The organism is Blautia fusiformis (assembly GCF_020686995.1).
Classification (GTDB): domain Bacteria; phylum Bacillota; class Clostridia; order Lachnospirales; family Lachnospiraceae; genus Blautia_A; species Blautia_A fusiformis.
The window spans coordinates 1-57,671 of sequence record NZ_JAJEPT010000017.1 but is presented as its reverse complement, the minus strand read 5'-3'; the positions used below and the strand labels follow the sequence as shown (position 1 = coordinate 57,671).

The 57,671-nt window shown below is 43.4% G+C and carries 55 protein-coding genes and 1 pseudogene (1 of these 56 running past the window's edge); 11 read left to right on the top strand and 45 right to left on the bottom strand.

Features of this window, described 5'->3' with window-relative positions; genetic code table 11:
* A protein-coding gene (locus LKD46_RS13880; RefSeq protein ID WP_021650628.1) for an electron transfer flavoprotein subunit beta/FixA family protein crosses the window boundary here: on the bottom strand, positions 1–322 show its 5' portion. 467 nt of this gene lie to the left of the window's left edge; 322 of the gene's 789 nt are visible here — the first part of the coding sequence; its start codon is at positions 320–322; the stop codon falls past the left edge of the window.
* A gap of 225 nt (positions 323–547) precedes the next feature.
* Here LKD46_RS13880 and LKD46_RS13875 point away from each other — a divergent pair, with 225 nt between their 5' ends.
* Positions 548–1,090, top strand: coding sequence for an SMI1/KNR4 family protein (locus LKD46_RS13875; protein ID WP_015526348.1), 543 nt, complete (start codon positions 548–550; stop codon positions 1,088–1,090).
* Positions 1,091–1,918: 828 nt separating this feature from the next.
* Here the strand turns inward: LKD46_RS13875 and LKD46_RS13870 are convergent.
* The 3 genes from LKD46_RS13870 to LKD46_RS13860 form a co-directional block, all read right to left on the bottom strand.
* Complete coding sequence (locus LKD46_RS13870; RefSeq protein WP_227574254.1) at positions 1,919–2,524, bottom strand: helix-turn-helix domain-containing protein; 606 nt, start codon at positions 2,522–2,524, stop codon at positions 1,919–1,921.
* Positions 2,525–2,789: 265 nt separating this feature from the next.
* Complete coding sequence (locus LKD46_RS13865) at positions 2,790–4,085, bottom strand: tyrosine-type recombinase/integrase (RefSeq protein WP_227574253.1); 1,296 nt, start codon at positions 4,083–4,085, stop codon at positions 2,790–2,792.
* 86 nt (positions 4,086–4,171) lie between these two features.
* Positions 4,172–4,801, bottom strand: a complete 630-nt coding sequence (locus LKD46_RS13860) for a helix-turn-helix domain-containing protein (protein WP_008402208.1) — start codon at positions 4,799–4,801, stop codon at positions 4,172–4,174.
* A gap of 171 nt (positions 4,802–4,972) precedes the next feature.
* Between LKD46_RS13860 and LKD46_RS13855 the strand changes: the two genes are divergently transcribed.
* The 4 genes from LKD46_RS13855 to LKD46_RS13840 all read left to right on the top strand — a co-directional run bounded on the left by LKD46_RS13855 (position 4,973) and on the right by LKD46_RS13840 (position 8,392).
* Positions 4,973–5,203: a helix-turn-helix domain-containing protein gene (locus LKD46_RS13855; RefSeq protein WP_004843519.1), complete on the top strand. Its 231-nt coding sequence runs from the start codon at positions 4,973–4,975 to the stop codon at positions 5,201–5,203.
* Between the two features lie 140 nt (positions 5,204–5,343).
* Positions 5,344–5,658, top strand: a complete 315-nt coding sequence (locus LKD46_RS13850) for a hypothetical protein (RefSeq protein WP_005337289.1) — start codon at positions 5,344–5,346, stop codon at positions 5,656–5,658.
* Positions 5,659–5,985: 327 nt separating this feature from the next.
* Complete coding sequence (locus LKD46_RS13845; protein WP_227574252.1) at positions 5,986–7,707, top strand: MobA/MobL family protein; 1,722 nt, start codon at positions 5,986–5,988, stop codon at positions 7,705–7,707.
* A complete protein-coding gene (locus tag LKD46_RS13840) occupies positions 7,646–8,392 on the top strand; it encodes a DUF6040 family protein (protein ID WP_055156872.1) in 747 nt (248 codons plus the stop codon). The genes LKD46_RS13845 and LKD46_RS13840 overlap by 62 nt, the downstream gene beginning before the upstream one ends.
* Positions 8,393–8,769: 377 nt before the next feature.
* On the opposite strand, the gene LKD46_RS13835 is transcribed toward LKD46_RS13840, so the two are convergent.
* The 20 genes from LKD46_RS13835 to LKD46_RS13740 all read right to left on the bottom strand — a co-directional run bounded on the left by LKD46_RS13835 (position 8,770) and on the right by LKD46_RS13740 (position 28,101).
* Positions 8,770–9,285, bottom strand: coding sequence for an immunoglobulin-like domain-containing protein (locus LKD46_RS13835; protein ID WP_227574251.1), 516 nt, complete (start codon positions 9,283–9,285; stop codon positions 8,770–8,772).
* A 56-nt stretch (positions 9,286–9,341) separates the two neighbouring features.
* Positions 9,342–10,664, bottom strand: coding sequence for a HAMP domain-containing sensor histidine kinase (locus tag LKD46_RS13830; protein WP_227574250.1), 1,323 nt, complete (start codon positions 10,662–10,664; stop codon positions 9,342–9,344).
* The gene (locus LKD46_RS13825; RefSeq protein WP_044944580.1) at positions 10,652–11,326 is read right to left on the bottom strand and encodes a response regulator transcription factor; all 675 of its coding nucleotides are present in this window, start codon (positions 11,324–11,326) and stop codon (positions 10,652–10,654) included. Before LKD46_RS13825 ends, LKD46_RS13830 begins: the two co-directional genes overlap by 13 nt.
* Before the next feature lie 464 nt (positions 11,327–11,790).
* Complete coding sequence (locus LKD46_RS13820; protein ID WP_008400163.1) at positions 11,791–12,027, bottom strand: DUF6061 family protein; 237 nt, start codon at positions 12,025–12,027, stop codon at positions 11,791–11,793.
* A gap of 297 nt (positions 12,028–12,324) precedes the next feature.
* Complete coding sequence (locus tag LKD46_RS13815) at positions 12,325–12,936, bottom strand: class I SAM-dependent methyltransferase (protein ID WP_021650335.1); 612 nt, start codon at positions 12,934–12,936, stop codon at positions 12,325–12,327.
* Between the two features lie 56 nt (positions 12,937–12,992).
* On the bottom strand, positions 12,993–13,214 hold the full coding sequence (locus LKD46_RS13810; protein ID WP_044960621.1) for a hypothetical protein: 222 nt from the start codon (positions 13,212–13,214) through the stop codon (positions 12,993–12,995).
* A gap of 52 nt (positions 13,215–13,266) precedes the next feature.
* The gene (locus LKD46_RS13805) at positions 13,267–13,782 is read right to left on the bottom strand and encodes a BAR domain-containing protein (protein ID WP_044960623.1); all 516 of its coding nucleotides are present in this window, start codon (positions 13,780–13,782) and stop codon (positions 13,267–13,269) included.
* A gap of 482 nt (positions 13,783–14,264) precedes the next feature.
* The gene (tuf, locus tag LKD46_RS13800; RefSeq protein ID WP_015526359.1) at positions 14,265–15,458 is read right to left on the bottom strand and encodes an elongation factor Tu; all 1,194 of its coding nucleotides are present in this window, start codon (positions 15,456–15,458) and stop codon (positions 14,265–14,267) included.
* A gap of 126 nt (positions 15,459–15,584) precedes the next feature.
* Positions 15,585–17,708, bottom strand: a complete 2,124-nt coding sequence (gene fusA, locus LKD46_RS13795) for an elongation factor G (RefSeq protein ID WP_227574249.1) — start codon at positions 17,706–17,708, stop codon at positions 15,585–15,587.
* Between the two features lie 18 nt (positions 17,709–17,726).
* The gene (gene rpsG, locus LKD46_RS13790; RefSeq protein ID WP_059086633.1) at positions 17,727–18,197 is read right to left on the bottom strand and encodes a 30S ribosomal protein S7; all 471 of its coding nucleotides are present in this window, start codon (positions 18,195–18,197) and stop codon (positions 17,727–17,729) included.
* A 229-nt stretch (positions 18,198–18,426) separates the two neighbouring features.
* Complete coding sequence (gene rpsL / locus LKD46_RS13785) at positions 18,427–18,846, bottom strand: 30S ribosomal protein S12 (protein WP_015526360.1); 420 nt, start codon at positions 18,844–18,846, stop codon at positions 18,427–18,429.
* A gap of 228 nt (positions 18,847–19,074) precedes the next feature.
* Positions 19,075–19,764, bottom strand: a complete 690-nt coding sequence (locus tag LKD46_RS13780; protein ID WP_118515190.1) for a flavodoxin family protein — start codon at positions 19,762–19,764, stop codon at positions 19,075–19,077.
* An 81-nt stretch (positions 19,765–19,845) separates the two neighbouring features.
* Positions 19,846–20,445, bottom strand: a complete 600-nt coding sequence (locus LKD46_RS13775) for a hypothetical protein (protein ID WP_227574248.1) — start codon at positions 20,443–20,445, stop codon at positions 19,846–19,848.
* Between the two features lie 83 nt (positions 20,446–20,528).
* Entirely contained in the window at positions 20,529–23,069 is a 2,541-nt protein-coding gene (locus LKD46_RS13770; RefSeq protein ID WP_227574247.1) for a YfhO family protein, read from the bottom strand.
* Positions 23,070–23,593: 524 nt separating this feature from the next.
* A complete protein-coding gene (locus LKD46_RS13765; RefSeq protein WP_059086631.1) occupies positions 23,594–23,998 on the bottom strand; it encodes a hypothetical protein in 405 nt (134 codons plus the stop codon).
* Between the two features lie 182 nt (positions 23,999–24,180).
* Positions 24,181–24,438, bottom strand: a complete 258-nt coding sequence (spoIIID, locus tag LKD46_RS13760; protein ID WP_021653046.1) for a sporulation transcriptional regulator SpoIIID — start codon at positions 24,436–24,438, stop codon at positions 24,181–24,183.
* Between the two features lie 89 nt (positions 24,439–24,527).
* A complete protein-coding gene (locus LKD46_RS13755; RefSeq protein ID WP_227574246.1) occupies positions 24,528–25,202 on the bottom strand; it encodes a TMEM165/GDT1 family protein in 675 nt (224 codons plus the stop codon).
* 274 nt (positions 25,203–25,476) lie between these two features.
* Positions 25,477–26,418: a TPM domain-containing protein gene (locus tag LKD46_RS13750; protein WP_227574245.1), complete on the bottom strand. Its 942-nt coding sequence runs from the start codon at positions 26,416–26,418 to the stop codon at positions 25,477–25,479.
* 56 nt (positions 26,419–26,474) lie between these two features.
* The gene (locus tag LKD46_RS13745) at positions 26,475–27,041 is read right to left on the bottom strand and encodes a LemA family protein (RefSeq protein WP_227574244.1); all 567 of its coding nucleotides are present in this window, start codon (positions 27,039–27,041) and stop codon (positions 26,475–26,477) included.
* 115 nt (positions 27,042–27,156) lie between these two features.
* Positions 27,157–28,101, bottom strand: a complete 945-nt coding sequence (locus LKD46_RS13740) for a ketopantoate reductase family protein (protein WP_227574243.1) — start codon at positions 28,099–28,101, stop codon at positions 27,157–27,159.
* A 294-nt stretch (positions 28,102–28,395) separates the two neighbouring features.
* Here LKD46_RS13740 and LKD46_RS13735 point away from each other — a divergent pair, with 294 nt between their 5' ends.
* On the top strand, positions 28,396–29,484 hold the full coding sequence (locus LKD46_RS13735) for a pyridoxal phosphate-dependent aminotransferase (RefSeq protein WP_227574242.1): 1,089 nt from the start codon (positions 28,396–28,398) through the stop codon (positions 29,482–29,484).
* Between the two features lie 320 nt (positions 29,485–29,804).
* Here the strand turns inward: LKD46_RS13735 and LKD46_RS13730 are convergent, their stop codons facing one another.
* The 12 genes and pseudogenes from LKD46_RS13730 to LKD46_RS13680 all read right to left on the bottom strand — a co-directional run bounded on the left by LKD46_RS13730 (position 29,805) and on the right by LKD46_RS13680 (position 39,527).
* Positions 29,805–30,731 carry a hypothetical protein gene (locus LKD46_RS13730; protein ID WP_110103080.1) on the bottom strand — a complete coding sequence of 309 codons (927 nt, stop codon included), beginning with the start codon at positions 30,729–30,731 and terminating at the stop codon, positions 29,805–29,807.
* Positions 30,732–31,517 carry a TatD family hydrolase gene (locus tag LKD46_RS16805; protein WP_255621152.1) on the bottom strand — a complete coding sequence of 262 codons (786 nt, stop codon included), beginning with the start codon at positions 31,515–31,517 and terminating at the stop codon, positions 30,732–30,734.
* A gap of 24 nt (positions 31,518–31,541) precedes the next feature.
* A pseudogene (locus LKD46_RS16800) lies at positions 31,542–31,949 on the bottom strand (MOSC domain-containing protein); the annotation flags it as partial.
* A 374-nt stretch (positions 31,950–32,323) separates the two neighbouring features.
* Positions 32,324–32,812: a MogA/MoaB family molybdenum cofactor biosynthesis protein gene (locus LKD46_RS13720; protein ID WP_015526380.1), complete on the bottom strand. Its 489-nt coding sequence runs from the start codon at positions 32,810–32,812 to the stop codon at positions 32,324–32,326.
* A 3-nt stretch (positions 32,813–32,815) separates the two neighbouring features.
* A complete protein-coding gene (moaA, locus tag LKD46_RS13715) occupies positions 32,816–33,805 on the bottom strand; it encodes a GTP 3',8-cyclase MoaA (RefSeq protein WP_118608948.1) in 990 nt (329 codons plus the stop codon).
* Positions 33,805–34,284, bottom strand: a complete 480-nt coding sequence (gene moaC / locus LKD46_RS13710) for a cyclic pyranopterin monophosphate synthase MoaC (protein WP_021653088.1) — start codon at positions 34,282–34,284, stop codon at positions 33,805–33,807. The genes moaA and moaC overlap by 1 nt, the downstream gene beginning before the upstream one ends.
* Before the next feature lie 12 nt (positions 34,285–34,296).
* Complete coding sequence (metG, locus tag LKD46_RS13705; RefSeq protein WP_227574240.1) at positions 34,297–36,276, bottom strand: methionine--tRNA ligase; 1,980 nt, start codon at positions 36,274–36,276, stop codon at positions 34,297–34,299.
* 418 nt (positions 36,277–36,694) lie between these two features.
* Positions 36,695–36,904, bottom strand: a complete 210-nt coding sequence (locus LKD46_RS13700) for a hypothetical protein (protein ID WP_138276935.1) — start codon at positions 36,902–36,904, stop codon at positions 36,695–36,697.
* Positions 36,877–37,380, bottom strand: coding sequence for a threonine/serine exporter family protein (locus LKD46_RS13695; RefSeq protein ID WP_015526384.1), 504 nt, complete (start codon positions 37,378–37,380; stop codon positions 36,877–36,879). The genes LKD46_RS13700 and LKD46_RS13695 overlap by 28 nt, the downstream gene beginning before the upstream one ends.
* 89 nt (positions 37,381–37,469) lie before the next feature.
* Positions 37,470–38,225 (bottom strand): threonine/serine exporter family protein, encoded by a 756-nt coding sequence (locus tag LKD46_RS13690; RefSeq protein WP_021653091.1) that lies wholly within the window; start codon positions 38,223–38,225, stop codon positions 37,470–37,472.
* A 252-nt stretch (positions 38,226–38,477) separates the two neighbouring features.
* Positions 38,478–38,903, bottom strand: a complete 426-nt coding sequence (locus tag LKD46_RS13685; RefSeq protein WP_118515241.1) for a flavodoxin — start codon at positions 38,901–38,903, stop codon at positions 38,478–38,480.
* Positions 38,904–38,933: 30 nt separating this feature from the next.
* Positions 38,934–39,527, bottom strand: coding sequence for a DUF3793 family protein (locus tag LKD46_RS13680; protein ID WP_173753027.1), 594 nt, complete (start codon positions 39,525–39,527; stop codon positions 38,934–38,936).
* A 382-nt stretch (positions 39,528–39,909) separates the two neighbouring features.
* Here LKD46_RS13680 and LKD46_RS13675 point away from each other — a divergent pair, with 382 nt between their 5' ends.
* Both LKD46_RS13675 and LKD46_RS13670 read left to right on the top strand, forming a co-directional pair.
* Entirely contained in the window at positions 39,910–40,314 is a 405-nt protein-coding gene (locus tag LKD46_RS13675; protein WP_015526389.1) for a Fur family transcriptional regulator, read from the top strand.
* 107 nt (positions 40,315–40,421) lie between these two features.
* On the top strand, positions 40,422–40,967 hold the full coding sequence (locus tag LKD46_RS13670; RefSeq protein WP_015526390.1) for an NADH peroxidase: 546 nt from the start codon (positions 40,422–40,424) through the stop codon (positions 40,965–40,967).
* Positions 40,968–41,038: 71 nt separating this feature from the next.
* Here LKD46_RS13670 and LKD46_RS13665 read toward each other — a convergent pair whose 3' ends face one another.
* Both LKD46_RS13665 and LKD46_RS16795 read right to left on the bottom strand, forming a co-directional pair.
* Positions 41,039–44,338 carry an Ig-like domain-containing protein gene (locus tag LKD46_RS13665; protein WP_227574239.1) on the bottom strand — a complete coding sequence of 1,100 codons (3,300 nt, stop codon included), beginning with the start codon at positions 44,336–44,338 and terminating at the stop codon, positions 41,039–41,041.
* A gap of 75 nt (positions 44,339–44,413) precedes the next feature.
* Positions 44,414–44,569, bottom strand: a complete 156-nt coding sequence (locus tag LKD46_RS16795) for a DUF6783 domain-containing protein (protein ID WP_334303265.1) — start codon at positions 44,567–44,569, stop codon at positions 44,414–44,416.
* Here LKD46_RS16795 and LKD46_RS16790 point away from each other — a divergent pair.
* A complete protein-coding gene (locus LKD46_RS16790; RefSeq protein ID WP_334303264.1) occupies positions 44,501–44,683 on the top strand; it encodes a DUF6783 domain-containing protein in 183 nt (60 codons plus the stop codon). The two genes, LKD46_RS16795 and LKD46_RS16790, sit on opposite strands and share 69 nt — an antisense overlap.
* A gap of 47 nt (positions 44,684–44,730) precedes the next feature.
* Here the strand turns inward: LKD46_RS16790 and LKD46_RS13660 are convergent, their stop codons facing one another.
* Both LKD46_RS13660 and LKD46_RS13655 read right to left on the bottom strand, forming a co-directional pair.
* Positions 44,731–45,390: a hypothetical protein gene (locus LKD46_RS13660; RefSeq protein WP_227574238.1), complete on the bottom strand. Its 660-nt coding sequence runs from the start codon at positions 45,388–45,390 to the stop codon at positions 44,731–44,733.
* A 73-nt stretch (positions 45,391–45,463) separates the two neighbouring features.
* The gene (locus LKD46_RS13655) at positions 45,464–46,027 is read right to left on the bottom strand and encodes an HD domain-containing protein (RefSeq protein WP_227574237.1); all 564 of its coding nucleotides are present in this window, start codon (positions 46,025–46,027) and stop codon (positions 45,464–45,466) included.
* A 270-nt stretch (positions 46,028–46,297) separates the two neighbouring features.
* Here LKD46_RS13655 and LKD46_RS13650 point away from each other — a divergent pair, with 270 nt between their 5' ends.
* Positions 46,298–46,792: an HD domain-containing protein gene (locus LKD46_RS13650; RefSeq protein ID WP_227574236.1), complete on the top strand. Its 495-nt coding sequence runs from the start codon at positions 46,298–46,300 to the stop codon at positions 46,790–46,792.
* A 99-nt stretch (positions 46,793–46,891) separates the two neighbouring features.
* Here the strand turns inward: LKD46_RS13650 and LKD46_RS13645 are convergent, their stop codons facing one another.
* On the bottom strand, positions 46,892–49,354 hold the full coding sequence (locus LKD46_RS13645; protein WP_227574235.1) for a glycogen/starch/alpha-glucan phosphorylase: 2,463 nt from the start codon (positions 49,352–49,354) through the stop codon (positions 46,892–46,894).
* Positions 49,354–52,518 carry an isoleucine--tRNA ligase gene (gene ileS, locus LKD46_RS13640; protein WP_227574260.1) on the bottom strand — a complete coding sequence of 1,055 codons (3,165 nt, stop codon included), beginning with the start codon at positions 52,516–52,518 and terminating at the stop codon, positions 49,354–49,356. The genes LKD46_RS13645 and ileS overlap by 1 nt, the downstream gene beginning before the upstream one ends.
* A 782-nt stretch (positions 52,519–53,300) precedes the next feature.
* Between ileS and LKD46_RS13635 the strand changes: the two genes are divergently transcribed.
* Positions 53,301–54,605, top strand: a complete 1,305-nt coding sequence (locus LKD46_RS13635; protein ID WP_227574234.1) for a D-alanyl-D-alanine carboxypeptidase family protein — start codon at positions 53,301–53,303, stop codon at positions 54,603–54,605.
* On the opposite strand, the gene LKD46_RS13630 is transcribed toward LKD46_RS13635, so the two are convergent.
* The 3 genes from LKD46_RS13630 to LKD46_RS13620 all read right to left on the bottom strand — a co-directional run bounded on the left by LKD46_RS13630 (position 54,582) and on the right by LKD46_RS13620 (position 57,393).
* Entirely contained in the window at positions 54,582–55,538 is a 957-nt protein-coding gene (locus tag LKD46_RS13630) for a 3'-5' exonuclease (RefSeq protein WP_227574233.1), read from the bottom strand. The two genes, LKD46_RS13635 and LKD46_RS13630, sit on opposite strands and share 24 nt — an antisense overlap.
* A 113-nt stretch (positions 55,539–55,651) precedes the next feature.
* Complete coding sequence (locus tag LKD46_RS13625; protein ID WP_227574232.1) at positions 55,652–56,614, bottom strand: nucleoside hydrolase; 963 nt, start codon at positions 56,612–56,614, stop codon at positions 55,652–55,654.
* 341 nt (positions 56,615–56,955) lie between these two features.
* Complete coding sequence (locus LKD46_RS13620; RefSeq protein WP_227574231.1) at positions 56,956–57,393, bottom strand: Hsp20/alpha crystallin family protein; 438 nt, start codon at positions 57,391–57,393, stop codon at positions 56,956–56,958.
* Positions 57,394–57,671: the final 278 nt, after the last annotated feature.

The window sequence follows — 57,671 nt, the reverse complement described above, 5'->3', positions numbered from 1 at the left end:
TCACCTGGATTCCCTGTGCTAACGCATAAGAGGTTGCCAGAACATCCGCTCCCGCAAATTTTCGGTCTGAAAGGATCACGCCCTCATCAGCACCCATGGTATAAGCATCCCGGATCATCTCTTCCGCCTGAGGCGGTCCCATAGTAAGAACGGTTACAGTTCCGCCTGTTTTTTCCCGGATCGCAAGGGCAGTTTCCAGTGCAAACAGATCATATGGATTAGTCCTTGTCTCACCGGACATTCGTTTCATGGCACCGGTTTCCGGATCGATATCAACCTTGGAAGTTGCCGGTACCTGCTTCATACATACAACGATCTTCATTTTCTATCTTCTTTCCTGTATTTTCACTTTTATTTTTTGCTTTAAAACGTTAAACAGCTGTATAAGTATAGCATTAACGTGGTATAAAGTCGAGAGGGTTTTGGTAAATTCTGCACAAAAAAGCATTGAAAAAACTTTTAAGCATGCTATAATTACTCTCCGTTATCAAATAAAGCAGACATATGAATCTTTACAATATCACATCGATCAAGGAGCATATATGTAATGGAAGACATCCGTGCAATCTACAGAATTTTCAACAATCTAAAATATGAAATGGAAAATAATGGATGGGTCTATCAGTGGCATTTAGGCGATGAACCTATAAAAGTAACTCATAAATTTAACCCTCCTGTAACACCTGAAGAATTTCAGCTGTTTGAAAAATATTTTCCCAATATGAAACTTCCTGCCTCATACAAAGCTTTTTTATCCTGCTCAAATGGCATGGAACTTTTTTGCGGAGAGGAAGGCAGTTCTTTAGTCAGCTGTACCATTTATTCTTTAAAAAGAGCGCTCAAAGAAAAGGAATCTTGGAATAGTACGCCTATTTTATCTGATCCGGAGTTTACATATCATCTTCCTGTTCTTTGCTTACAGGACATCGGCGATATAACCATGGATCTTCAGGCTGTATCAGAAGGCAGAGACGATTACCTATGCTATCCAGCTCCAGATACTGATCGTTTTAATATCCCTTTTAATGAATGGCTGGAAAGATATATCGTATGCCAGGGGCATGAATTCTGGTATTTCTTGAATCCATAAAACAGAAATTTTATGAATATTTTTCGTAAAAATACCCCGGAAGCCTTACGGTTCCGGGGTATCTTACGTTTGGACACAATGTACCTTGCGGTACTCAATATATATTAAATTAGGATGTTATACTAATTAACGGTTACTCGATAACTGTAGCAACACGTCCTGATCCTACAGTACGTCCACCCTCGCGATACTTTAATCCCGTTTTACCTCATATTTTTTATGGTTTTCTATCCAAAATACAGTGAAAAACGGCTGATTTGCACCATCTATTTTTATTTGCCTGATTTCTTGGCACCGTTTTGGCACCGGAATCCCTGGTCGAAAAGATTCTTTTCTACAGTTGCCCTACTCTCATCTGTCAACTTCATATTGCGCCGACAGTTTCAGGCGGTTATAATCAGAATATGGGTGCTACCATAACGGTAGGCGGTTAGTCCTTCAACAGAGGGTTGCAGAGTGCCACTGGCACTCGTTTTGCAACGACCGAAGTGAAACGGAGACCTGTGACCCTCTGATTACATAGAAACCCAAAAGGGAATCCACTGGAAAGAAGAACTAAGCCAATGAGTATTGTTGACTTCATAGCAGTAGTGAGCTTCGGCCTAACCTGCTTTTGTATCGGATATACATTAGGCAAGGATAATCATAAACCACAAAAATAACCGCCCAGTCTGCAAACTAAGCGGTTATTTTTGATAGATATTCTAAATAGTAAAACGGACTAATCGTCTATCGGTAGCACTCTTTTTTCTATAAGCATATTATCACGCATCTGTAAGAATGTCAAAAAGTTCTTTTTCATAGTATGTAATACGAATTTGAAAATACTTATAAGCCGAAAAAATACACCAGTACCAGCTTGATCACAGCAGCTCCACCAAAGGCAACAACTGCAGTTACAACTAATTGCATAGGTTTTGGGAAATTTTCGAACACAAAAACTTTCCTACTCTTGCTCCGCACCTTGCTTAAAGATCCTGTCGTAAATGCTGCTATCATTATGACTGACACAGATACCAAGGTCTCACAATAGCCGGCAAGCTTTCCTAACACATCATTATACATATATGCACCTGTTTCATGCAGAATCCAGTATAGAACCAATGCACAAACTCCCATGACACTTTGGAGCTTCATTTCCTTAAAAATCTTCTCTTTCTCTGTAGTTGCATAATCTGACATTGTTTTAGCAATTTTTCTTTCTTCTTCGTTCATCATCTCGCTTTTCCTTTCTCCACTGATAATCTCAGGAATGCTGATATCATAATAATCTGCAATATCCACAAGAATACTGATATCCGGCATATTGTTTCCGGTTTCCCATCTGGATACGGTCCTTCCAGAGACATTTAATATTTCTGCCAACTGCTCCTGTGTAATGCCTTTTTCTTTGCGAAGTTTTTTTAAAAAATTCCCGATTTTTACTTGGTCCACCTCAACTCCTCCTTTCATCATCAAATATAGAATCTGTTATCTGCAAATAACACGACACAAAGCGAGAAATGTCGTATTTTCACTAATAGACACAGTTGTCTATGCGTTTTTCATTTTTTCAATTATACAAACTGGAATTTATATAATTATTCCTCTAACTTTCCCCATTTTATAGGCTTTCCTGCCTGTCCATTAGTGAAATGATATGTAGTTTCCCTTATTTTTGCCCTTATGAGATAATCACAAGGGAAATAAGGGAATTTTTTTAATCATTGCCTACCACTTTATCAAGAAGCCGAACCGATTTTCGTTTCGCATCTCTTGTGGAGTGAGCATAGACATTCATTGTGGTACTTACATCTGAGTGTCCTAATAATTCCTGCACATCTTTTGGAGCAGCTCCATTTGCCAAAAGGTTGCTTGTATAGGTGTGACGTAACTGGTGGAAATGAAAGCCTTCAAATCCCTCTAATGCTTTTGCCACCTTTCTGCATACCGTCCCCAAAGTAGTCGGAAGTTCCAGACAACCATCCGGTCTTAAGCAGACAAAAGAAATTTCTTTATAATCTGCCGGGACTTCCTGCGTTCTGTCTAAGCAGTAATATTCGTAGTACACTCTGTTTTTCTCTTTGACCTCTTTGTAGTAGTTCGTGTGATAAAGTTCTCCGTACTGCATTCGATTTTTTAACTGCTCTTTCCGGGCATTGCGGAAAATCTCTACCAGCGTATCTCCAAAATCAACAATCCTCACTTTTTTCCGCTTGGTTGGTCCGATGATATATTTGCGCTTTGAGCCATCATATCGGATGCTGCGTCTTATGGTAAGGCATTGTTCTTCCAGATTTACGTCCTGCCATGCCAAACCACAGGCTTCTCCAATACGAAGCCCGGCATAATAGGCTATCTGGATTGGAAGTATTGCGGCTGGGTTCTTTTTTTGAAGATACGCAAGCAGTCTTTCATAATCTTCTCGTGAAATTGGTTGGATATTTCCGTCCATGTCCTCATCCGAAAACAAATCAACTTCGTCCGTCTGATACCGCAGTTTAATATACTGCATGGGATTGAACGTAATATACTGTTTTGGAAATACTGCAAAGCGGAAAGACTGCTGCATGACTGCGGAAAAAGAATGGATGTAATCTTTGCTGTAACCCTTTCTCTCTTTTCCATCGGGATGAACTCCCCCGAAGGAAAGCAAATCAAAGAAAGATTGCAAATGCTCAGAGGTTACATTTTTTAATTTCCGTTCTGCCAGCGGATGTTTCTTAATATTTCGGATTGTTCCGAGGTAATTCTCCACAGTACCATTGCTGAGCGTACCTGTTTTTAATTCCTCCTCTGCCCACACATCCAGAAGTTGTCCGACTGTGAGATTTTCCGCTTTGGCAACAAATTTCTTTTTCTCATAATCATCCATTGCCTGACGGAGCAGCTTTTCAGTTTCACTTTTGCTTTCTGTTCCAACGCATTCTTTCTGAACAAGATTGCCGCTTGCGTCCTCTACATAGAAGCGGTAGTACCATTTCTTTCCTTTTTTTCTTACAGATCCTTTTGCCATAATCGTATGTCTCCTTTCGATATTAGACAATCGGAACTGATGAAATGCTTCGTGCGTGTAAGTATATCATAACTCCGGTTGTCTTACTATACCGATTCGGAATCTTCGTATAAGACTTCTGATAAAAGATTTGCAAGCCTTTGTTCTGCTGTTTTTGGTTTCTTGGAATAGAGCCTTACAACGTCTGCCATCTCATTAAAAGCATTGATGGTAGGAGTGATTTCCCTTAAGAACATAATCTCATTATATTCATCATTCGATTCAAACCCTATTGTTTTGGCAATATCCGTCTGACCAGCATTCCCCTTGAAGTTTTTGCAGGCGAACTGAAAGGAATCCAAAAACAGACCATATTGTTTTAACATCAGCAGTAATAAATCTTTTGAAAAAGCATCTTCTTCTTTGGTAAGGGCAAGCGGTAACTGTTCCAGAATATCTCCCATCGCATCACGAATCTGTAACTCTCTCTTATCCGTAATGTCGGTTTCATATTCATCTGTTTCCCCTTTGAGCCATTCCACAGATACATGGAGTGCTTCCGAAAGACCTTCCAGCACCATTTTTTTCGTATTGTCAATCGAACCATTCTCATAACGCAGGATTGTAGAAGCGGTAACCCCCATCTTTTCTGCGACATAAGGCTGTGTCAGATTCAATTCCAGACGGCGCTGTTTTACTCTGCTGCCTATCAGCTTGCGTAGTTCTTTATCTTTCATGCTGACTGCCTCCTTTTTCGGTATGTATGAATTATAGCATTGTTTTTCCAAAATTGCAATATGCAATATAGTATTTGCTTTTAATATTTCGTAACGCTTGACAAAAAGATATGAAAAGGATATACTTACATCACAAGAATTGCATAATGCAATTTATAAGGAGGTGATTATATGACGCAAAGAAAAATTGCATTATCCATCGAAGAAGCTGCTGACTATACGGGAATCGGCAGAAACACCTTAAGACAGCTTGTAGAATGGAAGAAACTTCCAGTATTAAAGGTTGGTCGCAAAGTCCTGATTAAAACCGATATTCTGGAAATGTTTATGGAAGCGAATGAAGGTCGTGATTTGAGGGATAGAGGAAATGTAAAAGCCGTAACAAGAACTGCGGCAAATTAAAAAGGCGGCTTCCAAAGAAACCGCCAAAGGTTCTATCAGACCGAAGCCATGATATACCTACACGCAAGAAGATTATACCATGTGCTTCTTCTGATACGCAACCAAGAACTTATGTTTGCAAGAGAAAGGAGAATGTAATAATGGCAAAATCAACAAAAAGTTATGAAGAACGAATGCTTGAAATGGAAAAGAAAGAGCAGGAAAGCCTTGAAAAGGCGAAAAGATATGCAGCACAGAAGAAAGAACTTCTGAAGCGAAAGAAAGCCGAAGAAAGTAAAAAACGAACCCATAGGCTCTGTCAGGTTGGCGGTGCGGTGGAATCCGTTCTTGGTTCGCCTATTGAGGAAGAAGACATCCCAAAGCTGATTGGTTTTCTGAAAAAGCAGGAAGCCAACGGGAAATTTTTCTCAAAGGCAATGCAGAAAGAAACAAATACCGATATGGAGGAAGTGTAATGGCGGAGGGGATGAGGTTTTCATTCCCTTCATTGCTTTTTTATGAAGGGCGCACTTATGGACAACCAGAGGTCGTCCCAATAAGTTTGCCACAAGTGACAACCGGTCTACGCTCACGCTTGCCGGGCTCGTTCCGTCGGCGGGGCTTTCAGCCAGACCTGCTCATGCCGCAGGAGGCACTCTTCGCCAGAGGGGCGCATTCCATGCAGGCTGCTATGCGCAGGGCACTCTTACGCAGAGGGCGTTCCGGCAATGCTGCTTTTCCTAAAACCGAAAGCAATGTTGCCGGAAATCTATGCCGGATGTGCAGAAAGGAGGCATCCAGACATGGCGATTTTTCATTACACAGTCAAAATAGTCGGACGTAGTAAAGGGAAATCTGTTATCTCCGCTTCCGCATATCTCAATGGGGATGTGATGAAAAATAAGGAAACCGGGCGAATCAGTTATTACACTTCTAAAAAAGAAGTGGTCTACACCAGTCTGATGATGTGTGAAAACGCACCTCCTGAATGGCAGATAGTACCAGAGGAAAATATAAAACGCTTTCAGAAATCTGTCCGATACAAAAAGTCAGCAGATAAAGAAGCTGCTTTAGAAAAATTTAAAATCACATTTCAGAAACAGAAGTTATGGAATGAGGTATTGAAGATTGAAAAAAGTGCGGATGCCCAATTTGGCAGGTCATTTGAATTTGCCCTTCCCAAAGAATGGAACAGACAGGAACAAATTCAATATACAACTGACTATATCCAAAAAACTTTTGTAGATAGAGGAATGTGCGCTGATTGGAGTATCCACGATAAAGGGGATGGCAATCCCCATGTCCATCTGCTTCTGACTATGCGTCCTTTTAACCCGGATCATTCTTGGGGAAAGAAAGAAGTCAAGGATTGGGATTTTGTCAGAGATAAAAACGGAAATATCGTGATTGATGAATCCCATCCGAACTGGTGGCAGGATAAGAAAAACCCTGACCGTCATGGAATCCGTATCCCTGTATTAGACGAAAACGGAATTCAGAAGATTGGTGCAAGAAACCGCCTGCAATGGAAACGGGTGCTGACCGATGCTACTGGATGGAACAATCCAAAAAATTGTGAACTATGGCGGAGTGAGTGGGCAAAGGTGTGTAATGAACATCTTTCTTTGCATAATCAGGTCGATCACCGTTCTTATGAAAAACAGGGAAAACTCCAGATTCCTACCATCCATGAAGGTGCTGACGCAAGAAAGATTGAACAAAAGTTTCTTGTCGGGCAGGAAATAAAAGGTTCGTGGAAAGTAGCGGAAAATCAAATCATAAAACAACAAAACACGTTATTGCAAAAGATACTGGACACCTTTGGAAAAGTATCGGGTGCATTATCATTATGGAAGGAGCGATTAAATGACATTAGAAGAAAGCCGGGAAATTATACCCTTAATGGAGTCCATGATTGGGCAAATCGAAGAACAGCAGACCTTAATGACAGAAATGATTCTGGAAATGCAGAACCGGGACACCCAACTCTCTCTTATGCAGGAACAGAATCAGAAATTGCAAAAATTAAACAGCGAGTTATCCGAGCTGCTCAACATTTTGCCAAATACCGAGGAACTGCTTTCCAAGATGGAAGAACAGAAAACGAAGATAGAACTTTTGGAAAACGAAAATCAGCAATGGCAGAAATTGGCACAGAATCTGAACAGCGAAAACAGTTTATTGCTGAAACAGAACACCGAATTGCTGAACTGGAACAGCAAATAAGGAAAGGACGTGATATAGATGAACGAATCCAGAGAATCAAAGAACGCCGAACAGTTGGAAGAACTTCTGCTCTTGACCGAGGAGATACAAGAAGAACTGGAACAGAAAGACCAGCTTATCGTGGAACTGAAGACGCAGCTCAGCGAATCTCTGACCTTGAACGAGAAATTAAACAAAGAGAACAGAGCCGGGAATATTCAAGCATTAAAGAACGACTTGAAGCTGGCAGACAGAGCATTGCAGATCGAGAAAGAGAAGCTGCGAAGCGCAAACGTCACGATAGGGGAATGTCAAGATAAAATACGATGCTTAACACAACAACGGGATTATGCCCGGACACATCAGAAAATCGTAGAGATACCGGTAGAAAAGCCGGTGCTCTATGAAAAATGTGAAGCCTGTGACCGGACAGCCTATCAGAATGAAAAAGCGAAATACGAAACACAAAAAGAGCGACTTGCAGGACAGTATAAAGCAAAAACGGTAATATTCCAAACAACCTTGTTCCTTCTTGCATGGTATTCGCTGACAACCACTCTTTTTCAGGCAGTACAGTCAGATGTGTTCCTTTCCGATTGTAAATCATTCTTCCATGATGCAGCGTCATTCATACAAACTTTTATCGGATGGACGATTGCTGCCGGACATTCTGCGGCACAGATTAGTACCAAAATTCCAAATGCGTTTATAGCCGGAATCATATATTGGTTATTGCTGATATTGGTTGTCGGAATATGCGTAGCAGGAACAGGGATACTGGTGATACTGATAGAAATAAAGGTTATAGAATTATATAAGAAAAACTGTTGGGATTTTATTACTCTACTGATGATACTGACAAGTGCTGCTGTCATCATTTATTTTGGAGAATCCATCAAAAAAACACTGTCAGTAAATCTTCTATTGCTTTTTGTACTTTCGCAAGGAGTATATGTTGGACTTAGATGTTATTTGAAAAATCAGTTAAATACCAAGCTATATTGATCAAAATATGATAAAAAACGTATAAAAGCAGGGGATAAAAACACACATCGTCCCCTGCTATTATATTATCCTTTTCCAATTTCTAGTAGGATATGCCTGTTTCATTATGCTTTTTTTAAAGCCTTAGTTTGAATGCTTTACTGTATTTCTTCCTAGACATAAATATGCTCCACATGGTACATAAAAAAGGACATGGCAATACCTCCTTGATACCACCGTATCCTTGAAAAAGGGCGACTTTAACACACCCTCCGTATTCTCATTTTTACAAAAGAAAACGGCGGTTTTGATTGTTATTTCAAAACCGCCGTTAAAATGGCATGAGAACTTTCTACTTCATAAGCGGTTTTTTTTCATGCTTATGAAGTAGAGAATTTTTACCTTATCGTAAATTCGCAAGATAAATTATATGTATCGTAATCCCAATCTCTTTCACTTTCAAAGAACGCAAATTGTTTAATCAAACGATAGTGTCCAGCAGGCAATTCTCCATAAAAACTTTTAACATCAATTTCTAATGTTAATCGTTCGTTAGGCTTAATAAAGCAATCCTTTTCATTGCTCTTTGAGGGGTCATCAAGCTGTTTAAGTTGATACCAAGTGCCGGATTGTTCAGCTTCTATTTCAAAATAATCTGGTGAATATTGGTATTCTTTATCAGAAGTATTTTCTATTAGAAATGAAAGGTGCTTTAAGTCTAAATCCTTTTCTGTACTCATTGAAATCTTCAAATCGCCCAAAGTGTCAAGCGCTTCTTCACTTCCATAAGGAGAAACCTCATATTCTTCGGAATAATCTTGTACTACATGATTATCACTGTCCTTTGCTTGACTACACCCAACAATACACACCAATAACAATAAGGTTAGAAACACACATATTATTTTTTTCATTTGTCCTTATCTCCTTTCTTTTAAATTTATAATAGCAATAAAATGTCTATTTTCAATCAACTTTCATTGCAATTTATTTTCACTATAACACATGCTCCCCCTGCTTTATTATTAGCAATTTGGATATTTCCGCCATGTCTTTCACTTAAAATCTTACTAATATTCAGCCCTAACCCCAAATGTTCAGTAGCTATATCTTTCGATGATTTATAAAATGGTAATGTCGCCTTTTCAATATCAATATTTTTAAACCCGCAACCATCGTCTGAAACAGATATAACTAAATTATCATTCTCTATTACTACGCTAATAGCAATATCACTTTTTGCGTATCTAATACTATTAGAGAGTAAGTTTTCATAAATCTGCATGACTGTATCTAAATTGATAAACAAGGTTATATTATTACCGCTTGTAGTAATTGAAAAATGTTTGTCATAACAAAGTGCTTCTGCTGTGTTATTAAAATTATCAATAAGTGAATGAAATGTAATCTGTTGTCGTGGAATATCAATATCCTCTAACCTGTATAAGTTCGTCATAGCATTTACATATTTTTCAAGACGTGAAATATTTTTTGACATTACTGATATTTCATCTAATATTTCTTGTTGTGATACTAAGCCTTTGGGAATAAAGGAAAGCAGCATAGTAGCATGACCCTTTAGTAAAGTCAAAGGAGTGCGTAAGTCATGCGAAAAAGCAGCATTTAGACGGCGCTGTTCAGCAAATTGTCGAAACATAGTTTCATTATTTTTCGACAAACAGTCTTTCATTTTTTCAAAGGCATGACAAAGTTTCCCCATTTCATCATTTAATGGATATGATAACGTAAAATCTAAGTCATTTGCTTCAATTTTATGATACGCATTAGTTAATAGCTTAATAGGTTTCGATAATTTTTTTTTATAAAAAAATGTTACACAACATATCATACTAATAGATAATACGATAGGAATAATTGCAATATTTAATGAACCTAAAGCACTGTCAATAAGCCTATCCCGGTTTGTAAAATTAGGTAAAACTTCGATATATGAAACATGGTTCGGATAGACATATTCGTGTACTGGGCGTTCTTTTTGATAATCAACATTGAACTTGCATATCTCGTTTCCTTTCGTGTCAAATATTGTGTATTTTGTTTGGTCATTACTATAAGTGGCGGTAAATGAGCCATTTTCCGGTATATCATACCTCGTTGACAGATTTTCATACTTATAGTTTAAATTTATTCTGTATCTGTCAACCATTGAAATTAAAAGTATACAAATAATTATTCCAATCAACAACGAAAACAAAGCATAAAGAACAAAGGTCATTCTAATACTCATGCTATTTAACCGATTGAACAATCTGCTTCTCTTTAATTTTTCCATCTATATCCGCACCCCCAAACAGTTTCAATGTAAGGTCTATCGCCTAAAGATAAAAATTTTGCCCTAATACGTCTGATATGTTCTGTAACAACTGTATTATCACCAATGCCGTCTAATCCCCAAACTTTTTCATAAATAGTTTCCCGGTCAAAAACAATTCCTTTGTTTTGCGAAAGGAAAGATATTATATCAAATTCCTTTTTGGTAAAAGCCATATCCTTATTATGATAAAACACAATACGTGAGGAATAATCTATAACCATATCTTCATCAAATTGCACCTTTGAAGATATATTGTGTCTTTTTTCTCTGCGAAGATGTGCTGCAATGCGAGCTTCTAATTCATCAACAGAAAATGGTTTTATTACATAGTCGTCTGCGCCAATAGAAAATCCTTTTATTTTATCACTATCTTCAATGCGTGCTGTTAAAAAAATTATAGGGCATGAAACATAATCCCGTATCCTTTCGCAAACAGTAAATCCATCTATATCTGGCATATTGACATCTAACAAAATAATGTCAGGTTTTTTTTCTACTTCTTTTAATGCAGCATTTCCTGCTGTTGCAGTATATACCGTATATCCAAGTTTGCTGAAATAGCAATACAGCATTGATACAATTTCTTTTTCATCGTCTACAATTAAAATACTCTGCGCCATAAATATGCCTCCATTGTGAATATCTGATTTAAGATTATCAAACAAAAATCTATTTCTAATCAATTTCTTTAATTTTCGATGTCATTAGTTATTATATATGGCAATATGAGTTGTAGCAACCTTACTCTACATGTTTTATGCTCTATTACTATCCACACTATGATGTGTGTAATCATATCCCGAAAGCCATACCAAACAAAGCAGTCTATGGCAGATTTAGAAATAAGTCCTATGATTATTGAAAAATAAGAAAATATAAAAATTAGAGTGAAGTAATTATATTACAAAAATGAAAAACGGGAGATACACAGATATTGTGCTATCTCCCATATTGTTTTTAGTGTCATATCAAGGCTCATTTATTAGTGGTAAAATTAGCGTTTTTCTATATTTCTCAAAATGCTTGAAAGTAAAGTGTTCATATGGATAATCGAAAATCAGATATAAACTTTTGTTTAAATTGCCTATAATTCAAGTGAATCTTCTGCATCCACCCACATCTGTAAATTGCCATCAAGATATAATCTTGCATATTCCAAAGGCTCATCCACAGCCAATGAAGTAAGCGCACATTCTGATCCATATGTGGTTTTTAAATTTTTTTCAGCTTCCCAACAATTAATGCGAAGCATATATCCGGCACTTGTGTAAACATCAATACTATCGTGGTTTATGTTGTATTCTGCATAAATTGTTCTCATTGTATCTTATCTCCATTTTTTAATAATCATTTACAGAGTTAAATATCGAAAACATTTCATTCAGTTCACCATGTCGTTATTGTTATATGTTATACTATGTACGAATTTTTCTTTCCCTTAATTTTTCCCATATTAAGGTTCATGAAAACCAATGAGAGAATATAATACAAGGGAAAGAGTAAGGGAAAGTTCACTTGCTACAAACTTAGTATTTTCAAGGGTTTGTGAGGAATTTGATAATCAAATATAACAGTTATTAAATTTCCTAAAATAAGTGAAATATCAACTGGAATTTGGCTATTTCGTTGCAACAATACTTATCCAATGATTTTTTGCATTTGAATACGTTTTGATCTCTGTAAAACCCGCTTCTTTCAAAGCGGCAACAAGTTGTTTAGATGTGTAAATCTTCATACCATTGATCATCTTTGTCCATTTTTCATCTGCGGCATTCGTTCCGTCACTCTCGTTACAAATCAGGAATATGCCTTCGCTTTTCAGCACACGGTTGACCTCGGAAAAGCATTTTACTAATCCTGGCCAAAAGTAAACTGTTTCGAAGGCAGAAACATAATCAAAAGTCGCGTCAGAAAAGGGTATAGCAGATACATCTCCTTGAACTACATTACATTTCCCTTGTTTAATGGCGAGGGCGTTCAATTTTTGAGATTTTGCCACACTAACCTCAGAATAATCCATTCCTGTCACGTGGCCATTTCTACATCTATCAAGCCAGACCGCAATATTTGCTCCGCCGCCACAGCCGACGTCAAGAACTTCAGCATCAGACTTCGTGGAGATATTTGAGAATCCCCATTGCGATAATTTGGCGTGACCGCTGTTCATCATCTTCGTCATCAATTTTCCGCCGAAGCCTTGTGGCTTACGGGTATTTTCAAAAAATCTCATTACAGAATTCCTCCTCCACAAATACCGGTTTTCTTAATTCGACAAACCGGTATTGCTCAATCGTTTTTCTCCGTTAGGAGAATATACAATCCATAAATAAAAAGAACAAGGAATAAAACCGTAGGAATCAATAATCCATTTTCTAAAATACTTATAATCATTCTTCCAGGTGGCGTTACCCATGCAGTTGCTGGATTTTGCATTGCCGCTATTATCATTCCTACAATACCAACAACACTACTTAATGTTAAAAAACCACCTTTTATATTTCTACTCATAATCATTACCTCCTCGTTAAATACCGATTTATCTCTTACATTTTATCATATTCTATCCCAAAACTCTATTCTTAGATTGCCAAAGAGCAGCCTTCCGACTGCTCTTTCTGGCTCCCCAGGCAAGTCTTTCGTGAATACTTCCTGTTGGCATTTGCTCCATTTGTCGCTTTTCTTCTAATGCCTTCTGCTCCTGTATATCCTGTTGTACCGCATCATCTACAGCATTTTCTCCAAGAACACGCACTACCCGGTCATATCTATCAGAAACATCCTGCAATTGTTGTTTTTCATCAAATAACTGCTCTTTTTCTTCACGCACTGCATCTAACTCTCTTTGTATTTGGTTATATGCTTGCTTTGTTTTCTGATATTTGTGTTTCCATTTTTCTACTTCTTCGGCAAGTTCTTTAACCTGTGCAGCCATCGCAGCAATTTTATTTTTCACCTGAGTAAACAGTGGTTTTATTTTCTTATCCCGGTAGGTTGTTGCACGTTCCAATGCACCAGCTTCTGGAAGTAGAGTTTTCACTGTTCCATATTCCTTTATTTCTTTGCTGACATTATCCATTACCGGCTGTAACCGTTCTCTGCGTTCTTCCAGGCTATGCAGATCTTTCTCGGCTTTTTCCGCACGCTTCTCAGCTTCCTCTTTATCTTTAACTGCCTGCTCCTTGTCATCTTTTAAAAGCTGGATATTGTGGAAACAATTCGTCTGAAACTACAATATCATCGTGATCCAAAACGTGCTGAACAGATCAAACAGATCAAAGGCTGGTAAAAAATTACTCCTGTGAATAGCAAACATTCGCAGGAGTTTTTTGGCACCGTTTTGGCACCGCTGGTCTTATTTTTCAATTTTAAATTTATCTTTACTTAGTCTTATTGATAAATTTCCTTTAATCTCCGCATTGAAAATTCATAGATGATTTTACTTTCCACCCAACAGAAAAACCCCGGAAACCTTACGGTTCCGGGGTATCTTACGTTTGGACACAATGTACCTTGCGGTACTCAATATATATTAAATTAGGATGTTATACTAATTAACGATTACTCGATGATTGTAGCAACACGTCCTGATCCTACAGTACGTCCACCTTCACGGATAGCAAATGTAAGACCCTGGCTCATAGCGATCGGATGAATCAGCTCGATTGTCATCTCGATGTTATCTCCAGGCATGCACATCTCTGTTCCCTCTGGAAGGTTGCAAACACCTGTTACGTCTGTTGTTCTGAAATAGAACTGCGGACGATAGTTGTTGAAGAATGGTGTATGACGGCCACCCTCGTCTTTAGTCAGAACGTAAACCTGAGCTGTGAATTTTGTATGGCATGTAAGTGTTCCTGGTTTAGCAAGAACCTGTCCACGCTCGATCTCGTTTCTCTGAACACCACGAAGAAGTGCTCCGATGTTATCACCAGCCTGAGCCTCATCAAGAAGTTTACGGAACATCTCGATACCAGTTACAACAACTTTACGAGTCTCCTCTTTGATACCAACGATCTCAACTTCCTCAGATACGTGAAGAACACCAGCCTCAACTCTACCAGTTGCAACTGTACCACGTCCTGTGATGGAGAATACGTCCTCTACAGGCATTACGAACGGTTTATCTGTGTCACGCTGTGGGTCCGGAATGTACTCATCAACAGCATCCATAAGCTCCATGATCTTGTCTCCCCATGGGCCAGCCGGATCCTCAAGAGCTTTAAGAGCAGAACCCTGGATAACCGGAATGTCATCTCCTGGGAAGTCATACTCGGAAAGAAGATCACGGATCTCCATCTCTACGAGCTCAAGAAGCTCCTCATCGTCTACCATATCACATTTGTTCATGAATACAACGATGTAAGGAACACCTACCTGACGGGAAAGAAGGATATGCTCTTTAGTCTGAGCCATAACACCGTCTGTAGCAGCAACAACAAGGATAGCACCATCCATCTGAGCTGCACCTGTGATCATGTTCTTAACGTAGTCAGCATGTCCTGGGCAGTCAACGTGTGCGTAATGTCTACGCTCTGTCTGATACTCAACGTGAGCTGTAGAAATTGTGATACCACGCTCTCTTTCCTCTGGAGCTTTATCGATATCCTCAAAGTTCTCTACTACGTTTCCTGGAACTCTCTCTGCAAGAACTTTAGTGATAGCTGCTGTTAATGTTGTTTTACCATGGTCAACGTGTCCGATGGTACCAATGTTACAATGCGGTTTTGTTCTCTCAAACTTAGCCTTTGCCATTTTAAAATGTCCTCCTTAAAACTTGGCTCTATCAAAATTAGAGCATTTTTTCAGATTTAAACTTGCTAACCTTGATTATATTGCAAACCAAGGTTATTTGCAAGCATTTTATTATTTTATATCAGATCAGTCCTTTTTGGAAAGGATCTTCTCCTGTACAGACTTCGGAACCTGCTCATATTTCTCGAAGAACATAGAGTAGTTACCACGTCCCTGTGTTCTGGAACGAAGGTCTGTAGCATATCCGAACATCTCGGAAAGCGGAACATATCCACGGATCATCTTACCGCCGCCGATATCTTCCATACCCTCGATACGTCCACGACGGGAGTTGATATCACCGATAACGTCACCCATGTAATCCTCTGGTGTAGTAACTTCGACCTTCATGATTGGCTCAAGAAGAATCGGAGCTGCTTTCTGCATAGCATCCTTGAATGCAAGAGAACCTGCAATGTGGAATGCCATCTCAGAAGAATCGACTTCATGGTAAGAACCATCGTATACATTTGCATGTACACCAACTACCGGGAATCCTCCGAGGATACCAGCTTTCATAGCTTCCTCGATACCTTCGCCAACTGCCGGGATGTATTCCTTCGGAATAGCACCACCAACAACTGTGGACTCGAACTTGTACAGCTCTTCTCCGTTGGCATCCATAGGCTCGAATTTAACTTTACAGTGACCATACTGTCCACGACCACCAGACTGTTTAGCATACTTGCTGTCTACATCAACAGACTTGGTGATTGTCTCTTTGTAAGCAACCTGAGGTGCACCAACGTTAGCCTCAACCTTGAACTCACGAAGAAGACGGTCAACGATGATATCCAGGTGAAGCTCACCCATACCAGCGATAATGGTCTGTCCTGTTTCCTGATCTGTATGAGCACGGAATGTCGGGTCCTCCTCAGCAAGCTTAGCAAGTGCCTCACCAAGTTTGCCCTGTCCAGCTTTTGTCTTAGGCTCGATCGCGAGCTCAATAACTGGCTCCGGGAACTCCATGGACTCAAGGATTACCGGATGCTGCTCGTCACAGATTGTATCACCTGTTGTAGTGAATTTGAATCCGATCGCTGCAGCGATATCACCGGAGTAAACCTTATCCAGCTCCATACGTTTGTTAGCGTGCATCTGAAGGATACGTCCAACACGCTCTTTTTTATCTTTTGTGGCATTCAGTACATAAGAACCGGAGTTCATTGTTCCTGAATAAACACGGAAATAAGCAAGTTTTCCTACGAATGGGTCAGTCATGATCTTGAATGCAAGAGCGGAGAACGGCTCATCATCAGATGAATGTCTCTCAACTTCGTTGCCGTCAAGGTCAACACCCTTGATAGCCGGGATATCTGTAGGAGCCGGCATGTACTCAAGGATTGCGTCCAGAAGCTTCTGAACACCTTTGTTTCTGTAAGCGGAACCGCAGCAAACCGGTACTGCTGTACACTCACATGTAGCTTTTCTGAGGACAGCTTTCAGTCTGTCTACAGAAGGCTCATCTCCCTCAAGATACTCCATCATGAGGTCATCATCCAGCTCGCAGATCTTCTCGATCAGCTCTGTATGATAAAGTTCTGCATCTTCCTGCATATCCTCCGGGATATCAACGATAGAGATATCGTCGCCCTTGTCATCATTGTAGATGTATGCTTTCATCTCGAAAAGGTCGATGATTCCTTTGAAGTCATCCTCTTTTCCGATCGGAAGCTGAAGGCAGATAGCGTTTTTACCAAGACGAGTCTTGATCTGCTCTACTGCACCGTAGAAGTTTGCACCAAGGATATCCATCTTATTGATGAATGCCATACGAGGTACATTGTAGGTATCAGCCTGACGCCATACGTTCTCTGACTGCGGCTCAACACCACCCTTAGCACAGAAAACGCCGACAGCACCATCAAGTACACGAAGGGAACGCTCAACCTCAACAGTGAAGTCTACGTGTCCTGGTGTATCAATGATGTTGATACGATGCTCAAGAGCACCTGGCTTTGGTTTGCAGTTCTCCTCAAGAGTCCAGTGACATGTTGTAGCAGCGGATGTGATTGTGATACCACGCTCCTGCTCCTGCTCCATCCAGTCCATTGTCGCTGTACCTTCATGAGTATCACCGATCTTGTAGTTAACACCTGTGTAATAAAGAATACGCTCTGTAAGAGTTGTTTTACCAGCATCGATATGCGCCATGATACCGATATTTCTGGTTCTCTCTAATGGATATTCTCTTCCTTCTTTTCCAGCCAATGAATTTTCCTCCTCGAATTAGAAGCGATAGTGAGCAAATGCTTTATTTGCCTCAGCCATCTTGTGCATGTCTTCTTTTCTCTTAACGGATGCACCTGTGTTGTTCATTGCGTCCAGAAGCTCATTAGCCAGTCTTTCTTCCATTGTCTTCTCGCCTCTCTTACGTGAGAACATTGTAAGCCAACGAAGAGCAAGTGCCTGACGTCTGTCTGCTCTTACCTCGATCGGAACCTGATAAGTAGCACCACCGATACGTCTTGCTTTTACCTCGAGAACTGGCATGATGTTGTTCATAGCCTCTTCAAATACTTCAATTGCTGGTTTACCAGCTTTTTCCTCTACTCTGGTGAATGCACCGTATACAATTTTCTGAGCAACACCTTTCTTACCGTCTAACATAATGTTATTGATAAGCTTGGTAACCACTTTGTTATTGTACATCGGGTCAGCCAGAACGTCTCTTTTCTGAGTATGTCCTTTACGTGGCACGTTACTTCCCTCCTTAATCATATTGATTATATCATCGGTACTCACGCAGTAAAACTATTGCATGTTCGCACTGGTAAGGTCCTATATTTAACCCGCAACCGACAGGGTATATGGAATACCGTACAAATCTTTATAGTCTTCCGCTGTAATACATTAGATGAATAATATCTTTGTAATCCTCCTGATTATCTGCAATCAGGAAGCGGCGTAGATTTCTGATCTACAAAAATTATTTTTTAACTTTAGGTCTCTTAGCTCCGTATTTGGAACGAGCCTGTTTTCTGTTAGCGACACCTGCGGTATCAAGAGTACCTCTGATGATGTGGTATCTTGTACCAGGTAAGTCCTTAACTCTTCCTCCACGGATAAGAACAACGCTATGCTCCTGAAGGTTGTGACCCTCTCCTGGAATATAACTTGTTACCTCGATACCGTTGGAAAGACGAACTCTGGCGATCTTTCTAAGAGCTGAGTTAGGCTTTTTAGGAGTAGCTGTTTTAACAGCAGTACAAACACCACGTTTCTGTGGAGCAGCCTGATCAACTGCTTTCTTTCTTAAAGAGTTGTATGTTTTCTGCAGAGCCGGTGCTGTAGATTTCTTAACAGCTGTCTGACGGCCCTTTCTTACTAACTGGTTGAATGTTGGCATTCCATTTCACCTCCCGATTTATTTCTCCATGGGCTTTCCCATGGGGCCTTGCGGTTGCTATTTACAAATTACGGCATGCGAAAATATAACGTTTCATTCGCACGCTTGCTCATTATAGACCGTAAATACAGGGCTTGTCAAGGTGTTTTATAAAGAATTTTTGCTGATTTTACAGGGGTTTTACACGGTTTTCTCCATAGATGTCACAACCCTGCGAAAATGACGGTTTTACCTCCATGGTCTGGCCTTTTCTGTCCACCCGTGTTCCTTCCAGTAAGCCACATCCACTTCATTCCATCCACTTTTTACAAGCTTACGCATCACCTCGAAATATGTTTTGGTCTTCAACACCGGTTTTACATGGCCATAGTTCTTACGGATTTTTTCTGCCAGCTTATCGGTCGCTTTCTCAATCTCCGCCATCTTTTCCGGAGAAATTGATTTATAATTTATGGCATGAACGGCAGTACCGTACCTGTATATCTTTCCCATTCCCCAGAAAAACATACTGTCTGCCATATCTTTGTTGGTCCATTTCGTTCCGGCACCTGCTGCGGTAGAAATACAGACTCCCTGTTTGGAAAACATATCCGGGTTTGGCCTGTGCAGCATCCATCGGTAGCCATAGTGATCCAGCCATGCTTTCATGGAACCGGTACAGTGATAAACATATACCGGACTTGTAAGAATGATCACATCTGCGCTGTCAATGGCATCTGTCAGCGGTTTCAGTTCTTTATAATATGGGCAAAGCTTCTCATCCTTCACAATACACTGGTTACATCCAATGCAGAAATGCCCGAAATCTTTTGGCAGAAAAAACTCTGTCACTTCTCCACCCAGCTTGTCTGCCAGCATTTTTCCTATATGATAAGTAGAACCTTTATGGTTCTGCCCATGCACCATTGTGATCTTCATAAATCCCATCCCCCATTTTTACAGCTCCGTCATCTCTATCCTGCCTGATCACGATCTCTTTACAACGATCCTCTGTAACTTTCAGTTTCTCTCCACGGATATATTCCCGGAAACTGTCCTTAAAAGAGACGCCGCTCCGAAAATCTCCGCATTCTCTTCCGTATATCCTTCTTCTTTTTCCATCCAGCGGTCCACGATCTTCTGGGCTTCCTTCAGCCTTCCTCCTGCGATCCAGGTATAGATCAGCGCCGTTGCAGCTGTAGGATCATCTTCATCCTGCAGGTACCATTCCCGGCAGAAATCACCGGCCTCTTCTTTTTTGTCCAGGGACAGCATCGATGACGCCAGACGAAATCTCAGATCCGCCGGAGATTCCTCTTTCCACGCAAAAAGATCCAGAAGCTTTCTGCAGACTTTTTCCATCTGAGCCTGGTCCTCTTCCTGTTCCAGTGTTTCCAGATAATCATTGATCCATATTTTCAGATCAAAAGAAAACCCTTCCATGCCGCTGAGGCAAAAAAGCTCCGGTGCAAAATTGTGCTTTTCCCTGCGTCCGCTCTCAACGATTTTCATCAAAGTATCAAACGCCTGATTCCACGCCGTCACATCTCCATCATCCCGCACCATACTTTCGTAAGACTGTATCATCTGCGCTTCCAGTTTTTTCCACAGTTTTTCCATGGCCTTTCCTTTCTGTACTGCAGCATCTCCTGCAGGTTCAAAGCCGCCGGCTCCCGCAAGCCGGAAACGGCCTTTTTATCCGGTTATGGCCTCCGCTCCTTCCTGGAAGTATAGCACGTCTTTTTCCGCCTTTCCACTACAATCTGGGAAATTCCCAGGATCATAACCATTAATATAGAAAGAACTGCTCCCTGTTTTAATCCCGGGGTGCTATATCTCATAACGATCTCATGACTGCCTTTGGAAAGCTTTATGCCTGTAAGTCCCTGAATACTTACTGCCTGTACTTTTTTTCCATCCACAAATATCTGCATATCCGGATCATAAAAGCTTCGTATCAGCAATATCCCATCCTGTTTCACAGATATACTGCCTTTCCCGTCGGAAAGATCTGTCTGCTGGGACGAAAGCTTCCGGTAGATCTCATCCAGATCCGATTCCTGATAGGTTCCCAGAACTGCCTCTTCCATGCCACAGTCTGCCGTTACCCGCACTGTGGTATCCGACTGACAGGTTCCAAGATCCAGAAAATTATTGTTCCAGTAATCCGATGTCTGGCTCTGCCCGTTAATGGTCACATTCTCCGGCTCCGTCCCCGGAATATAGAGATATCCATGCTCTCCTTTTTTCAACCGCACTGTAAAAACCGCTCTTCCGGCCAGCAGGGAATCTGAATTTATCGTCTGCATTTTGTACAGTCTTTTTCCCACGATCCCGCTGAGAAGCCGGTTTTGCACTTCCAGCGGATCCGTTCCTTCCATGGCATAATCCGCTACAGAATCGTTTATCATATATGCCCCTTTCAATGCCCGGGGATTCTCATACAGATCAAAGGATGCACTTTCGCCGATCTTTTCATATGCCGTATGCAGCGTTCTTGTATTTCTACAAAGAAGATACCGGATTCCCAGCAGCATGTCCATCACCTCGGTAGCTCCCGCATACTGATAACGATTTTCCAGATTTTCAAATCCCATGTTTCGGACAAAATCCCACATTTCTTCTGTATTCGTGGAAGAATACATGGAGATTCCGTTCAGCTGGTACAGCATTTCCTCATTTCGAACAAGGGGATTTACAATGGCCGACCGGTAGTTTACCTGATCCGCCCCTGTCTTTTTCATAAGACTGGTCACTTCCCTGTCACTTTCCGCATAAACATCACGGTTGGCAGTTCCGTTGTCTGTGATACTGAAAACACCATGGATTCCGGTTTCCGCAAGTATCATTACGGCCAAGACCAGAGATACGATCTTCCTGATTTCCACACGTCCCAACGGATGTGACGGAAGTTTTCCACAAAGAAAACTGCCCGTCCACACCGGAAGAAAAAATGCCGCGATCCCTCCGTCTGTAAGAAGGGTTCCCAACCCTTTTCCGCTTTTCAGCCCTACAACAGTACAAAATATCTCTGCCAGGATAAATCCTGCCAAAATCCTCTTCCCGCTTTCCTTCTCCAGTTTTCCCCAGGCATCACAGCTTATTTTCAAAAGCAGAAAGATGAGAATAAACGCAAAACGATTGGGAATCCCCACCGGTTTGTGCATTCCGTGAAACAACAGATTCAGCGCTGTGATATGAAAGCCTGCAAAATACAGAAGAGCCATTGCCCCTAACATGATCTTTTCTGTCCTGCGGATCTCTTTGTTCAGGAAATAGATTCCTGCAAAAAGAAGCACCGCACATCCGCAGTAAAGGTTTACATCTCCCTGCTCCCCGGATTTTACAAAAGACATGGAATCTTCCATCAATGCGCCAAGCTGTTTCCAGATATCTCCGTAGACACCCTGAAGGCCGGTTCCCGCTTCTGCCGCAGCCGGTGTCCGGGATACTGCAACGATTCCCGGGATCAGCGTGATTCCTGCAAGGCCGGCTCCGCCAATGGAGGCTCCGGCAAATTTCAGCAGAGAATGTGGGATCTTCTCCGGGCGTTTCTCCTTTTCCAGAATAATCATTTGTACCACATAATACAGAGCCGCAAAGGTGCACAGCATAAATCCCATGTAATAGCTTGTCAGGATACCATACCCCAGAACAAGGCAGTACCCTTTCCACTTTCCGGTATTTACCAGCCGTTCAATAAGATATGCCAGAACCGGCAGGAGCATGATACAGTCCAGCCACATCACATTGCTGTAATATCCCATCAGAAAATTGGACAGTGCATACATACACCCCACAGAAACTGCCATGCAGTCTTTACCTGGATATTTTTTCCCGGCATACCATGCCATGGATACGCTGCACAGCCCCACCTTGATCAGAATCACTGCCGTTACGGCCTCGTTCACGTACATAAATTTCATGAACAAAAGTACCAGTAAACTGAACGGGCTGCAGAGATAATAGCAGAACAGTCCGTAGAAATTATACCCCATGGCATGTGCGGACCAGGTCCATCCCCCTCCCTTTCCAAGCTGCTCTGAAAGTTCCCTGTAAAAGGCTGTATACTGATGGACTCCATCTACCACCAGCGCCGAATTTTCTCCAAAAGGATAAACGCCTTTCAGTGCAAAGCCCAGCGTAAAGATCAGCACCGGAAACAGAAATGCCAGAAGATAGATTCCCCCTCTGTTTCCCTTTTTTTTATTTTTTTCCGCTTTCTGTATTCTTATTGGTCTCATTTCATTTCCTCGTCTGTCTGCAGCAGCTTCAGGCATTTCTTTTTCGTCGTTTTTTCTGATCCTCTGTATTCTGTAAATCGAACATCTGCGTCTTACTTTATCACATGCTCATAAACCTGAGCATTTTTACAAAACAGATCATAACATGTTTCCTACTGTATCATGTTTTTGTGAAATTACTGCGAATTTTTTCAGAGTAAAAGAAAAAAGCTGCCACATCCTTGGAGACACAGAAACTCCGCCGATGTAACAGCTTCTTTCTGAAGGAATCTATGTACGCTGATCCACAGATTTCTTCATGGGTGTAATTATTAACTTTATGTGATGAGTTTTTTAGTTCCCGGCCTGTATGATACGGATATTCACATATCCTGAGGTGGCTGTTTACAGGTTAAGAACTATTATGGGTATATGATAGCATGGTCATATACATTTGTAAAATTAATATTTCGTGTTTATAATATAGGACTTTTTAATATTTACCAGATGGATAAAAGTATCTGCCACACGGTAAAATTCTGTTTTTATAAAACGGTATAGCCTCTGGATTTCAGGCAGGCTCTCACTTCCATAATATCCTCGGTATGGAATACCATGATCGGCTTGCCGGAATCACGGTTAAAGGAGAGGTACAGATAATCCACGCTCACATTACTGTCCTTCAGTGTAAGAAGCAGATCGTTCAGATTTCCGGTCTTATCCTCAACCTCCACTCCGATCACCTCGATCACGTGGCAGAGATATCCTGCAGCGATCAGAGCCTCCATTGCCTTATCCGGCTCCGAAACTACCATTCGTACGATTCCGTACTCTGCGCTGTCATTGGTTACAGAGCCCAGAATGTTGATATCCTCGTTCTTCAGGATACCGGTAATGTTCTGCATAACACCCTTTTTATTTTCTGCATAGATGGATAACTGTTTCAGCATGATAAAATCCTCTCTTTCCTATGTGCTTTATTTTGCTGTTCTATCGTATGATAAATCTTCGCACATCTTATCAGGTATGTCAACCAGAGCAAGCCGGATAATAACACAGACATTCATATTTTAGTTTACCCGGCTCCTTGACACTGATATTTTATGATCAACATTTAACCCGGCCCGCCTGTTCACCGCATGTGAGCATGGAGATATTTTTCCCGGGTAGCGATACCTCCCCGGATATGTCGCTCCTGCTTGTTTACATCCAGTACCTTGCGAACTTCTATGGCCAGAGCCGGATTGATCACTTTCAGGCGTTCTACGCAATCCTTATGTACCGTACTCTTACTGATCCCGAATTTCTTAGCTGCCTGCCGCACCGTAGCCTTTGTTTCAACAATATATCCTGCGATCTCAACTGCACGTTCTTCAATATAATCCTTCACTGCCAAGCCCCCGAAGACGCTTTTTTACAGTGTATGCGGAGGCTTTTTCAGGTATGAGCCCTATTCTGTGCAAAGCTCCTTATAATAATTTAATTCTTTTTCGCCTGCTTATAAAGCACAAGACAGACGATCACAAACACAACCGTAATCGCTACGGTAAGCGGAAGGATCATAGAAGAGCCCGCCCCAAGCAGAAGGCCAAATCCCTGTCTCAGCGTCAGGATTCCAAAGATGGAAAAAATAACAAATGCAACTATATTGAGGATTCCCTCCGGTGCCTTGCTTTTCAGAAGATATCCGATCAGAAGTCCGATCACATCCGCTGCAAAAAGTCCCAGTGAACAGGCAAGCCATACCACAACCGCTGAACTCAGTCCCTCATTGGCACCAAATGTAATTGCGGTAAGCTGTGTCTTATCCCCCAGCTCCGCAACAAAAAATGTACAGAATACAGACAGCGGTGCAAATTTGATCTTGCGATCCTTAACATTCTCCTCCTCATCATCGCCACCCTTCAGCGTTGTCACCGCAAAAAACAGGAACGCTGCACCTGCGATCAGACGGATCAGCCAGGTAGGGACCACGGTACTGATAATACCTCCTGCAAGCACTGCCAGTCCGTTGAGCACCAGGACAGCAACACCGGTTCCAAGCAAAATATCCTTCAGCTTAAACCTGGAAGTCATTGCCACCAGCATCAGCTGTGTTTTGTCACCCATTTCCGCAATAAACTGGGTAAAAAGCACTTTCATAAATAACAGCATTTTTCTTCTCCTTTGCATATTCATCCGCTCTGGAGCCATAAAAAAAGACCCACGTATACTCTATCTCTGTAACAGAAATAAAATATACATGAGTCTCATTCTTTAAGATTTGCCAGGTGCATGCACCAGTATGTTGACAAACCACGTCTACACGCGAATTACTCCCTCACGGAATTGATTTTCGTCATTGTAGCAAAGTTGAGAAATTTTGTCAAGAGCATTAGAAAGCTCCGCCTGTGCTGTACAAGAGAACCGGCGATTCATGCCGACACCACTAAAAATCCCTGCCTGCACCGCCACCGCCGAAGCTTCCTCCGTCTCCGGAGCTTCCGCTGTCGTAGCTGTCATAATCATCATCTCTGTCATCGTCATTACCAGAACTTCCGCCGCTGCTTTTTCCCCCTCTTCCCAGGATCCAGCTCAGCGGAAACAGGGAATTAAAGAGCCGGTGCAGTACATTCATACGGCTGAAATTCTTTTTCCAGTAGTCTGCGGTATCCTTTCCCGACAATTTCATTATCAGGCCCTTCAGAACCAGAACCATAGTTACGATAAGAAATACAGGCAGCATCACGCACAGCAGATATGCGCCCACCATGAGCAAAACGATCATCACAAGCCCCAGCGCGATCTCCCAGACAGTTCCCTCATCCTCATCGTCGTCCACATCCTGCTGCACCTTCTCATACCTGGGAGCTGTTATCTTCTCCAGGCCGTATTCCTCACGGATCTCATTTAGCAGTGCATAATAAAGCTCCACGGTACCTTTTTCAAACTGATTGTCTTTATAGGAAGGAACTGCATATTCATCCAGAAGTCGTCCGGTCTTTGAATCAGGCAGCTTTCCCTCAAGACCGTAGCCAACAGATACCCAAACTTTACGGTCCGAAACCGAAAGGACGATCAGGACACCATTATTTTTCTTCTTTGAACCAATTCCCCATTTGCGGCCGGTTTCCACTGCATAATCACTGATGTCTTCCCCATCGGTGGTATCCACGGTAAGGACAACCAGCTGCGCTGTGGTATCCTCATACAGCTGCTCACCAGCCTTGCAAAGCTCTTCCTTCCAGGTATCGCTGAAAACCCCTGCATAATCATTAACATAGAATTCTTTTGTGGCAGACGGGATCTTCCCGAAAGCTGCCAGCGTACTTCCGGACAGCGTCAATACAAAAGCCAGCAGCACAGCCATCCGTCCGATCCATTTTTTCATAGGATATTCTCCCTCTATCCGTTCTTTCATTTCATCAGAACAATGGTCTGATCTTATCACTCTGCCAGCATATCCCCTACATCCGGCGTATCTGCTGCTGAATCATCGGCCTCAAAATACGACGCCTTCTCAAAGCCAAGCATGGAACCAAATACATTCCCTGGGAATTTCACAAGCCTTGTGTTATAAGCTTTCACAGCCTCATTATAATCTTTTCTCGCTACAGAGATCCGGTTTTCGCTTCCGGACAGTTCATCCATCAGGCCCACATAAGTAGTATCACTTTTCAGTTCCGGATAATTTTCCACCACAACCTTCAGACCGGAAAGTGCACTGTCCATCTGCTGATCTGCCTCAGATTTCTCTTCCACGGTATCTGCATTCATCAGCTGGTCCCGCGCCTCCAGAACCCTGTCAACAACCCCCGTCTCATGCTTCGTGTAACTTTTTACCGTGCTGACGAGATTCGGGATCAGATCTGCACGTCTCTGCAGCATGGTATCCACATCAGCCTCTGCTGTTTCCACAGCTTCTTTACTTCCGGCAAGCCCGTTGTAACTGAGCATAAGTCCTCCAGCAAGGACCACGATCACTGCAATAACAGCCAAAAATACTTTCTTCATCTCTTTTCCTCCCTTCCGATATCACAGATAACCTTTCAGCCTGCAATACAGGATTTTTTATATCCCCATTGTACCAGAGCATACAGGATTCCACCAGAAAAACTCACCTTTTCGATCAGAATTTTTCTGCCATTTCCATAAGTCCCTGATATATTTTTTCGGAAAGCGGAATGGAAACACCAAGTTTCTTCGCTTCTTTCACAATATAGCCGCTGAAGGTTTCCAGCTCCGTCTGTTTTCTCCGGATGCGAAAATCTCTCTGCAGGGAGCTGGTTGCATTATCTGCATGTACATGGCGGAATTTATGGATCACCTCATTGATGTGCTCATCCGTCAGCGCAACCCCCTTGGCCTGACCTACACTGGCAGCTTCCCATACAAGCTTTTCATACTGCTGCGCTTTCACCGGATCTCTGCGGAGCTCCCCGATGGTATTATCATAAAAAGCAGTCATCACATTAAAGGCACAGTTGAGGATATACTTTCTCCAGATCTCCACCTCAATATCCCCCTGATCCTTATAGTCAATATCCGCACCTTTCAGGATCCCTGCCACTTCTGCAACTTTCTTCTGCTGCCGTTCATCCGCATCTTTGATTCCAATACAAAGCCACGTAAACGTATCCTGCTGGGAAATGGAAAAATCCTCATTGGCAAAAGCCACCGTATAGATCAGCGAATCCACAACCGTTCCCTTACCAACCAGACGGCGGATGTTTTCTCCCGGGTCCACACCATTCATCACAGGAATGATCACGGTGTCATCCGTGACCATGTCCCGGATACTTTCGCACACCTCAGCCAGAGAATAATTTTTTACACAGATAAAAATATAATCCTGCTGTCCCATATCCTGAATTGGAACTACCCGCTCTGGCTTTGCCACGATCTCACCCTTATAATCACTGTGGAGCACCAGGCCTTTTTTCCGGATGCTCTCTGCCCTGGCGCCACGTGCAACCATCGTCACATGCGGATACGCCTTCGCCAGCAGCCCGGCTATGTAACCACCAACACCACCAATTCCGATCACTGCGATCTTTTTCTCTTCTGTATTCATATTTTCTGTTTCCTTTCCTGCTGTTTCTCCCTGAAAACTTACCCGCCCCGGGAAAAATGTGGATATTCACGGTCCACATTGACAAACAGCATGGATATTCACAATCCGCATTCGCTACCTGCTCATTGTATCAAATATTCCCATACATTTCCAGAAAGCAATTTTCAATAATATCCTGTTCAAAAAATATAGAAAAATACAGAAACTTTTTATCCCGTCTTTTTTTGTCCCGGATTCTGGTGTATACTGGATATAAATTTTTTACGAAAAAAACAAAAATGTGAGGTGACAAAAATGGATACCAAACCCGTTTTTCACGGAAGTGATATAGAAAAGATCTGCAGCTACTACAATCTGAAAAAAGAAAACATCGTCAAATTCGGTGCAAATGTCAATCCTCTGGGACTTTCCCCAAAAGCCGGCAGAGCCATTGCAGAACACGTGGATATCCTTTCCTCCTACCCGGACAGAGAATACACATCCCTTCGGAATACGATTTCCAGCTACTGCAATATTCCCGCTGATTTCATCCTTCCGGGAAACGGCTCCAGTGAGCTGATCTCCCTTCTGATCCAGGAGCGTGCCCCGAAGCATACTCTGATCCTTGGACCTACCTATTCTGAATACTCCAGAGAGCTCTCTTTCTCCGGAAGTACCCAGGAATACTACCACCTTCAGGAAAGCAATGATTTCGAGCCGGACATTCCGGATCTCTGCCGGAAGCTAGAGCAGGGCTATGATTTTCTCATCCTCTGCAACCCCAACAATCCGACCTCCTCTGCCATCACCCAGGAAGAGCTTCGCAGACTTATCGGTTTCTGTGCAGAAAAAAATATCTTCGTGATGATCGACGAAACCTATGTGGAATTTGCCCCGGATATCAACGCCATCACCGCAGTTCCGCTGACACGGGAATTCACCAATCTCATGGTACTCCGCGGCGTATCCAAATTCTTCGCTGCTCCCGGAATGCGCCTGGGCTACGGCATCACCGGAAATATGGACTTTCTTGCAAAAATGCGCGAAAAACAGACACCATGGTCACTTAACAGCCTTGGTGCCTTTGCAGGAGAGATCATGCTGCAGGATGAAGATTATATTAAAGAAACCAGAAATCTGATCCTTTCCGAACGCGACCGGATGATCCGGGAGCTGAAGGATACAGATACCTACAAAATCTATCCCGCCTATGCAAACTTTATCCTGCTCCGGATCCTGAAAAACGGACTGACCTCCTATGACGTATTTGAAGCCTGCATCAGACAAGGCATGATGATCCGTGACTGTTCTTCCTTCCAGTGCCTGGACGGGGAATTTGTACGATTCTGTATTATGATGCCGGAGGATAATTCACGGCTTGTTAAAGTGCTGAAATCACTGTAAAAGCTGTACAATACAATCCTGGATTTCCGGATCCCCTGTTTTATGCTTCCGGTGCCTGACAGACATTTCTGTCAGGCATTTTTTTACCTGCATATTTTTCTGCAAGGATCATAGCATCCCTTACTGCTTCGTCGATCCCGTAGCTTCCCTCATGAAACATTCTTCCACCAAAGATAGCCTTCACTTAGGGATTGTAAGAAAAACAGTTTTTGAGTGACGTCTTCAAGCGGTGACAAAAGAAATAACGACCATACAAGAGTAAGAATGCTCCTGTGTGGTCGTTTTCTTATGCTCAAGTACCGAAATGGTATGCGAGGTTATTATTCTTTATTTTTATCTTCACCAAAATATATCATCTTACCAGAAATAGGCTCTCTTTTAGGTTCTATATATTTGGTTCGATATATTTTGCTTCTAAACTCCTCTAGTGATGCATCAATATCGTCAAAGATATTTTGGTATACCAAAGTGTAAGTATAGCCATGTTCAGTTACTTCTTTTGATAGAAAATATTCTTTGTCTAAATCTGATGTTTTTGTTGCACATACCGGAAAGTTTCCCTTCCCGTCTTCTAACAGATTGAAATGATATGCTTCTGTTTTAAACTGGATAACAATCTTTCTGATTTTATCATAGATTGAATCATATGCCTTCTTGCGAATACACTTGTTTGCAAAGATAAAATCTAGATTACCGTAAGCGTTATCCAATGTTCCCAACTCAACTGATGAAGCAAGTTGGTAACCGTTCATACAATGCATAAATGTTTTTTGGTAACCTTCCATTTTTGACTGATACAGTTTTTCCAATTCTTTTTCAACATCTGTATTTTCATCAAATGGAAGAGAAATATTTTCTTCATACCAAGAAATCAGGTTGTCTTTTGCTCTGTGTTGAATTTCTTTGTCTTCAGACAATAGAGAGAACATTTGATTCCACTCATTTGAACGTTCTTCCCCAAATGCTTCTATGATTAAATTAGTTGGAGCATCCATATCAAGATGCTTTATTTTTCTCAATTCTTTTAATATATTAGTTGCCTGAATCCAAAACTCTTCCATAGCTTTATGTCTTTCAACATAATATTCTGTAATGGACATTATGAATCCAAGAACGGCACTACCAAGAAGAGCCATAGAAACATCATAATATATGCAATTACTGTCTTTTCCGATTACAAATGCAGCCACTAAAGCCAACAATGAAACTATTAGAGACATAATCGTTAGCCACTTTTTTGCTTTCATTTACTCACCGCCCTTATTAAGCAACATCTTCAACGCATTACTCTCCGTCACAGCCACAACCTCCTCGCAGCTGATTCCCTTAATCTCCGCAATGGTCTTCACAACCTCCGGCAGATACAGGGAGCTGTTTTTCTTTCCACGGTTCGGCACAGGTGCCATGTAGGGGCAGTCGGTTTCAAGCAGGATCTGATTCAACGGTGCATACTCTGCCACTTCCTTCAGCTTCCGAGAATTCTTAAAAGTAACCACTCCGCCGATTCCAAGATAAAGTCCCATATTCAGATACTCCCTTGCAATCTCCTTACTATAGGAAAAACAATGGATAACTCCGCCATACATCCCATCCTGCATATATTCTTTCACAATATTCAGCGTATCCTCTGCTGCGTCACGGCTGTGGATCATAAATGGGAGCTTTTTCTCACGGGCGATGTCCATCTGCTGGCGGAATACCTTCTGCTGGAGAAGATGCTCCTCCTTCTCCTTATGCCAGTAATAATCCAGGCCGATCTCACCTACGGCTACCGTTTTTTTCATGTCGCAATATCTGCGGATCTCATCCAGCACAGCTGCATCCACCTTATCCGCATCATCCGGATGAACACCCACTGCGCCATAAACAAAAGGATACTTCTCAACCAGATCATAAACCCGGTCAAAATGTCCCACAGAAGCACATACATCCACAATATGCCCGATCCCGCTCTCCTGCATACTATCCAGCATGGCAAAACGATCCTCATCAAAAGCCTCATCATCATAATGTGCATGAGTATCAAAAATCATAGCTTTATCCACAGTCATCTCGTCACCGACGGAAACTTTTCCACCTTTCAGCACTCTTGTAAACACACCTTCCCGGGGCATGATGCACTCACCCATCTTCTGAAAAATAGCACAGCCATTGTGGCACTCTTTTCCGATCTGAGTCAGCTCCAGCACAACCTCACCACAGCGAAATCTGGTGCCAACCGGAAGCTTTGCAAAATCAATCCCTTCCACAACCAGATTCTCACCAAAAGCACCATCCTCGACCTCTGCGCCCTTCGCACGAAACGCATCGATCTTTTCACCGGAAAGAAGACTCACCTGCCGGTGCCACTTTCCGGCATGAGCATCCCCCTCAAGCCCCCAGTCCTCCACAAAAACCGCAGACCCAACATTCTTCTTCTGTGTTCCTTTCTTCTCACTGATACAAACCGCAAGTACTTTTCCCATAGCAAACTCCTATTAATCACACATCATTACCAAATTTATTCCTATATCACACCAGCAATATTGATTTCCAAAACCTACCACATGTAACTCTCAAGCCTCAGGAATTATGAATCGCTGGAGATGAATTTTAATCATAAAACCTACCACATTCAACAACCAGCCCAACGGAGGCAGGGCCAGTGCGGTGACGTTAGCGGAGCGGCCGTCGAGAGGCGAGTATAGCTGCTGCCACCGAGCGCCCTGTTTGAGCCACAGGCGAGTTGGCGCGAATGGCAGCAAACCAGCGACGCAGCCGAACAGGCCGCGCAGCGTGTCACCGTACTGGCCCTGCCTCCGTTGGGCGTCCGTTCGTTAGTCTAAGTATACACCACACACTACCGTCCGCATTCTCCAGCATCGCCGGTCAAAATCTCAATCCCATGCCCCAACGCCTCAATAATAACCTCCAGGCACTCCCTGACAGCCTTAGGACTCCCCGGCAGGTTAACGATCAACGTCCCCTTCCGGATCCCGGCCGTAGCCCGGCTCAGCATCGCCCGCTTCGTGATCGTCAGACTAAACGCCCGCATCGCCTCCGGAATCCCCGGCACACGCCGCTCGATCACATCCTCTGTAGCCTCCGGTGTCACATCCCTCTGAGAAAACCCGGTACCACCCGTAGTCAGGATCAGCTCCGCAAGCCCCAGATCTGCGATCTCAGCCATCCGGCTCCCAAGCATCCCACGGTCATCCGGCAAAACATCCACAGAAACAACCTCATACCCGGCCGCCTCCATAATCTCCTTCACAGCAGGACCACTAAGATCCTCCCGCTCTCCTCTGTACCCCTTATCACTAGAAGTGATCACAGCAACTCTCTTCATCACTCAACCTCCGATCTGAGCCATACAAAGCTTCTCCGTCTTATCATCCTTCTGTCTCTCCAGACCTCCGCCAAAAACATGCCCGTCCGGTTTCTCCGCCAAAGCCTCCAGGATCACAGCCTTCAGCACCTCATCCGAACCACCACTGCGGATCACCTCCCGAAGATCCCTTCCCGCCGCATACTGCAGACAAGTCTTCAAAAAGCCCTGAGAAGTCAGCCGGATCCGGTTACACTCCCCACAGAACTTATGGCTCACCGCGCTGATAAACCCGATCTTTCCGGAAAAACCATCCACATCATAATAATGACACGGTCCATTCCCAAGGGGCTCCCCAACATACGGCGAAAACCGCGGAAGCTTTTCCCCAAGGATCCGAAGCAGTTCCTCCTCCGACACCCCATGAAATTCTTTTCCCATCCCAATGGGCATCATCTCAATAAACCGCACATGCACCCTGTGATCCCTGGCAAAAAGCGCCACCCGGCAAAGATCCTGCTCCGGGATCCCAAGAGGCACACAATTGATCTTCAGTGAAATCTCCGGATACTTCATTGCCTCCGAAATCCCTTCCAGCGTCCGCCCCAGTTCATCCCGCCGCGTGATCCTCCTGCTGCAGGCCTCATCCAGCGTATCCAGGCTGATATTCAATCCGTCCAGCCCCGCCCGGGCAAAATCACTCATCTGATCTTTCAGAAGCACACCATTTGTAGTCAGAGTCACCTTCTCGATCCCCGGCATATTTTTCAGTTTTTCCACCAGCTGAGGCATCCGCGGCCGTACAAGCGGTTCCCCGCCGGTCAGCTTGATCTTCCGGATACCCAGCTCTGCCATCACCCGGCAGATCCTCAAAATTTCCTCTTCCTGCAAAATGAGGGAGCGCTCCACATGTTGCACTCCCTCCTCCGGCATACAATAAATACACCTCAAATTACATCTGTCAGTTACGGAAATCCTGAGATAATCAATATTTCTTCCGCACCTGTCTATCATTATTTTTCCTCAAAACGAAAATCTCCGCTTTTGCCTCCTGTTTTTTCTTCCAGATGGATATCAGACATGACCATATGCTTGTCAATTGCCTTGCACATATCATAAATGGTAAGAAGCGCCACCTGAACACCTGTCAGCGCCTCCATCTCCACGCCTGTTTTTCCCTCTGTTTTTACCGTGCAGAATACACGGATCACTCCCGCATCCTCATCGGTCTCAAAATCCACAGAACACTTCTGGATGGGAAGTGGATGGCACATGGGGATTAGCTCAGAAGTACGCTTCACACCCATGATACCTGCCACACGGGCCACACCAAGTACATCACCCTTTTTCACATTTCCGCTTTTTACCGCGGCCATGATCTCCGGGCTTACCTGAATGGAACCCGTGGCTGTTGCCGTACGGTGAGTGACCGGTTTGTCGGACACATCCACCATAACAGCATTGCCGTTTTTATCAAAATGATTCAATTCCATATCTGTCTATACTTAGCAGATCTCAGCGCCTGCAGGCATCTCTTTCTCCGGTACCATCAGGGAAAGATTTCCGTCTGCATCCTCTGCACAGAGGATCATACCCTCGCTGAGGATTCCGGCAAGCTTGGCAGGCTTCAGGTTTGTAACGACCATAACCTTTTTGCCCACCATTTCCTCTGCGGAATAATGAGCCTTGATTCCGGATACGATCTGACGAACCTGGCTTCCGATCTTAACCTGAGAGCAGAGAAGTTTTCTGGATTTCTTAACCTCCTCACAGGCGATGATCTCACCAACCTGGAACTGCAGCTTCTCAAAATCATCGAAAGTGATCTCCGGCTTTGCCTCGATATCGATCACATTCTCTGTTTTCTCCTCTTCTACCTCTTCCTTCGGCTCTTCTTTCGGCTCTTCTTTCTTCGGATGAAGCTTCTCAACCTTCTCAAGAACCTCTTTCAGGTCAAGTCTCGCAAAAAGGATCTCCGGTTTGTCGGTTACGCGGTTTCCTGAAGGATAAAGACCAAACTGCTCCATCTTCTCAAGAGTTCTCTCGTTTGCGTTGAGCTGTACAAGAATACGCTCTGTTGTACGCGGCATAAAGGATTTCAGAAGAGATGCGCCGATGCAGATTCCCTCAACCAGGTTGTAGAGAACGGTTGCAAGACGATCCTGCTTTGTCTCATCCTTTGCAAGTGCCCATGGCATTGTCTCGTCGATATATTTGTTGCAGCGTTTAAACAGAGAGAATACCTCTGTGATAGCATCTGCCACACGAAGCTTGTCCATTTTTGCGGAAACGTTCTTCGGAACCTGAAGGATGAAGCTCTTAAGATCCTCATCAACCGGCTCAGTAACATTCTTATTCTCAACGACTCCGTTAAAATATTTGTTAGACATGGAAATTGTACGGTTTACAAGATTTCCAAGTGTGTTTGCAAGGTCGGAATTCAGTCTCTCAACCATCAGCTCCCATGTAATCACACCGTCATTCTCAAATGGCATTTCATGGAGTACAAAATAACGGACAGCATCTACACCGAAGAACTCAACCAGCTCATCTGCATAGATTACATTTCCTTTGGATTTACTCATTTTTCCATCGCCCTGAAGCAGCCATGGATGTCCGAATACCTGTTTCGGAAGCGGAAGATCCAGAGACATCAGGAAGATCGGCCAGTAAATGGTATGGAAACGAATGATATCTTTTCCGATCAGATGAAGATCTGCCGGCCAGTATTTGTTGAATGTATCGCTGCTGTTTCCGTCACAGTCATAACCAATACCTGTGATATAGTTTGTCAGAGCATCCAGCCATACATATACAACGTGCTTCGGATCAAAATCTACCGGGATTCCCCATTTAAAGGATGTTCTGGATACACAGAGATCCTGAAGTCCCGGAAGAAGGAAGTTGTTCATCATCTCATTTTTACGAGACTCCGGCTGGATGAAATCCGGATGTGTGTTGATGTAGTCAATAAGCTTGTCTGCATATTTACTCATTTTGAAGAAATATGCCTCTTCCTTGGCAGGTACGCATGGGCGTCCGCAGTCCGGACATTTGCCGTCTACAAGCTGGGACTCTGTGAAGAAGGACTCACATGGTGTACAGTACATTCCTTCATAATGACCCTTGTAGATATCTCCCTTTGCATACATTTTTTTGAAGATTTTTTTGACCTGCTCTTCATGGTCTTTATCTGTTGTACGAATGAATTTATCATAGGATGTGTTCATCAGATCCCAGATACGTTTGATCTCGCCAGAAACGTTATCTACGAATTCCTTTGGTGTAACACCAGCCTCCTCAGCCTTCAGCTCAATCTTCTGGCCATGCTCATCAGTACCTGTCTGAAAATATACGTCATAACCCTGCTGTCTTTTAAAACGTGCGATCGCATCCGCAAGAACGACCTCATAGGTATTTCCGATATGCGGTTTACCGGATGTGTACGCAATGGCAGTGCTGATATAATATCTCTGCTTTTCCATCTTTTCTTTCCTCCATAAATATAAAAATAAATTGTGTACTTACTCATAACGGACTGAAAATATATTCCGTCAGAACAGGAAAATTCCTGTCCGGGGACATTGGAAGATTACCAAGTAATTCTCAGCGACATAAAAAAACGCCTTCTCATACCATAACGATATGAGAAGACGAGTTATTACCCGTGTTACCACTTCTTTTCGTTCCTGCCTCGCGGCAAAAACCTCATCAGGTACAGCAAGCTCTATACCCTTCCGCTATAACAGGCGGTCCTGTCACTGCCTGCCGGTGTCCGTTAAATCGGACATTCACACTTCGCTTATCGCGTTTAAACCGGTTCAGCAATGCCTCTCCGAAGCCATCTTCCATCTGCGCCTGCACATCCCTCTCAGTCTCAGAACTCCTGCATAAAGTGAACCTTCACCATTCACCCTGCTGCAGATCTATGACCTCAACTACATCACAGCCTGCATCTAAAAAGTCCTCCGGGGATTTCCCTGTAGTACGGTGTACACATGTACTCTCTTCTTCCATGAGTTTTCCATATGGGAAAATCGTAACACATTTCCGATGGTTTGTAAACGGGGAATTTCGATACTGTATTACATTCTCCTCTGCCTGTACATCCACCGCCACGCCATCCGGAACGCAATGGTTGTCAGCGTCATTCCTGCTGCCATGCTCACCGCAAAAAGGATCGTATAGATTCCGTCTTTCTGGAATTTTGCCCAGTCCTTCATCAACATCCAGTTCATTGTCCGGTAAAGTGCTGCTCCCGGAATCAACGGAATTGTCGCAGAAACCAGAAATACAGTTACCGGCGTTTTATGAATTCTTGCCATACATTCTGCATACAAAGTAATAGCTACTGTTGACCAGAAACCGCACACATACGGACTTGGCGTTATGAACTCTACTGCCAGATATACAGCCCAGGACAGACATCCACCCAATGCCGCAAACCAGAGTTTTTTTCCATGGATATTAAATAATGCCGCAAAGCCGAGGGATCCTGTGAAGGATACGACCAGCTGTATGATTTCCCGCATGTTTTCCTCCTGAATAAAATCATAACTACTCTCAAATACTCCCATCATCTGCTGCATTTCGCTACTCCGCAATTGATGCAGTATCTAAACTCCTCATTCACTGCTTATTGCTTTTCGCAACCTTCAAGAGAACTTCCCTGATTCGGTTAAAACAACAGATTCGCCACCGTAAAACCAAGGCCCACGACCAATGCCAGCAAAAGTGCCTCCATACATCGGATCAAACCTGTAATGGTATCTCCTGAAAACATATCGCGCAATGAATTGGTAAATGCAATTCCCGGTATCAGAAGCATGATATTTCCGATACTGATCAGATCCGCATGATGTCCAAGCCCGATCAGAACTGTAAGATTGGAAAGTACTCCGCCGGCTCCGCAGCAAAGAAGCACTGTCAGCAGCGAGTTTAATGCACCTTTTTTTACAAAAGCCTCAAACAGCTTCAGGGCGATACCAATCAGCGCAGAAGCAATCATATCGTTGACATCTCCTCCGAAAAACACTGAAAAAGAACCTGAAATTACAGCATAGATCAAAATCTGCGTTTTAAAAGAATATCCTTGTTTATCCCGGATCTTTTCCAGCCCCTTCTGGATCTCCTCCGGCTTCGGCCGATACTCACAGATGTATCTGGAAAGCTGGTTCAGGTCATCCAGCCGTCCCAGATCATTGGACATTCCCGGCACACGCCGCGTCTGGGTGCAAATACCGAAATCCTCTCCATAAATAGTCGTCACAATACTGGATGTGATAGAAAAAACATCTGCCCGGGTGGCTCCATATGCCAGGCAGATCCGCCGTATGGTATCTTCCACACGTCCAACCTCTGCTCCGCAGCAAAGAAGCTGTTCACCAATTGTCATCGCATAATATAAATACTGTTCCGCTTCCTCCCGCGTCATCCGGCATCCCTCACTTTCCTGCTTTATTTCATTTTTATCTATTTTAGGACACGTAAATATTAAAATCAACAAGGATTTTTTGTCTTAATATTCATTTCTTCTATATTTCCTCAAAGTAATAAGCAGATATTTTTGTTCAAAATAAAACACCACCCGGACAAAAAAGATGTCTATCTCTTCTGTCCGGATGGTGTTGGTGTTTGAAAATCCAATGCTCTGCTCAGTTTTTATTTATCTGAAATCTAACAAATCTTATGCGAGTTTTCCGCCAAGTTCACGGCAAGCTGCAAGTCCTTCATCATCAGGAGTGTTGTTTACAATGAGACCCTCATCCTCAACAAGCTCTGCGCCTGCGTCTTTTGCTCTGCCGCACCATGTTCTCATCCACTCTCCGTCGCCCCAGTCATAGGAACCGAAAAGTGCAACTTTTTTACCGGAAAGTTTACCTTCCAGATCAGAAAAGAACGGCTCAAACTCACCCTCCTCAAGCTCCTCATCCCCCATAGCCGGACAACCAAGAGCCAGAACATCAAAAGAAAGCGCTTTATCCACATCCGCATCAGCCACTTCCATAATCTCAACATCCGCACCGGCAGCCTTGGCACCTTCCTCTACAGCCTGCGCCATAGCCTCTGTGTTACCTGTAGAAGACCAGTAAATAATTCCTACCTTGCTCATCTCAAAAACCTCCTGTTTTTAAACTTTATATTATACGCACATCTGAGATGTACAGAGATGCTTCATACCAACAACCTGCAAAATCGAATACCCCGCACGGATCTGCGCCGCAGTAAACTCCCGACACTTATCATAGCTGTCAAAAATCCTGCGAGCCTGCTCCACATCATCATAAACCTTCCAATAACCACACATCTTGCAGCCACTGCCTCCAAATTTCCGGAAACCCTTCACGTCTTCAATGGGATACCCCAGGAAAAGTCCGATCTCATGAGGAAACTCCGTCTTATAAAAAAATCTCTCCTTCAGACGGGCGATCATCTCATCCAAAGAACCATCTATATTATACCCATCCTGGAGCAAAAGTTTCCTGGCTTCATCCTGCTTAAGATATTCCTGCAGCATATCCGGCCGGTACACCAGAAGAAGATAATGCTTCCTGCATCCACAGATGATCTCCATACGGATACCTTCCCGTTCAAGACTCTCCTCATAATCCGAAATGATCTCCGGCAGTTCCGGAATTTTTTCCTTGGAAAAGGAAACAAGATTCGCCGGTTTCATTCCCATTAATACAGGGGAACAATGATAACCCATGACAGATTCAAATTTTTCACAAGTCATTTGCATTCTCCTTTACACGTTAGTTAGATTTGTCTAACTATTGTAAATATACTACCATAGTTAGCCTCTGTCAACTTATTTTTTAAAAATTTTCATTAGGAATTTTTATTGATAAAATACCATCATTAAAGGCACAATATTCCTTATAACAAACACTCTATCAGACATCCGACTGCCAGTTCTCACCATTTAACCGAATCAGGTAAGTCCCCTGCATGGTTGCAAATATCCACTACACCTGCAGCGTAAAAATACTTATTTACATCCAGCTCATAAAATGAAAATATTTCAGGATAATCAGATCAAAACCTCTTGACAAACCTCCCTCTGTCATGTATTATAATATCAGTAATAATTACTATTACTGAAAGGAGAGGACATTATGGCAGCACTTAAATACAGCCGTCAGCGAGAATCCATCAAGGAATTTCTGAGATCCAGAACAGATCATCCAACGGCAGATACAGTATACGAGAATCTTCGACAGATCTACCCGAACATCAGCCTCGGAACTGTCTACCGTAATCTTTCTCTTCTCAGTGACATCGGTGAGATCCGGAAGCTGACCAATTTCGGAAGCGCGGATCGCTACGATGGAAGGGTCGCACCACACTCACATTTCATGTGTACCAGATGCAACCGGGTGATCGATATGCAGTCAGACAGCCTTAACGGAATTCTTGAACAGGCAGCTGCAGAATTTATCCACGGAAAAGTCTTTGACGTAGACGCAAGCTTCTATGGAATCTGCAAGGAATGCCTGAAAAAAGAAGAAAAACAAGCTTGACAAAATAAAAATCACATGGTATCATAAAATAGTAATAATTACTATTATTAATTCAAGAGAAACAAAAATAAACAATATATTTCAAAAAAGAAAAGGAGATCATTACTATGGCTAAATGGGTATGTACAGTATGTGGATATGTTTATGAAGGCGAGCAGGCACCGGAAGCCTGTCCAGTATGTAAAGCACCAGCTTCTAAATTCCAGAAACAGGAAGGCGAGCTCTCATGGGCAGCTGAGCATGTTGTAGGCGTTGCTAAAGGCGTCAGCGAGGACATCCTTGCAGATCTGAGAGCTAACTTCGAGGGCGAGTGCTCTGAGGTTGGTATGTATCTTGCAATGGCTAGAGTAGCTCACAGAGAGGGATATCCGGAAGTTGGAATGTACTATGAGAAAGCAGCTTACGAGGAAGCAGAGCATGCAGCTAAATTCGCAGAGCTCCTTGGTGAGGTTGTAACAGACAGCACAGAAAAGAACCTTCAGATGCGTGTAGAGGCTGAGAACGGCGCTACAGCAGGTAAATTCGACCTTGCAAAACGTGCGAAAGCAGCTGACCTTGACGCAATCCATGACACAGTACATGAGATGGCTAAGGACGAGGCAAGACACGGAAAAGCATTCGCTGGTCTGCTTAAAAGATACTTCGGCAAATAAGAAATCCGCATAAAATAAGGATTTTTTAAGGGGGAATCACAGAAGTGATTCCCCCTTTTTTCGTACAATTTTTATTTAACTGTAACTTTACAGGTTGTCCTCTTTGAGCCGCTTCGGATTGTGATTGTTGCGGTTCCTTTTTTCAGACCTTTGATCACACCACCTGATGTTACTGTCGCGATTTTTTTGTTGGATGATGTGTATGTAACTTTTTCCTGGCTGGTTACAGGAGTGACTTTAACTGAAGATGCCAGTTTACGGTAAGTAGTTCCTTTTTTGAGTGTCACAGATTTAGTGCTTACAGTAATTTTCGAAGTTTTTACTGCTCCTCTCTGTACGGTAACTTTAAAAGATGCTGACTTTTTGCTTGCAAGAATAACCTTAACTGTAGTACTTCCTGCCTTTTTACCTGCTGTCAATCTGAAAGTTCCCTTCTTTGTCACAGAAGATACTTTTACGATTCCTGTATTTCCGGATGTCACTTTTGTAACATAATCACCTTTCGCCAGTCCGGCTGCTTTAAATGCAGTGGTAGACTGACCTGCTTTCATTTTCAGGGAAGATGCAGTCAGGGAAATCGTCGGTTTCAGTTTGGCAACTGTAATTTGTTTCCTGAGCACTTTGCCACATACTTTACAATGACTTCCTTCCTTCTTTCCTGCCTTAAATACTGTCGCTGCAATTGCTGCATCTTTTACAGCGGTATGTTTTGCCGGAAGTGTTACGGTTCTTATACCATCACAGGAAGTACATTTATCGGTTCTGCTTCCTTTTGACGTACAGGTTGCCTGAACAGTTTTTACTGCTTTCCAGTTGTGACTGTGTTTTGAACTGTTTTCTCCAATCTCAAAATGTTTCCTTACAAGCCGCTCCCACTCCCCGTTTTTGTTTTTTCGCATGGCAGACAGTGCAAGCCTTGTATTATCATCGGACTTTCTCGTCATGATCGGAAGCTCCTGGCCGGAAACTTTCTGCATATTCCATGCTTCATCATCGTAATCATATTGCAGTTTACCGGATTCTGTATCCTTCCAGCTCATCACTACGATTTTTATATCATTTCCTGTAATCTCAACGGGATCGCCTTTTCCGTTTATATACTGAACCAGTTTTACTTTTAAATTGGCGAGATTAATGGATTCTCCAACAGCCGGATTAAGCAGCTTTCCATTCTTATCTGTCAGATTATCCGGTATCAGCATAAATTCGCTGACTTCAAACCATATATCTTTTCTGAAGGCTTCTTTATATTCACCGGTTTTATCCAGAAGTTTTACTGCTACATAACAGCAGCCAACACCGGTTTTATCGTTGGATTTAATTATAAGCTTCTTTCCATCCGGAGAAACTGTAGCTTCTGCCAGTTTTGATTGTTCTATGATTTCCAGCTTATAATCTTTTACCGGATGCTGGCCACTGGTTTTATCCAGTATGTCTGTCACAATGGTCGTTTCATTGTTCGGCAGCATGGCTTCATTTCCTGCTGTGCCTTCCAAATCGTATGTCAGATTATAAAAGCTTTTTTCCTCACTATCATCACTGTCATGACCACTGTCACCGAAGTTTCCACTGTCGTCGCCATTATAACCGGGTAAAGTATCCACCTCATACATCCGTCTTGCAATCTGGTGCCAGTTTCCATCTGCACTTTTTTCCATTGCAGTAAGCCCAAAATATGTGCCATATCCTGATGTTCTCTCAAGGATTGGGAGCTCCTGCCCTGGAACATCGATCCATTTCCAGCCGTCTGTATCATAATCATGGTACACTGTGCCTGTACTTTCATCTGTCCATGAAGATATTACGATTTTATAATTATCTCCTGTTACCGGAATCGGATCTCCTTTTCCATCTTTGTAACGGACAAGCTGTGGTTTCATGTTATTTACAATGTCTACCTGCTGGCCTACTTCAGGAATAATTACATTTCCATTTGCATCTGTGATTTTTTCCGGCAGGATCACATACTCACTGACGCTGAACCACATATCTTTTCTGAAGGCTTCTCTGTATCCGCCTTTTCCATCCGGTATCTGTACAGATATGTAACAGCAGCCCTGACCGGTTTTATTGCCAGATTTAATAACAAGTTTTTTTCCATCTGCAGAAACTGAAATATCTGCCAGCTTTGACTGTTCCAGGATTTCCAGTTTATAATCATCTACTCTCTGATAATCCTTTGTTTTGTCCTCCAGATAAGTGGTAGCTGTCATCTGACTGTTCGGCAGCATGGCTTCATTTCCTGTCGTATCCTGATAATCATATACCAGTCTGTAGGAGCTTTTCTCTTCGCTGTCATCATTATGACCATTGTCATAATCGTTGCTGATCAAAGAAGTAAGTTCATAATGATGTCGGGTAATATAATGCCAGTCTCCATTTTCTGATCTCTCCATAGCCAAAAGTGCAAACCATGTAGAATTCTCTGTTGTTCTCTCCAGGATTGGAAGATCCTGTCCCGGAACCTCTATCCATTTCAGGCCATCTGCATCATAATCACGAAGTTCTTCACCTCCAGGACCTGTCTGTGACATGACGATCTTGTAATTGTCCCCTGTTACCGGAATCGGGTCTCCTTTTCCATCTTTGTAACGGACAAGCTGTGGTTTCATGTCTTTTGCTATATCCAGCTGCTGGCCTACTTCAAGGTTGATTTCATTACCACTTGTATCTGTGATTTTTTCCGGCAGGATCACATACTCACTGATGTTAACCCCAAATTCCCTTTTTGCCACTTCAGTTCCATTTATGAATGCCGTTGCGGAAATTCTGGCGTCTCCGGTTTTATTGTAAACATCCAGCACAATATCCTGGCCATCTAATGATACGTCTGCCATTTTGACACCATTTCCACCCGTTACCGGAGCAACTTTCAATTCATATGCAGAAACATCACTATAGCCAATTGTATCAACCAGACGGGATTTTATCCTGACACGGCTGTTCGGCAGTAAATCCTGGCCTCCACTGGCACCTTCAAATATCAGATTAAGCTGATATTGTTCATTTGCTTCAGCAGACTCTCCACCTTCTGAACCGTCACTGAAGACCTCCTGATTTTCGGTGTTATCCCCGAATAGCTCCGTAGTTTCTGATACGTTTTCTTCTTCTGCAATTTCTTCTTCCGCATTCTCTGCATCATCCTGAAGACTTAATTCCTCATCGTCTTCCAGATCAGGCACTGAAGCTGCTTCCCCTGTTGTTTCCGAACCACCGTTCTCCTGAACTATTTCTTCTGATTCTTCTGTCTCTGCAGTTTCCTGTCCGGTATCTGCTGTCAGTTCCTCAGCTGCTACCGGTATGACCGCGCCCATACTCTGTGAAAACGTAAGTGTTGCGACCAAAAGCATTGCAATCCTCTTTTTCTTCATATGATTCTCCCATTTTCGTTTTTCTGCCATAATTATACTATATTCATTGAAGTACTGGCTATCATATTCTTCCTTCTACTGGTTTAAAAAATATACTCGTAAAAAATTGCCCAGTGTGCTAGAGCGTGTTTGAAAAAGGCTTTCTGCAAGATGTGCGTCACAATTTGTGGGAGATTTCTCCCGGATGAGGGCGCCGTAGCGGGCTACGGCAACCGAATTCGGGTGAAATATACCGCAAAGTGGGGCGTGCAGATTGCAGGAATGATTTTTCAAACACGCTCTAATATAAAGCAAATAAAAACATTCCAAAAAGCCTTGAAATACCAGCACTCAGAGATGTTCTGAAATCACCAAAAAAGGAATCGGTCTCCCGGTTCCTTTTTTCGTCATCTCTACATACTATATCCATCCAGATATACCGATGATACATAATTTTTGCTGGTATTCTTATACAGTATCTGCAGATAATGTGATCCATCCATAGTGACTGTACTTCCGTTTTTGATCTTTCTCTGTCTTCCGGTTCCGTGTTCACTGTAATATATTGCAACTATCTTGTAGCCCTTCTTTGCAGTGATACATACTTTTGCCTTTCTGGGATAACCTTTTGTAACCGGGACCATGGTCTTTTTATCAAAGGATTTTTTATAATCTTTTCTTCCGAATTTGCACACGTTTAATGGGTTTGTATAATTATGTACCGTAACTTTAGATTTGAAAGAATATGTTTTTCCATTCTTTCTTTTTACTTTGAAGGATACAATAGAAGTTCCTGTTTTTTTTGCCTTCAGCGTAATGGTATAATCACCCAGAAACGGCATTTTTCTTACTGACACCACACTGGTATTACTGGATTTCAGTCCCAGAACTTTGTCGGATCTGACGGAGTTTATGATTGGATCTCCGGTTTCCTGACCTTTCATAAGAGCAATAGACTTATGAAATTTGAGCGTCCCCGCCGCCTGTGCTGTGACCGGTGCTACTGCAAGATCTGTCACGATGAATGTAAGTGCCAGAAATAACACCAATAATCTCTTTACTGCTTTTTTCATTACTTTTTCCCCCTTTTATAAGCATTTTGGACTTATTCCATACATATTAGTATACAGGAGTTTTTCACTTTCATCAATGTTTTTTCTGAATTTTCTGTATACTATCTTCCCGAACCTTTGCGCGAAGCTCCGTCAGATATTCTGAGAATTTCACCTGCTCATTTCCGTAGGTCATCTGCAGATCATACTCCAGCGGAATCCAGGTTTTAATATCTGATTCATTGTGCTGGATCAGGGCTTCCAGCTTGTCCAGCGCTTTATAGATCCTGGCTTCCAGAGTCCGCTGCGCTTCCATCTCCTGATACATTTCCGCCATCTCTTTATCGAACGGCTCCGGCAGAGTCTTCACCCATTCTCCCAGCACATCGGCTTCTTTCTCCGAATCTTTATCCGTTTTTTCAAAGGCTGGGATATCCCCGGTAAAAGCTTCTCCCAGATCATGGATCAGGCACATTTTCATGATCTTCAGAAGATCTGCCTCAGGGAACTCATCACTGACAAAATATGCCATCAACGTGATCCTCCAGGAATGCTCTGCAACGCTCTCCCGCCTGCCACCGGAAGTATAACTATGACGTACCGCATCCTTTAACCGTTCTGCAACGGAAAGTACTTCGATCAGTTTTTCTGGTTTCATATATTTTACCATCCTTTTCCTGCTATTACGGTAACTGTATGGATCCGTTTTTCTACCCGGTGAACCGTTAATAACACTTTTATTTTACTATACCATAGTTTCCCACGGAACAGACCACACAAAAGCATTCTTCTGCATTTTGCGCGCTGACATTTCCCATCCCAAATAAATTTGTCCAAGCTAATTTCTAAAAAAACTATAAACCATATTGCATTTTTCTCCATAATCGTCATAATGAAGTTATAAACAAAAGAAAGAAGGTGATTGCCGATGGATATCACGGTGTCGGATGAGGTCTCACAGGAATATCATGAGCTTGTGAAGAACATCCTCTGTAACAGAGAGTTCCTGAAGCTGAGCCTGTACACCCACCACCAGTGGACCACACGGCTCATGCACAGTATCAATGTTTCTTACCTCTCCTGGTTCATTGCCAGGAAGCTGGGATGTGACGAGAAAGCCGCTGCAAGGGCAGGGCTTCTCCACGATTTCTGTCCCTATGACTTCAAGGCGGAGACTCCGACCGGTGAGCATCAGGCGTTTTATCACCCGAAGGCTGCCGCAGACAACAGTGCCGCACACTTTGATGTCACAGACAGAGAGCTGGATGCGATACTCTCACATATGTTCCCTCTGGGACCTCTTCCACGCAATAAGGAAGCCTGGATCATCAGCTTTGCCGATAAAGCCTGCGCCATCGCGGAAGGCTGCCATATCGCCATTGCACTGGCCAGGCGGAACCGGATCGTCATCAATCCGGCATAATTTCCACACAAAAAACAGGGCCGTCGCCACTTCTGACGAGCCCTGTTTTTGTGTGGAAATTTATTTTATGGTAATACTTTGCAGATTACTTTATATATCTTAGTTCTCTTTCACAACAACCTTATCCAGGTGCCAGATATCATCTACATACTCCTGGATAGTTCTGTCGGATGTGAACTTACCGCTGCATGCTGTGTTCAGAAGTGCCATCTTAGCCCAGCGTTTCTCATCCTTATATGCTTCCTCAACACGTTTCTGTGCTTCTGCATAGGAACGGAAGTCGCCAAGAATGAAGTACTGGTCAGGTCTCGGCATGTTGCGTTTGTCGAGAAGTGAATTGTAGATGTCACGGAACATCTCTGTATCGCTGGAGAAGGTTCCGTTGATCAGCTGCATCAGTACCTGACGGATCTCCGGATCTGTGTTGTAGATGAAGTCCGGATCGTAACCGCCGTTATTCTCATAGTTGATGATCTGGTCAGAGCTCATACCGAAGATAAATGCGTTCTCCTCGCCAACCTCCTGTACGATCTCGACGTTGGCACCATCCATGGTTCCAAGTGTCGGAGCACCGTTCAGCATGAATTTCATGTTACCTGTACCGGAAGCCTCTTTACTTGCTGTGGAGATCTGCTCGGAAACATCTGCTGCCGCAAAAATGATCTCGGCGTTGGATACACGGTAGTTCTCGATGAATACAACCTTCAGCTTACCGTTGATGGAAGCATCATTGTTTACAACATCTGCCACACAGTTGATCAGCTTGATGATCTTCTTTGCACGTGCATAAGCTGCGGAAGCTTTTGCACCAAAGATAAATGTTCTCGGATAGAAATCCATCTCCGGATGTGCCTTGATCTGGTTGTACAGATAGATCACATGCAGGATGTTGAGGAGCTGACGTTTGTACTCATGAAGTCTCTTAACCTGGATATCGAAGATGGAGTGCGGATCAACCTCAACACCATTGTGCTCCAGGATATATTTTGCAAGACGCTCTTTGTTCTTGAACTTGATGGTCATGAACTCCTGAAGAGCCTTCTCATCGTCTGCGTAAACCTTAAGCTTGGAAAGCTGGGAAAGATCTGTGATCCAGTCCGGTCCGATCTTGTCTGTTACCCAGTCAGCCAGAAGCGGGTTTCCATGAGCAAGGAAACGTCTCTGTGTGATACCGTTTGTTTTGTTGTTGAACTTCTCAGGCATCATCTCATAGAAATCCTTCAGCTCCTGATTCTTGAGAATCTCAGTATGAAGGCGTGCAACACCGTTTACAGAGTAGCCTGCAACGATCGCGAGGTGAGCCATCTTAACCTGTCCGTCATAGATGATCGCCATCTTCTTGATCTTCTCGAAATTTCCAGGATATTTCTGCTGGATCTCAAGAATGAAACGACGGTTGATCTCCTCGATGATCTGGTATACACGCGGAAGCAGTCTGGAGAACAGCTCGATTGGCCATTTCTCAAGTGCCTCGGACATGATAGTGTGGTTAGTGTAAGCACAGCATTTTGTTGTGATATCCCATGCCTGATCCCAGCCAAGACCTTCCTCATCAATGAGGATACGCATCAGCTCTGCTACTGCAACAGTCGGATGAGTATCGTTCATCTGGAATACAACCTTCTCATGAAGTTTTGTGATATCATCATGAGTTTTCTTATATTTGGCAATGGCTGCCTGAAGGCTGGCAGATACAAAGAAGTACTGCTGTTTCAGACGAAGCTCTTTACCTGCCATATGGTTATCATTCGGATAAAGCACCTCTACGATAGTACGTGCAAGGTTCTCCTGCTCTACTGCGTTGTGATAATCACCCTTGTCGAAAGAGTCAAGGTTGAAGTCTACGATCGGCTCTGCATCCCAGATACGAAGTGTGTTTACAACATCGTTGTTATAACCTGTGATCGGCATATCGTAAGGAACAGCCTTAACTGCCTGATATCCTTCATGGATGAATTTATTCTCGTTCTTCACCGGATCCCACTCAACGCGTACATATCCGCCGAAATGAACCTCTTTTGCATACTCCGGACGACGGAGTTCGAAAGGATAGCCGTTCTTCAGCCAGTTATCCGGTACCTCTACCTGATAACCATCGCGTACTTCCTGCTTGAACATACCGTAACGGTAACGGATTCCGCATCCGTATGCACAGTAGTTCAGAGTTGCAAGGGAATCCAGGAAGCATGCTGCCAGTCTTCCGAGTCCACCGTTTCCAAGAGCCGGATCCGGCTCCTGGTCTTCGATGCAGTTAATGTCAAGTCCAAGCTCCTCAAGAGCCTCCTTAACCTCGCCGTATGCGCCAAGGTTGATCAGGTTGTTTCCAAGGGCACGGCCCATAAGGAACTCCATGGACATATAATATACGATCTTCGGGTCCTGTTTTTCATACGCCTTCTGGCTCTTAAGCCAGTTGTCAATGATCACGTCCTTCACAGTGTAGCTTACAGCCTGAAAAATCTGCTCCTGTGTAGCCTCTTCCAGTGTTTTTCGATAAAGGAATTTTACGTTTTCTTTTACGCTTTTTTTGAACTCCTCTTTCTCAAACTGCTTGTCAATCATTAGTTTTCCTCCTGTACTTTGGATACTCCCAGTGTTACAGCCTCTTTGTTGATGTTCCATTCTTTGGTGTAACCCTCTGCTTCTCCCAGAACAATGTTTTCTGCCAGTACTTCACGTTTGATCTCATCCTGGTTTGCTTTCATGATATCCATGATCTTATCGTTATCTTTTGCATAGACAATGATCTTGTCCATGACTTCGAAACCAGCCTCTTTACGCATGGTCTGAACCTTGCTGATGATCTCGCGGACAAAGCCCTCCTGGATCAGTTCAGGTGTAAGGTTTGTATCAAGGACAACGGATGTTTCACCGTCTGTCTCTGTCACATAGCCCTCGCTCTGGGCTGTTTCGATCAATAAGTCTTCCTCTGCAAGCTCGACTCTGTTTCCGGCAATGTCAAGAACGAGAACACCATTATCTCTCAGCTCTTTCATTGCTGCGGTTCCGTCGATCTCGGAGAGTGCGGTACGGATGCCGTTCAGAAGCTTGCCGTATTTCGGTCCTACTGTACGAAGCTGTGGCTTGAAGCTGTAGGAAATGAAGGACTCTACATCATCTGCGAATTTCACTTCTTTTACATTCAGCTCATCTGCGATGATATCTGTGTAGAATTTATCCATAGCTTTCTCAGCTTTTACATACATGGTTCCGATCGGCTGACGGTTCTTGATGTTTGCGGTATTTCTGCATGCACGTCCGAGAACAACGATCTCAAGAAGCTCTTCCATGTTTGCCTCAAGATCCTTGTCGATCCATGCCTCGTTTACCTCCGGGTAATCGCAGAGATGGATACTCTCCGGAGCGTCTGCATCAATGCTTCTTACAAGGTTCTGGTAGATATCCTCAGTCATAAACGGGATCATCGGAGCTGCTGCCTTGGCAACTGTTACCAGTGCTGTGTAAAGTGTCATGTAAGCATTGATCTTATCCTGCTCCATGCCCTTAGCCCAGAAACGTTCACGGCTTCTTCTTACATACCAGTTACTCATATCGTCAACAAATTCCTGAAGTGCTCTTGCAGCCTCCGGAATCTTGTAGGAATCAAGATCTGCATCGACAGTCTTCACCATGGTATTCAGCTTGCTGAGCAGCCATTTATCCATAACCGGAAGCTTATCGTAATTTAAAGTATATTTAGTCGCATCAAAATTGTCAATGTTCGCATACAATACGAAGAATGCGTAGGTGTTCCACAGAGTGCTCATGAACTTTCTCTGTCCCTCTACAACTGCCTTGCCGTGGAAACGGTTCGGAAGCCATGGAGCACTGTTGATGTAGAAGTACCAGCGGATAGCATCTGCGCCGTATTTGTTCAGTGCGTCAAACGGATCAACGGCATTTCCCTTGGACTTACTCATCTTCTGTCCGTTCTCATCCTGTACATGTCCCAGAACGATTACATTCTTATACGGAGCCTTATTGAAAAGCAGTGTGGACTCAGCAAGAAGGGAGTAGAACCATCCTCTTGTCTGGTCAACAGCCTCGGAGATGAAGTCTGCCGGGAACTGCTGCTCAAACAGGTCTTTATTTTCAAATGGATAATGATGCTGTGCAAAAGGCATTGCTCCGGAATCAAACCAGCAGTCAATTACCTCCGGTACACGATGCATGGTCTTGCCGCAATCCGGACACTTCATAGTGATGTCGTCAATGTATGGGCGGTGAAGCTCGATGGTCTTCGCACGCTCATCACCACTCTTCTCATAGAGATCCTGACGGCTTCCTACGGATTCCATATGTCCGCACTCACACTGCCAGATGTTCAGTGGTGTTCCCCAGTAACGGTTTCTGGAAATACCCCAGTCCTGAACGTTCTCAAGCCAGTCACCGAAACGTCCCTTACCGATGCTCTCCGGAATCCAGTTGATAGTATTGTTGTTACGGATCAGATCATCCTTTACTGCTGTCATCTTGATGAACCAGGACTCACGTGCATAGTAGATAAGCGGTGTGTCACATCTCCAGCAGTGCGGATAATCATGCTCGAATTTCGGTGCGTCAAAAAGCTTGCCCTCTTTGTCAAGGTCTGTGAGAACCATCGGATCCGCTTTCTTTACGAATACACCGGCATATGGTGTCTCTTTGGTCATGTTACCCTGTCCGTCTACGAACTGTACGAACGGAAGGTCATACTCACGTCCGACACGGCTGTCATCCTCACCAAATGCAGGTGCGATATGAACGATACCGGTACCATCGCTCATGGTAACGTAGTTGTCACAGGTTACGAAATGAGCTTTTTTGCGCTGTTTTGCTGCTGCCTCGCCTGTGCATGCAAAAAGCGGCTCATATTCCTTACGCTCAAGGTCTGTTCCTTTATATTTCTCAAGAATCTCATATGCAGGCTCATCATCCTTTGCAAGCTTGCCGAGAACCTTGTCCAGAAGTGCTTCTGCCATGTAGTAGGTATAGCCATCTGCTGCTTTTACCTTACAGTAGATCTCATCCGGGTTTACACAAAGTGCAACGTTGGATGGAAGTGTCCACGGTGTTGTGGTCCATGCCAGGAAGTATGCGTCCTCACCGACAACCTTGAAACGAACGATAGCAGAACGCTCTTTAACAGTCTTGTAGCCCTGGGAAACCTCCTGTGCGGAAAGCGGAGTTCCGCAGCGTGGGCAGTAAGGAACGATCTTGAAGCCTTTGTAAAGAAGACCTTTGTTCCAGATTTCTTTCAGTGCCCACCACTCAGACTCGATGAAATTGTTGTCGTATGTTACATAAGGATGCTCCATGTCAGCCCAGAAACCAACTGTAGAGGAAAAATCTTCCCACATTCCCTTATATTTCCATACGCTCTCTTTGCACTGCTGAATGAACGGCTCCATTCCGTACTCCTCGATCTGCTCTTTTCCGTCAAGACCAAGCTTCTTCTCAACCTCAAGCTCAACCGGAAGTCCGTGAGTATCCCATCCTGCTTTTCTTGGAACCATGTAGCCCTTCATTGTACGGTATCTCGGAATCATATCCTTGATAACTCGTGTCAGAACATGTCCGATATGTGGCTTACCGTTAGCGGTAGGCGGTCCGTCATAAAATGTGTATGTCTCGCCCTCTTTACGGCTGTCCATACTTTTTTCAAAAATCTTGTTGTCTTTCCAGAATTTCTCAACTTCTTTTTCGCGGTCAACAAAATTCAGATTCGTGTCAACTTTACGATACACAATATTTACCTCCTGTGTCTGATTACTGGCTGCTGCCTCATCTGTAAGGCCACAGCGGATTCTTTCCTCACAGATACCTGTTCGTGCCAATGCCTCGGGCACTTATAAAAAAAGACCCCATCCTGTAAAAGGACGAAGTCTGATTCGCTGTACCACCTGTTACATTATACGGGCCTGTGTCCGGATTCCTGCGTCTTATGCTCTGTGTTATGGCGCGGGCCGTTGTTCCATGTCTGTTCATAGCGGACAATTTTTTGTATCTGCCGATATATGTTCCCTGTAACGGAGGAAATCCGTCAGCTCTTACTTGATGATCATCTGTACATCAGATATTCTTCCCGGCTGCTGCCGGACAACTTCGGAACTGAAGCTCAGGAGTGATATTCCGCCATATTTACTCGTCCCGGGCTCCCACCATCCCCGGTTCGCTGCAAGCTTTCCATATGGCTTACTGTCTCCATCACAGCTTTTTTCTATATACGCTGTCTATTATAGGTTGGGGAAAATCCATATGTCAAGTGTTTTCAGGGATTTTTTCTTATTGTATGTATGTTCACTTCTTCTTAATGGAATTTTCACAGACTGCAAGTGGTTTTTCCGGGAGGAAAGTGGTATACTACTACAGAATCTTGAGGGCAAAAATACAGCTTTTCATTAATACAATGCTATAATTAATGAACTACTGCACCTCATCACAAAACGGGCAAGAGTTTTTTCGGTTACTGATTTCCAAATGAATAATAACCTTCTCTCCCGGATTTATTACTGAAAGGTATCTTATTATGAAAAATATGAAAAAACGATCCCTGCGCCGGATCTTTGCCGGCATTCTCTGTGTGGGAATCCTGCTTACAGGCGCCGAGCCATGCAGCGCTTCCGCGCCTCTTGGATACGATGAATATGGTGATCCTATCGTCACTGCCACACCGGTTCCTGATGGACAGTCATCCGGTCAGGCCGCAGCAGTCATGCCTGCTCACTCCAGCTATTATTCTCAGGCCGCCGACACCGATTCCATTGACGGGTGGCCCAAAGGTCCCAGCATCGAAGCACAGGCTGCAGTCCTTATGGACGTAAATACAGAAGCCGTTCTTTATTCCAAAAACGCGGACACACAGCTCTATCCTGCCAGCATCACGAAGATCCTGACTACACTGCTTGCCTGCGAAAATCTGAACGCTAAGACAAACATTACCGTATCTGAGAACGCTTCCACCAGTGTAACTGCCGGAGATTCCAGTATTTATGCTGCTCCCGGTGAAGAATTTACCAGGGATCAGGCCTTGATGGCTGTCATGCTCCAGTCCGCTAATGAAATGTCTGTCGCCGTTGCGGAAGAAGTTTCCGGTTCTGTAAAGAAATTCACAGAGCTCATGAACTGGCGCGCCAAGCTTTTTGGCTGCAAGAACACACACTTTAACAATCCTAATGGTCTTCCGGACGAGAATCATTACACCACAGCCTCCGACATGGCAAAGATTGCCAAATCCGCCTGGCTAAACCCTCTTTTCCGGCGATACTGCACCAAACGTTATTACGAAATCCCGCCTACCAATAAATTTGCGGAAGCCCGCCAGCTGCTCAATCATCACAAGATGATGAAAAACGGCGAATACTATTATGAAGGCGTCCGTGGCGGAAAAACAGGCTACACGGATGCATCCGGAAACACGCTTGTCACCTACTGCAAACGAGGAAATATAACGTTGGTAGCCGTGATCCTGAATTCTACTTCCGCGGCAAATGCTTACAGCGATACTGCTTCTCTTTTCAATTATGGTTTTGAAAATTTTGAAAAGGTGGATATGAAGGTGTCCATGGAGCCAGTCCCGTTTAAGGTACTCCCCTGTGACAAATATATCCTTAAGAATAACGGAAACACCTATCCGTTTTATTATCAGACAAAGGTTTATGTGACTATTCCAAAAGGTATCAAAAAATCACAGCTTAACAAACGCCAGGCCGTTCTTCAGAATGCTGTCGGCCCACTGCGTCTGAAAAGCAAATATTATTATAAGAAACAAATGGTCGGATGGGGAATGCAATACGAACGAAACATCGTATCAGCTCTTCTCCTGGCTTCGTAACATTTTCCTGCGGCGGAGAGATTCGTGCTTTTCACGGATCTCATCCGCCGCTTCTGTATCTTCTGCTCTCAGGGTCTTCACCCCGAAATATTTTCCCTCATCGGTTTTTCGGATCCGGATCTTTCCGGCAACAGGTCCATGCTCATGGCAAAGGGCAAGGCTGTAATATACCTTGGAATTGTTGGTACTGAACCAGCGGATCTTCCTCTTGGCAGGGCATCTGCAGATGGGACACATGGTACTTACCATGGTACGGTCCTTCATCAGACGCTCCTTTGATACAAATTCCCTGGACACAAACTTGTCATGGTCTGTATAGGAAATATAGATCTCGCTGTCTCTGGATTTTGGATTCTGATATACATCCAGGGACGGATGGCGGATCATGCAGGCTTCATTGATCTCCAGGAGTATCCTGGCAGTATAGCTGGCGTCTGCCAGTGCCCGGTGAAAATCCCGGTTTTTGGGAAGCTGCAGGTAGTCTGTGGCATATTCCAGGGAACGCCTGGATATTCCATCCTCGAATTTTATGCTGAAAAGTTTCTGCACATCGTAGTAATGCACCGGCCCTGGCATCAGCTTCAGAAGATTATAGTATTTCATATTGCGCTGAAGTTCCATCACATCCTGGTCTCCCCAGGTAAAAAAGCGATACTCCTCCCCGCACCATTCCAGAAATCTGCGGATCGCCCTTGGAAAAGGGATGCCTTTTTCCAGTTCATGATAATCCACGTGGATCACTTCGTGGATACTGTCGTGGATCCAGTGGTACACTTTGGGCTTGATCAGGCACTGAAAGGTATCAACGATCTCTCTTTTTTCATTTAATTTTACTGCCCCGATCTCTATGATCTCAAACGGGAGCCGACTATCCGGATGTCTTCTTCCATCCGGATTCTGGTTCCATTCCAGGTCAAATACAATATAGTTCATGGGTTTTCTGTCCTCTTATCTGACAGTGTGCACAGATATCTTTATGAAGAGCAGGCACTGTGTTCTGCTCCTCTATATCTTATGAACGCAGCTGCTTCATGGTCTGATCCCGGTTATTTCCCGGTTCTGCACTCAGAAACAGAATAAATCGCTTCAAACAGCTCCTGCTGGAAGCTTTCTGTATCTGCATCTGTCAGAATCATATCTTTCATTTCATCTTCTTCGTGTAGCCACCAGCGGAAATCGCATAATGTGGCACCCCGTCCGACACCGTCTGAACAGTCCACATCCAGGAATACTTTTTCTGTTTTAAAGAACTCCGGATGGATGAGATACATAAACGGTACAGCAGCATGGATACTTGCCACGCAGCGATATTTGGAAAAATTTTCAAGTACGTAGCCAGCCATATCTCCACAGGCTCTGGCTGCCGGATCACCGGACTGGCACAGCTTCATGATCTGGTTTCTGGTAAAATTACATTTCAGGGTAGCATCCAGTCCGCACATGATCAGTGGGATTCCGGAATCGAATACGATCTTTGCCGCCTCCGGATCTGCGTAGATGTTGAATTCTGCTGCCGGTGTGATGTTTCCGCCTTTTGCTGCACCGCCTGTAAATACAATTTTTCTGATCTTATTCTTTATTTCAGGAAAAACCTTCAACAGAAGTGCAAGATTAGTCATTGGTGCAGTTTCAATCATTACTACCTGCTCGCCCTCCGGAAGGGTATTTAGAATGTCACGGATAAAAAGCACTGCATTGTCAGAAGCAGCCTCTGTTTTTGCTTCCGGCAGTACGCAATGGCCAAGCCCTGTCTCTCCGTGAAATTCTTCCGCATAAATTGCCTCTTTCACAAGAGGACGATCCTGGCCTCCTGCCACCGGAACCTTCAGTCCGTAAAAATCCACCAACTCCAGTGCACTTTGGGTCACTCTTTCTATCCTGGTACTTCCTGCAGATGTCGTCACTGCAAGCAGCTCCAGTTCATCCTGATGTGCTGCCGCATATGCCAGTGCGATCCCGTCATCGATTCCGGGATCACAGTCCATGATAACCTTGATCTTATCTCCCATATATTCACCTCTGTAAAAACTCTTTCCCCAATTTTATAGTATTGCCGAATTTCCGCTGTTTACCTGTTCCAAGTATAACAGAGTGGGGAGGGAGTGTAAAGTTAATCAGAGTTCACCTCTGTACTTCAGGCTGAAACGTAAAGAACCCCTCTGCCGGGCATTGGCAGAGGGGTGGAAAAAAAGGGGGTTATATTCATTTATATAAACAAATGCAATGTGCAATTTGGAGTTTTAAGTCAGGCGGATAAAATTATCCGCATTCGGTCAACCAGCCATTATCTGGTTATCTCTGCAATATCCGTTTGGGTTGTTCCGGATATTGGCTTCAAAGTAAATGCCGATCAATCAATAGAAACAAATTTCTTCTCTTCTGCTTCTTTCTTGGTCTCTTCCTTCGGGAAGGTTACATAAAGGATTCCGTTCTCATATTTCGCATGGATATCTTCATGCTTAATACTCGAGCCTACATAAAAGCTTCTGTTGCAGGTTCCTGTATAACGTTCTCTGCGAACATATTTACCTTTATCATCCTTCTCGTCCTTCTTCTCTTCTCTGGTTGCCTGAATGTTCAGATAACCATTCTTCAGCTGGATCTTCACATCCTCTTTCTTAAATCCCGGAAGATCGATCTCCAGTTCATAATTGCCATCTACATCACGGATATCTGTCTTCATCATATCCTTCACCTGAGGATAAGCATTGGCAGCTGCCTGACGGCCTGTCGGATATCCCATAAAATCATCAAATAAATCTTCTCCGAAAATACTTGGCATTAACATAACTCATTCCTCCTGATCTATATTCGCTGCGTGCTGCGCAGGCGTTTTTAATTTACTGTTTCTGAAAACATCTGCAAATTCTGTAAGAACTTTCTCCGGAAGATTTCTTTTTTCTCTCTTCCTTTGTTCTGTATGTACTATAACACGTATTATTAGCATTGTCAAGAGGTGAGTGCTAATTATTTTGTGAAGAATTTGCCGCCGTAAAATGAAAAACTAATTTCCACCCTCAGCCCTTTATGTTCTTTTGCTGAAATTAGGGGTGGAACTTAGTCCTG

Bases quoted from the DNA above. Each gene is read 5' to 3' on its own strand.
- LKD46_RS13875 (WP_015526348.1), top strand. From the start codon at position 548: ATGGAAGACATCCGTGCAATCTACAGAATTTTCAACAATCTAAAATAT.
- LKD46_RS13865 (WP_227574253.1), bottom strand. From the start codon at position 4,085: ATGGCAAAAGGATCTGTAAGAAAAAAAGGAAAGAAATGGTACTACCGC.
- LKD46_RS13860 (WP_008402208.1), bottom strand. From the start codon at position 4,801: ATGAAAGATAAAGAACTACGCAAGCTGATAGGCAGCAGAGTAAAACAG.
- LKD46_RS13855 (WP_004843519.1), top strand. From the start codon at position 4,973: ATGACGCAAAGAAAAATTGCATTATCCATCGAAGAAGCTGCTGACTAT.
- LKD46_RS13850 (WP_005337289.1), top strand. From the start codon at position 5,344: ATGGCAAAATCAACAAAAAGTTATGAAGAACGAATGCTTGAAATGGAA.
- LKD46_RS13845 (WP_227574252.1), top strand. From the start codon at position 5,986: ATGGCGATTTTTCATTACACAGTCAAAATAGTCGGACGTAGTAAAGGG.
- LKD46_RS13835 (WP_227574251.1), bottom strand. From the start codon at position 9,285: ATGAAAAAAATAATATGTGTGTTTCTAACCTTATTGTTATTGGTGTGT.
- LKD46_RS13830 (WP_227574250.1), bottom strand. From the start codon at position 10,664: ATGGAAAAATTAAAGAGAAGCAGATTGTTCAATCGGTTAAATAGCATG.
- LKD46_RS13825 (WP_044944580.1), bottom strand. From the start codon at position 11,326: ATGGCGCAGAGTATTTTAATTGTAGACGATGAAAAAGAAATTGTATCA.
- LKD46_RS13820 (WP_008400163.1), bottom strand. From the start codon at position 12,027: ATGAGAACAATTTATGCAGAATACAACATAAACCACGATAGTATTGAT.
- LKD46_RS13815 (WP_021650335.1), bottom strand. From the start codon at position 12,936: ATGAGATTTTTTGAAAATACCCGTAAGCCACAAGGCTTCGGCGGAAAA.
- LKD46_RS13810 (WP_044960621.1), bottom strand. From the start codon at position 13,214: ATGAGTAGAAATATAAAAGGTGGTTTTTTAACATTAAGTAGTGTTGTT.
- LKD46_RS13805 (WP_044960623.1), bottom strand. From the start codon at position 13,782: ATGGATAATGTCAGCAAAGAAATAAAGGAATATGGAACAGTGAAAACT.
- tuf (WP_015526359.1), bottom strand. From the start codon at position 15,458: ATGGCAAAGGCTAAGTTTGAGAGAACAAAACCGCATTGTAACATTGGT.
- rpsL (WP_015526360.1), bottom strand. From the start codon at position 18,846: ATGCCAACATTCAACCAGTTAGTAAGAAAGGGCCGTCAGACAGCTGTT.
- LKD46_RS13780 (WP_118515190.1), bottom strand. From the start codon at position 19,764: ATGAAGATCACAATGGTGCATGGGCAGAACCATAAAGGTTCTACTTAT.
- LKD46_RS13775 (WP_227574248.1), bottom strand. From the start codon at position 20,445: ATGGAAAAACTGTGGAAAAAACTGGAAGCGCAGATGATACAGTCTTAC.
- LKD46_RS13770 (WP_227574247.1), bottom strand. From the start codon at position 23,069: ATGAGACCAATAAGAATACAGAAAGCGGAAAAAAATAAAAAAAAGGGA.
- LKD46_RS13765 (WP_059086631.1), bottom strand. From the start codon at position 23,998: ATGCTGAAACAGTTATCCATCTATGCAGAAAATAAAAAGGGTGTTATG.
- LKD46_RS13755 (WP_227574246.1), bottom strand. From the start codon at position 25,202: ATGCTGTTATTTATGAAAGTGCTTTTTACCCAGTTTATTGCGGAAATG.
- LKD46_RS13750 (WP_227574245.1), bottom strand. From the start codon at position 26,418: ATGAAAAAATGGATCGGACGGATGGCTGTGCTGCTGGCTTTTGTATTG.
- LKD46_RS13745 (WP_227574244.1), bottom strand. From the start codon at position 27,041: ATGAAGAAAGTATTTTTGGCTGTTATTGCAGTGATCGTGGTCCTTGCT.
- LKD46_RS13740 (WP_227574243.1), bottom strand. From the start codon at position 28,101: ATGAATACAGAAGAGAAAAAGATCGCAGTGATCGGAATTGGTGGTGTT.
- LKD46_RS13735 (WP_227574242.1), top strand. From the start codon at position 28,396: ATGGATACCAAACCCGTTTTTCACGGAAGTGATATAGAAAAGATCTGC.
- LKD46_RS13730 (WP_110103080.1), bottom strand. From the start codon at position 30,731: ATGAAAGCAAAAAAGTGGCTAACGATTATGTCTCTAATAGTTTCATTG.
- LKD46_RS16805 (WP_255621152.1), bottom strand. From the start codon at position 31,517: ATGATTTTTGATACTCATGCACATTATGATGATGAGGCTTTTGATGAG.
- LKD46_RS13720 (WP_015526380.1), bottom strand. From the start codon at position 32,812: ATGAAGAGAGTTGCTGTGATCACTTCTAGTGATAAGGGGTACAGAGGA.
- moaA (WP_118608948.1), bottom strand. From the start codon at position 33,805: ATGATAGACAGGTGCGGAAGAAATATTGATTATCTCAGGATTTCCGTA.
- moaC (WP_021653088.1), bottom strand. From the start codon at position 34,284: ATGGAATTGAATCATTTTGATAAAAACGGCAATGCTGTTATGGTGGAT.
- metG (WP_227574240.1), bottom strand. From the start codon at position 36,276: ATGGAAAAGCAGAGATATTATATCAGCACTGCCATTGCGTACACATCC.
- LKD46_RS13695 (WP_015526384.1), bottom strand. From the start codon at position 37,380: ATGCAGCAGATGATGGGAGTATTTGAGAGTAGTTATGATTTTATTCAG.
- LKD46_RS13690 (WP_021653091.1), bottom strand. From the start codon at position 38,225: ATGACGCGGGAGGAAGCGGAACAGTATTTATATTATGCGATGACAATT.
- LKD46_RS13685 (WP_118515241.1), bottom strand. From the start codon at position 38,903: ATGAGCAAGGTAGGAATTATTTACTGGTCTTCTACAGGTAACACAGAG.
- LKD46_RS13680 (WP_173753027.1), bottom strand. From the start codon at position 39,527: ATGACTTGTGAAAAATTTGAATCTGTCATGGGTTATCATTGTTCCCCT.
- LKD46_RS13675 (WP_015526389.1), top strand. From the start codon at position 39,910: ATGGCAGCACTTAAATACAGCCGTCAGCGAGAATCCATCAAGGAATTT.
- LKD46_RS13670 (WP_015526390.1), top strand. From the start codon at position 40,422: ATGGCTAAATGGGTATGTACAGTATGTGGATATGTTTATGAAGGCGAG.
- LKD46_RS13665 (WP_227574239.1), bottom strand. From the start codon at position 44,338: ATGAAGAAAAAGAGGATTGCAATGCTTTTGGTCGCAACACTTACGTTT.
- LKD46_RS13660 (WP_227574238.1), bottom strand. From the start codon at position 45,390: ATGAAAAAAGCAGTAAAGAGATTATTGGTGTTATTTCTGGCACTTACA.
- LKD46_RS13655 (WP_227574237.1), bottom strand. From the start codon at position 46,027: ATGAAACCAGAAAAACTGATCGAAGTACTTTCCGTTGCAGAACGGTTA.
- LKD46_RS13650 (WP_227574236.1), top strand. From the start codon at position 46,298: ATGGATATCACGGTGTCGGATGAGGTCTCACAGGAATATCATGAGCTT.
- LKD46_RS13645 (WP_227574235.1), bottom strand. From the start codon at position 49,354: ATGATTGACAAGCAGTTTGAGAAAGAGGAGTTCAAAAAAAGCGTAAAA.
- LKD46_RS13635 (WP_227574234.1), top strand. From the start codon at position 53,301: ATGAAAAATATGAAAAAACGATCCCTGCGCCGGATCTTTGCCGGCATT.
- LKD46_RS13630 (WP_227574233.1), bottom strand. From the start codon at position 55,538: ATGAACTATATTGTATTTGACCTGGAATGGAACCAGAATCCGGATGGA.
- LKD46_RS13625 (WP_227574232.1), bottom strand. From the start codon at position 56,614: ATGGGAGATAAGATCAAGGTTATCATGGACTGTGATCCCGGAATCGAT.
- LKD46_RS13620 (WP_227574231.1), bottom strand. From the start codon at position 57,393: ATGTTAATGCCAAGTATTTTCGGAGAAGATTTATTTGATGATTTTATG.